Source organism: Hoyosella subflava DQS3-9A1 (assembly GCF_000214175.1).
Taxonomy (GTDB): Bacteria; Actinomycetota; Actinomycetes; order Mycobacteriales; family Mycobacteriaceae; genus Hoyosella; species Hoyosella subflava.
The window spans coordinates 2,186,623-2,243,492 of record NC_015564.1 but is presented as its reverse complement, the minus strand read 5'-3'; the positions used below and the strand labels follow the sequence as shown (position 1 = coordinate 2,243,492).

The window sequence follows — 56,870 nt, the reverse complement described above, 5'->3', positions numbered from 1 at the left end:
CTGCGAGTACCGGACGAGCCGCGCGAAGGAACACCGAGTCTGTGGCTCGCTCTTCCACGAAGTCAGCGGTCGGTGAGTCATTGTCGCCTAGTGCTTCTCGGGATCTCCGCCACGAGATCCGCAACCAGTTGCGAATCTCGCTGGTCGACTCGATTCTCAAGGACGCCTCCTTTTCTCAGCGCGGCACTTCTTGCAGCTTCAAACAACATAAGAACTCTTGAATGTGATGCCCGTCTCATAGTGAGACAAATACAACGCGCCTCACGGTGTTGTATCGAGTTCGCACCGTCCCCCACACGAGCTGGCAGCCCAGTCCAGCTCCCGAGCAAGGAGGCGCATCCATTGAGTAGGCAGAGCCTGACCAAGGCGCATGCAAAAATCACCGAACTGTCGTGGGAACCCACATTTGCCACCCCAGCAACACGTTTCGGTACGGACTACACGTTCGAGAGAGCTCCGAAAAAGGACCCTCTCAAGCAGATCATGCGGTCTTACTTCCCTATGGAAGAAGAAAAGGACAACAGGGTCTACGGCGCCATGGACGGCGCGATCCGCGGCAACATGTTCCGCCAAGTTCAGCAGCGCTGGCTTGAGTGGCAGAAACTCTTCTTGTCGATCATCCCTTTCCCGGAGATTTCCGCGGCACGCGCGATGCCGATGGCTATCGATGCGGTACCCAACCCCGAGATCCACAACGGGCTGGCGGTACAGATGATCGACGAGGTTCGCCACTCCACAATCCAGATGAACCTCAAGAAGCTCTACATGAACAACTACATCGATCCGGCCGGGTTCGATATGACGGAGAAGGCATTCGCGAACAATTACGCGGGCACCATCGGCCGACAGTTCGGCGAGGGCTTCATCACCGGTGACGCAATTACCGCAGCGAACATCTACCTCACGGTTGTCGCGGAAACCGCTTTTACCAACACGCTTTTCGTAGCGATGCCAGACGAAGCAGCAGCCAACGGTGACTACCTGCTCCCCACCGTGTTCCACTCGGTGCAGTCCGACGAATCACGGCACATCTCGAACGGTTACTCCATCCTGTTGATGGCGCTCGCCGACGAGCGCAACCGCCCGCTGCTCGAACGCGATCTGCGGTACGCGTGGTGGAACAACCATTGCGTCGTCGACGCCGCGATCGGCACATTCATCGAATACGGCACCAAGGATCGGCGCAAGGACCGCGAGAGCTACGCGGAGATGTGGCGACGCTGGATTTACGACGACTACTACCGCAGCTACCTCCTCCCACTGGAGAAGTACGGACTGACAATTCCGCACGACCTGGTCGAAGAAGCGTGGAAGCGGATCGTCGACAAACACTACGTCCACGAGGTAGCACGGTTCTTCGCCACCGGCTGGCCAGTCAACTACTGGCGCATCGATGCCATGACCGACACCGACTTCGAATGGTTCGAAGAGAAGTATCCAGGCTGGTACTCCAAGTTCGGCAAGTGGTGGGAAGCGTACAACCGGCTCGCGTACCCCGGGCGGAACAAGCCGATCGCATTCGAAGAAGTCGGCTACCAGTATCCCCACCGGTGCTGGACGTGCATGGTGCCCGCACTGATTCGTGAGGACATGGTGGTGGAGAAAGTAGACGAACAGTGGCGCACCTACTGTTCGGAGACTTGCTACTGGACCGACGCAGTGGCGTTCCGCGGCGAGTACGAAGGCCGGGCGACGCCAAACATGGGCCGCCTCACCGGCTTCCGTGAATGGGAAACGCTCCACCACGGCAAGGACCTCGCGGACATTGTGCAGGACCTCGGCTATGTGCGTGACGACGGCAAAACCCTCGTTGGGCAACCGCACCTGCAGCTCGACGATCCGAAGAAGCTGTGGACCCTCGACGACGTGCGTGGCAACACGTTCCAGAGCCCGAACGTGCTCTTGAACGAAATGTCCGACGCTGAACGCGATGCGCACATCGCCGCCTATCGGGCGGGATCAGTCCCGGCCTGACTCAGGCTCGGTGGGTGGCGCCGCGGTCACTCCGGCGCCACCCACCGCTACCAGAACACTACTTTTCAGAGCTCAGGAGAAGGCCCATGGCCGACAAGCACCGTATCAACTTCGAGCCCGTCGACATCGAGATGGAAGTCGGTGAAGACGAATACATCCTCGATGCCGCATTCCGACAGGGTATCCACCTGATGCACGGCTGCCGCGAAGGGCGGTGCTCGGCCTGCAAGTCATTCGTCCTCGACGGTGATATCGACATGGAGAACTATTCGACGTTCGCTTGTAATGAATCCGAGGTCGACGAAGGCCATGTACTGCTCTGCCGTGCGACAGCGTACAGCGACTGCACAATCGAACTGCTCAACTTCGACGAGGATGAACTTCTCAGCGGCGTCCCCATCCAGGAAGTGCGCACAAAGGTTGCCGCAATCGAGTCCGTGACCAAAGACATTGTCTCGCTACGGTTGCAGCCCGTCGAACCGACAACATATGTGTTCAAACCCGGCCAGTACTCCGACTTGAAGATCCCCGGGACTGAGGACCACCGCTCGTTCTCTATGGCGACGACACAATCGACGCCTGAGCAGGTCGAGTTCCTCATCAAGAAGTACCCTGGCGGCAAATTCGCCGGGCTGCTCGACGACGGGATCACGGTCGGTGACGAAATTGCCCTCACCGGCCCGTACGGATCATTCACCCTTAAGGAAGGCCACGTCCTGCCGATGGTCTTCATTGGCGGCGGCGCAGGTATGGCTCCGCTTCTGTCGTTACTCCGGCACATGAACGAAACAGACAACACAAGGCGGGTGCGCTTCTACTACGGCGCTCGCACCCCGCAGGACCTGTTCTACGTCGATGAGATTCTCGAACTCGGAAAAGGATTGACGGACTTCACTTTTGTGGCCTGCCTTTCGGAGTCGATGGATCCGCCTCCCCTCGGCGAGATCACGGTGGAGGACGGAAACGTCACCGACGTTGTCGGCCGATCCGAAACTGAACTCGCCAGAACCGAGGTGTACCTGTGTGGTCCGCCGCCGATGGTCGATGCCGCCCTGGAACTGCTCGAGGCCAACAACACCCCGCACGACCAGATCTTCTACGACAAGTTCACCAGCCCCGCGTTCGAATAGTCGCCACGGAAATTGACGTAATCCAGAGCCCTCCTCCACCGACAAGAACTGAGAGAAGAGATGACCGCAACTACCGGGAAAAAGCACCGTAGCTTCCCCACGATCGAATTCACTGACTCAGAGGCCGGGGCGCTTGAGTTCCCCAGCTCTCGCAGCCGATCATTCACCTATTACACGCCGGCCAAGAAGCGGTCGACGACGTATGAGGACGTCACCGTCGATGTCCAGCCCGACCCCGACCGTCATCTGACTCAGGGCTGGATCTATGGCTTCGGTGACGGGCCCGGTGGGTACCCGCAGGAGTGGACAGCCGCGAAATCGTCGAATTGGCACGCGTTCCTCGACCCGAACGAGGAGTGGGACCAGACGATCTATCGCAACAACTCCAAGGTCGTGCACCAGGTCGAGTTGTGCCTGTCCAACGCCAAACGCGCCCGCGTCTACGACGGCTGGAACACGCCGTGGCTAACGTTCATCGCCCGCAATCTGGGGGCGTGGATGCACGCCGAGAACGGTTTGGCGCTGCACGTCTTCACGTCCATTCAGCGGTCTTGTCCGACGAACATGATCAATACCGCCGTCGCGGTGAACGCCGCGCACAAGATGCGCTTCGCTCAGGATCTGGCGCTGTTCAATCTGGACCTTTCTGAGGCCACAGCGGATTTCGACGGCGCGCTGCACAAGGAGGTGTGGCAGTCGGCACCCGAATGGCAGCCAACCCGCGAGGTCGTGGAACGTCTTACGGCCGTACCTGACTGGTGTGAGCTGCTGTTCGCGACGAACATTGTGTTCGAGCAGCTGGTCGGGTCCCTCTTCCGTACCGAACTGGTCATGCAGATCGCTGCCCGCAACGGCGACTACATCACGCCCACCCTCGTCGGTACGGGTGAGCATGATTACGACCGCGATGTCACCTACACCAGGAACCTGTTCCGCCTGCTTGTTCGGGATGAGGAGTACGGCGAAAGCAATAAATCCCTTTTCGCCGATTGGCTGAATACGTGGGTGCCGCGCTGCCTCAACGCTGCCCAGGCACTGCAACCGATCTGGTCGCAGCCCGCCGACAAGGCAGTGACATTCGCGTCAAGCCTCGAAGCCGCACACGCGAAGTTCAGTTCTCTTCTCGAGGAAATCGGCCTCGACCTCCCTAAGGAGTTGGACAAGTGAGCATGCAATTCGGTTCAGCCACAGAGTTCTCCAACATGTGTGGTGTCACCCTGATGAATACCCCTATCGGACGCGTTGTGGCTGACGTCATGGGCGCCAAGAAAGACGTACAGCTGACGGAGTATCCCTCCATGATCCGCGTTGACGGCGTAAGGCTGCTGGAGTTCGACTACGAAGAACTCACCGATGCGCTCGGCTCCGAGTTTGATGGCTCGATCTTCGAGGAGATCAGCTCCACCCACTACGGGCGCATGGTGCACCTCGACGACAAGACGATGCTCTTCGCAAGCCCCGAGGACGCCGCGGAGTACATCGGTTTCGACCTCACCGCGCACTGACACAGGGATTCGGTTACGGCTAAACGTCGCTGTGCCCAACTACCCAAGCAACAGGAGTCTGTTATGTACGAGAAGGACGGCGAAAAATACTTCATCGTCGATGGCCACGTCCACATCTGGGACGGCCGCAAGTCGAATCAGCGCAACATCCACGGACAGCAGTTCATTGACTGCTTCTATGACTACCACCAGAACCTGAGTCCTGAAGAGTACGTGTGGGATTTCGACAGCTACGCCTACTACGGCAGCGAGCGATTCATGAAGGACGTCTTCGTAGACGGCCATGTCGATCACGCGATCTTTCAAGCCACGCTGCTTAGCGAGTTCTACCACAACGGGTTCGGCCAGACCGAAGAGGCGTTCGGACTCACTCAGGAGCATCCTGACAAGCTGACTTACAACCACGCGTACGATCCTCGCCACGGCGAGAAGGGACTCGAGCAGCTCCGGCGGGACGCCGAGCGGATGAATCTGAAGGGCGTCAAGCTCTATACCGCGGAGTGGTTCGGCAGCTCACGGGGATACAAACTCGACGAGACGTGGTCGCGGCGCTACCTGGAAGAGTGTATCAAGCTGGGGATCACCAACATTCATGTTCACAAAGGCCCCACAATCCGTCCACTTGACCGTGATTCGTTCGACGTCGCGGATGTCGACAAGGTCGCTACGGACTATCTAGAACTGCGGTTCATCGTCGAACACGTGGGTCTCCCCCGTCTCGAAGATTTCTGCTGGATAGCGACACAGGAATCTAACGTGTACGGCGGCTTGGCTGTCGCGATGCCATTCATTCATTCGCGGCCACGATACTTCGCGCAGATCATGGGCGAACTTCTCTACTGGATCGGCGAGGACAAGATCCTTTTCGGCAGCGACTACGCGCTATGGACGCCGAAATGGCTCATCGAGAAGTTCGTGGACTTCCAGATTCCCGAAGACATGACCGAGTATCCGCCGATCACGGCGGAACAGAAGAAAAAGATACTCGGGCTCAATGCGGCAGCGCTTTACGATCTCGAAATACCAGCCGAGTTCGCGACACGTGAAACAGCCGGGCACGACAGGGTGGAGGTTGCGGCTGGAGCGCGAGAGGCCGCGTCGCTATGACCGCGCCAGCCGTATGCAAAGCAGACGACATCATCGCAGCGCTCAGTACCGTTTCGGACCCGGAGCTCGATGAGCCGATCACCGAGCTGGGCTTCGTCCGGTCCATCACGTTCGACGACCACGGCGTAATCGTTCATCTTCGGCTCCCCACCGCGTTTTGTTCTCCGAACTTCGCCTACCTCATGGCCTCTGACGCGCAGGATGCCCTGCGGATGGTCGACAACATCGGCAGTGTGGACGTACTCCTCGACGACCACCATGACAGCCAAAAGATCAACGCTGGTCTCGCGGCAAACGCAGGCTATCGGGGAACGTTCGGGGAGGAAGCGGAGGAGAGCCTTGCGGAGTTGCGCCGTACTTTTCTCCGCAAAGCTCACACGGCGGCGATGGAACGGTGCGTCGAGGCCCAGGTGAAGCGAACGGGCATGCGGCTAGATGAAATTCATCGACTGACTCTTCGCGATCTGCCCGCAGGAAAGCAGAAAACGGCGCTGCTGAGACGGCGCGTTGATATTGGACTCAGTATCTGTCCGTCGTCGCGGGTCGTTGTCGACGACGCTGGTCGTCCGCTCTCCCCCGAGGCAGTCCCGACCCGACTCCGGTGCGCCAAGTCAGTACGCATCTCAATGGAAGGCAACGCCCATTTCTGTCGCGGGCTACTTGCGACGCGCTACTCCGACGGCGGGAATACCAACACACCCCAAATACTCGACATCAGGACAACCAGGAGGCCGGCATGAAGGCCGTACAAGTTGTGGGTTACCACACGAAACTCCAGCTCAACGACATTCCCGTACCCAAGGTCGAGAGCCCGTTCGACGTAATCGTGAAGATCGGCGGAGCAGGGGTGTGCCGGACGGATCTTCACATTCTTGAAGGCCAATGGGAAGAAAAAACCGGTGTCGCACTTCCCTACACGATCGGTCATGAGAATGCGGGATGGGTGCACGCCATCGGCAGTGCAGTCACGAATGTTTCCGAGGGTGACAAGGTGATCCTGCACCCGTTGATCACCTGCGGGCTGTGCCGCGCCTGCCGATTCGGCGACGACGTGCACTGCCAGAACAGCAGTTTTCCCGGAATCGACACGAACGGCGGATACGCAGAATACATCCGAACTACTGCGCGCAGCGTGGTCCGGATCGATGACGGACTCGCGCCCGCTGATGTTGCCGCGCTCGCGGATGCAGGACTGACGGCCTACCACGCGATCGCGAAGGTTGCCCGGACAACCCGGCCCGGCGACGTGTGCGTCGTCATCGGGGCTGGAGGTCTCGGCCATATCGGGATCCAGGTGCTGAAGGCGATTTCCGGGGCAACGATCGTCGTTCTCGACCGCAACCCCGCGGCCGTCGACCTGGCTTTGAAGATCGGCGCAGACTTCGGGATCGTCGCCGATGGCACACAGGTGGAGCAGGTGCTGGAACTGACGCGCGGTCATGGAGCTGAAGCCGTGGTCGATTTCGTCGGCGAGGGCGGTGCCACCCGCGAGGGCGTGGCGATGCTGCGTCGCGCCGGAAACTACTTCGTCGTCGGATACGGCGAGAACATCGACGTCCCGACGATCGACATCATCTCCACCGAAATCAACTTCATCGGCAATCTCGTGGGTTCTTACAACGACCTGCAAGAACTTATGGTGCTCGCAGCCCAGGGGAAAGTCACCTTGCACACCACGAAGTACAAACTCGACGAGTTTCAGACTGCGCTAGACGATCTCGACGCTGGACTAGTCCGGGGCCGCGCGATTCTCGTTCCATAACACCCGCCACACATCACTTAACTATGAGAGGAAATGCCATGGCAAAGGAGCTGCGGTACAACAAGGACGCACGTCTGCGTCTCGAGTACGGCGTCAATGCCCTCGCCGACGCGGTCAAGGTGACCCTCGGCCCCAAAGGCCGCAACGCGGTCCTCGAAAAACTAACGGGCCCACCGACCATCACGAACGACGGTGTGACCATCGCGCGGGAAATCCAGTTGCGTGACCCGTTCGCGAACATGGGTGCCCAGCTGGTCAAAGAGGTTGCGATGAAAACCAACGGTGTTGTCGGTGACGGCACTACTACCGCAACTGTCCTCGCGCAGGCGATGGTGCGTGAAGGTCTCGCCGCGGTCGAATCCGGCGCGAACCCCATGCGCGTGCGGCGCGGCATCGAGCGGGCCGTTTCTGTCATCGTCGAATCACTTCGTGCGCAGGCCGTGGACATCGTTGGCAAGGAGGATCTGCAGCGTATCGCCGCCCTTGCCGCCAGCGATGACGAGGCGATCGGCGAGGCCATAGCGACGGCTGTCAACTATGTGGGGAGATCGGGTGTCGTCACAACCGAAGAGAGCGATGTGCTCGGGATTTCTGTCGATGTTGTGGATGGCATCGAATTCGATCATGGTTACATTTCTGGATACATGGTGACTGACCAAGAACGCATGGAAGCAGTCCATGACAACCCCGTGATCCTGCTCACCAACAAGAAGGTGACCAAGGTTCAGGAGATTATGCCAGCGATCGAGGTCGCGAAGCGCGCCGAACGCCCACTTGTTGTCCTCGCGGAGGATGTCGATGGCCCCGCCCTGCAGTTGCTGGTCGGTGGCAACATGCACAACACCATGCAGTCCGTTGTCGTGCGGGCTCCTGGCTTCGGGCACCGCCGTGTCGCTGACCTCCAAGATCTTGCGGTTGCGCTCGGCGGACACGTCGTCGCAAAGGACACCGGTGTTGAACTCTCCGAGGTGACCATCGAACATCTCGGTTCGTGCGACAGGATAACCGTCACGGAGAACTCGACGACGATCGTTGGCGGTCACGGTGACCCGAGGCTGCTCGACGCTCGGATCGGACAACTCGAAGCCCAGTTGGAGAGAGCGAAGATCGAGGCGGATCAGGACAGTTTGCAGGCCCGCATCGCTCGGTTGAGCGGGAGTGTCGCCCTCATTCGCGTTGGCGGCGCGACCAGTGTTGAGTTGAAGGAGCGCATGCTTCGCGTCGAAGATGCCCTCGCTGCTACCCGAGCTGCCCAGGAGGCTGGGATCGTGTCTGGTGGTGGCACCGCTCTGGCCCAATCACACCGCGCAACTTCCGGACTCGAGTTGACTGGCGACGAAGCGATTGGCAGCGAAATCGTGCGCCGGTCGCTGACCGAACCCATCCGGTGGATCGCGAACAACGCGGGTTACGACGGTGATGAAGTCGCAAGTGTCGTCCCGGATTTGCCACTCGGGCACGGCTTCAATGCGCTGACTGGTGAGTATGGCGATATGTTCGATGAGGGAGTCATAGACCCGTTGAAGGTAACGCGCGCTGCGCTGGAAAGCGCGGCATCGATCGCAGCGCTGCTTATCACCACCGAAACCGCGATCGTCGAAGAGATCATCGGCAACCCCGGTGCGATTATGGCTCCGGGTTTCGGTGATCTCGCTGAGGGCATGGTCCGTCCGTCGAATATCTACTAACACGCAGAATCGAGATACGTGATGATCTTCATCGTGGTGCGGTTCAAAGTCAGGCCTGAATTCCAGGACAGCTGGCTGGATATCACAAAAGAGTTCACTGCAGCCACGCGCTCTGAACCAGGGAATCTGTGGTACGAGTGGTCGCGCAGTGTGGACGACCCAGCGGAATTCGTGCTCGTCGAGGCGTTCCTCGACGGGCAGGCTGGTGCGGAGCACGTCAATGCCGACCACTTCCGTCGGGGCCTCGATGCGATGCGGCCAGCGCTGAGCGAAACTCCCCGGATCATCCACACTGAAGTTCCCGGCACCGAGTGGTCCCGGATGGGCGAACTCGAGGTCGTATGAGCCAGGCCGCTGCGGGCACGGTCCGGGAACTAACAGCATCGCTCGGTGGTGTCGTGGTAACGGATCCCGTTCTGTCAGTGGGTTACCGGCGCGATCACTCGCACCTCACAACCTTCGGCACACCCGCAGCGGTGGTTCGCGCCCGCGACGTGAGTGATGTCGTCGCCACCCTGCAGGCTGCTCATAGATACAGCGTTCCGGTGGTCACTCGTGGGGCTGGCACCGGGCTCGCGGGCGGAGCTAACGCGGTCGACGGGTGCATCATCCTAAGTCTCGAACGGATGAACCGGATCCTGGAGATTGACGAGTACGGGCGCACAGCTTCGGTCGAGGCCGGCGTCATCAACGGTGACCTCGCTTCGGCGGCGACGGCGTGTGGACTCTGGTATGTCCCTGATCCGGGCAGCCGTGACATCTCAACAATCGGCGGCAACCTCGCCACGAACGCAGGGGGTGCGTGCTGCGCGAAATATGGCGTCACCGCTGATCATGTCGCGCGCATCAAAGCAGTGCTCCCGGACGGCCAAATGATCCACACGGGTGCCAGCACACGGAAGAACTCTGCCGGCCTCAATCTCACTCAACTGCTCGTCGGTTCGGAAGGAACGCTTGCGGTAATTGTCGAGGCCACTTTGCGGCTTCGGCGCAAGCCGGAGGGGGTGACCACCCTCGTCGCGAGCTTCCGGGACTCGGCTGACGCGGTCTGCGCCGTGATGAGGATGCAGTCGGTCGCTGACCCGTGTCTTGCCGAACTCATGGATCGAACAACCATCGCCGCCGTCAACCGGATGACGAAGATGGGGCTCGATGAGTCCGCTGGCGCTCTACTGCTGGTCCAGTGCGACGGGGCTGGCGCAACCGAGGAGGTGAAATGCTGCGCTCAGGCGTGCAGCGACTCACATGCCACAGAACTGTATGTAACCAGCGATGCGGAGGAAGGCGAAGCCCTGATGCGAGCGCGGCGGGTGGCTCTGACTGCGCTCGAGCAACTTGGCAGCACACTATTGGATGATCTCGTGGTGCCTGTACCGCAGCTCACACACATGCTCGAAGCAATTGCGCACGTCGCCAATCGGCATAACCTTCTGATCGGCACGTTCGGTCACGCCGCCGATGGAAACCTGCATCCGACAATTGTGTTCGATCCTCGGGATGAGGAGATGGTGCTGCGTGCTCACAACGCGTTCGATGAGATGGTTGCCCACTGTCTGCAACTCGGCGGCTCGATCACGGGTGAGCACGGGGTTGGTCTCCTCAAACGGCGCTACCTCACCCAAATGGTGGGCGCAGCGGAACACCAGCTGATGACTGGGATCAAGTCAGTCTTCGATCCTCGGGGAATCCTCAACCCAGGCCGTTCACTCTGAGTCTCATTTTGAGACGCAGCCTGAACCCCGGAGGACTACGCTGTCTACAGATCGCCGAACTTCGCAGGAGAGGCATATGCGGCGAGACGGACACGGCAGGCGCAGAAGATGACAACGAAGGACGTGCAGGTAGCGCGGGAGCGTTTTCTCGCGGATGACGAGCTCGACCGCACCGTACGGGCGGCGATCTCGACGTCATGGCGGCGCTCGAAGGCCCTCAGCGTCCCCGCCGATCGTCTCGACTTGGTATTCGTCCGTGAACCGAAGCTTGACAGCCCGCTCATGAGGGCTGCGGGGCCCGTCCTGCAGCAACTCGCCGATGGCCTGGCGGAGGAACCGGTGAGCGTTATTCTCACCTCAGCCGACGGCGTTGTACTCAACCGGATCACCGCCAGCCGACGTCTCGATAGTGCCCTCGACAACGTACATCTCGCGCCCGGGTACAGCTACGCCGAAGAGTACATCGGCACCAACGGCATCGGCACCGCCATTGAGACCCGGCAACCGACTCTGGTAGTGGGCGCCGAACATTATGCTGACTGCCTCGGCCACCTCGCGTGCGCGGGTGTTCCGATAATCCACCCGATTTCAGGTGCCCTCGCCGGCGTCCTCGATCTGACCGGGTGGGTCGATGACGGCGGACCACTACTCGCCACGCTTGCACGATCGGCGACGAATCAGATCGAGGGCCGACTACTTGCACAGGCAAGTGCTGCGGAGACGGAGCTGCTCAACACCTATCTGAGTGCATGCCGCCGCGCACCACAGATAGGCACGCTCGCTGTCGGTGATGAGGTCGTTCTGATGAATCGTCGCCTGCGCGTCGCCCTTGATGCCGAGGATCAGGCTGCGCTGCTCGAACACGCCCTCGACGCTACGCACGTGCCGACAGGCACCAACGTTATCTGCGCGCTCCCCAGCGGGCAGACCGGGCGTCTCACGCGGATCGACAATTTCGCGCCGGAGCTGCGGCTCGATATGGCGTTGTTTCACGTCCACCTCAACGACTTTTCTGTGACGCACCTGATGCCTGCTCTGGAGTCGGCGCCTCTCTTGCCGGGGCTTGCAGGGACGAGTGCCTCGTGGAGGCGCAGCTGCGGGGAGATTTCCCACTGCGTGCGCGACCGACAATGGGTCGTGGTTGCGGGAGAGCCCGGTACCGGCCGGTGTGAAGCGCTCAGGGTCTCTGTCGCTCAGCATCGGGCAGGTTCGCACCCGCGAGTTCTCGCCCCGGAGGACTTCGCGGACGTCTCGCAGCTCAGCCACGAACTCGAGCAGGTGCTGGCCCGCGAGAACTTCACTCTTATCCTGCGCGATATCGACACGCTCAGTGACGCCCAACTGGCCGTGGTCGCTGCCCTATTGCAGGGACACGAAGACAATGGGTGGGTCGGTGCGACCCTTGGCTGTGCCAGGCAAGAAGCCGCGGTGGGAGCACTGATCTTGCCATTCTTCAGCCGCACAATCAGCGTGCCAGCGCTTCGGCACCGTATCGAGGATCTTGCTGATCTCGTCCCCCATTTCCTTCGTCAACTCAGCCGCGGCTCGGACTTGACGCTTTCTCCAGCCGCCATGCAGCAGTTGCGAAAATACTCATGGCCCGGCAATGTGCGAGAGTTGCGGCAAGTGCTGCGCGACGTAGTTCAGCGACAGCGTTCCGGAATCGCCGACGTCCATCAACTGCCGCCGACGTGCCGCGTTGTCAGCCGTCACGCGCTCACCCAGATCGAAGCACTCGAACGCGACGCGATCGTCCGTAGCCTCGAAGAGAACCATGGGAACAAGAAAGCCGCAGCTGCAGCTCTGGGCTTCTCGCGTGCCACGATCTATCGAAAGATCAAAGAATTCGGCATTACGGCCTGACACGCGTTGTGTCGGAATATGAGACGTTCTCGGTGTTTGATCCGCGTGACGATTGACCTGCACGCATCAGACATTACGCACCCCAAACACGGATTCTGCACCCGTCCGTCCAGAGGTGTGTCCAGCAGGAGGACCAATCGCCATGACTACCGTCGAACGCCCAGCAGTCAACACCACCCGCGTCTGGCTCGCCGCGCCGCTATGTACTGCACCGGAGCCTAGTGACTGCCCAGTCGTGCGGGACGACCTGATGCGTACGTGGGTTCCTGCCGTGGGGGCCGTCTATTGCAGTGCCGATGGACGCCATCGCGCCACGTGGCAGCAGCTCCGCGTTCAGCATGATCTCGTGGAAGTCCGTACATGGTAAGCCGCGTCCAGCGAACGGGATCCCGATAAACTGGGAGTTCGGGATACACCAACCGTCGACCGGAAGGATGCGCATTGGCTGGCAATTCGGCACAGACTCGGTCTGAAAACTCGTTTTTCCAGTGTGCTGAAGGCAAATTGTCCGCGATGAACGCGTCGACCGCGTGTTTGCTGATTGACCGGGACTTTCGTGTCCGGGGCCTTAACGGAGCTTACGCGGAGGCGACTCGGCGTCCCCGCGGCGAACTGCTTAATCAGGCTCTTTTCGACCTTTTTCCGGATAACCCGAACAGCACTGAGGAGCAAGTCGACCGAGTCGCACGATCGTTCGAACGCGTACTGCGCTGCCGTCAGCCAGAAACCCTCTGGGTGCAGCGTTACGACATCCCCGATCCCGCCAAGCACGGCGCTTTCATCCCGAAAGTCTGGACACTGAACCATCAGCCAATATTCGACAGCGGCGGCTCCGTGATCGGCGTGGTTCAGCACAGCGAAGACATCACAGCCCTCGATGCGGCTTTGGCGTCGCTCGCTGACACGCTGGCCGCTGCGGACGCTGACGAGGACCACTGGTGGCACGTTCTGCGTCGGATCGGCTCGGCAGGTCGTGCTCTGCCCCGTTACCGCGAAACGTATCGGGCCCTCGCCCAGGAGAACCATCAGCTGCGCGAAGCTCAAGCGGCTCGCGCTGTGATCGAACAGGCCAAAGGCGTTTTGATGGGGCAGCGCCGTTGCTCACCAGATGAGGCTTTTGAGATCCTCCGGGAAATATCTCAGGCGACCAACGAGAAGCTTCGGGACGTGGCTGCGGCGCTCGTCGCGGACACGACCGGTCACACGTCTACGTGATCTAATCTCGCCTGCGTTGTTGTCTGATCCCCGCGCTCCGCCAGGGCAAGACCGGCATCCCAGCCCGGTGCTCGACCGCCACCGGGTGGCGTGACGGCCGCCATGTCGTGACCACTGCACGCAAGTAGCCATGAGACAAGTGAATTCGAGTTCCACATGTCGCCTACGCGCAACTCATCCCGGCCCCACGTCAGCGGCGGGGCCGAACGAACGAGCGTCATTACCCGCCTCACACGGCCCTCGTCGCTACTCACGCGCTGCGGGCTGTCAACCGCCTCGGCGATGTCCGGAATGAAACCACCCTGCCAGCAGCGAACCTCGTAACGGAACAGTCGGAACCGTCCCAGCCAGCGCGCACCCACAGGACCGACGCGAACAACTCCCCGCTGCGTGGCCTTTAAGTTCCACACTGGGGCCATCTCGATCGTGTAGCTGTGGCTCCGGTCACCCACGATGAGCGCGGAGTGATAAAGGGCCGCAGCGGGCCTGCCGCTGCATCGCGAGGAGATCGCCTCGTAGAGTCGTCCATTCCAGCGCACGACTCGTCCCCCCGCTCCAAGCGGAATCCAGTAAAGGTCGATGCTCGATTCTCGCGCCGGTGCGCCCATCTCTCCTCCTTCCGCGGCTTCACCTCCAGTGTCGCCGGACCAGGATCCGAGCATCAGAGCCTGCAGGCACCCGCAGCGGGGCCTTAGGTCCTCACCGGAAGGGCCTGGAGATACTTGCTGCCCGCGCCGACTAAGGCGACGCTTGAAAGAATGAGGCACCTCAGCCGCGGCAGAATTCACGCAACCCGCAGCGTCACGCGAGCAATCATCGAGACGTTCAGTGGCGTAGCCCTGATAAAGATCCATGTGCTGCTTGGCCGGCCCCTAAGGAAGTGGCGGACCACATGGGGCACAACGGCGGCTGAACGGCAGCGCGGTTATCCGGGAGACCAACTGCTGCCCAATCCGAGTTGGCGTTATACACACGCTGTGACGATCGATGCGACACCAGCTCAGGTATGGCCGTGGATCGTGCAAATTGGGCAAGGCCGGGGAGGGTTTTATAGCTACGAAGCACTCGAGAATCTGGTCGGCTGCCGCATCTCCAACGCACACGAGATACTGCCCCAATTCCAGCACCTCGCGGTGGGCGACACGATCCGGCTGCACCCTAAATCGCCTCCGATTCCGGTCGCGCTGATCGATGTGGAACGCCATCTGGTGCTCTTCGCGTCGGATGCTGAATCGGGCGACGCGACGGTGTGGGGGTTCCACCTCGTGCCAGTGGACGGTCACCGCACGAGACTCATTGAACGTGGCGGCAGCACTCACGGCGACACCTTCCGGAGTCGACTCGCTTTCGGTCGCATGCTGCTAGAGCCAATCAGTTTCGTGATGAGCCGGAAAATGCTTCTCACGATCAGAAGGCTCGCTAACGCGAAAGTCGCCCCCACCCGTGCCAACGGTCGATCTCGATCCATGCACTAATCCGGGCGCGATCACGCACGCGGTACGGGTTCCCGGTGTAGTGCCGCGCGATGCGATCAATATCAACGAGGCCTTCGTCGTCAATGAATTCGGTGACGCGCCCCTGGATGCTCACATGGGTTATCCAGTCGGCAGGGTCCATCGCGCTGAGGCTGATTCGCGGATCGTTGCGAAGGTACTCAATACGTTTGCGTCCAGCATCCATGTTGACGAGCACCCGCCCATCTTCGAACAGATACCAGGTGGGTACTGAAACGGGGTGGCCATCGGGACGCACAGTGCTTATCGTCGCGTAGTTCGGGGCGGCGAACATTGTGGCAACGTCATCTGGCAGAGGTGGTTTCGGCATTTCGGGTCACTTTTCTCTCAGTTCGCTGATTTCGGAAACGATTTCCAGAGACCGCAACCACGCGGCACGGTCGGTGGCTGCTGACAACAAGATCAACTCATCGGCATCAGCGTGCCCCGTGAACTCATCGAGATACCGCTTTACCTCTGACGCCGTCCCCACCGCGGAATATCGGCCCATCTGCCGAACTTGCTGGCCCGCAGGAGAATCGAGGAGCAGGTCTGCTTCCTCTTGAGTGAACGTTCTCCCCCGCCCCACCAGTCGAGTTGCCCGGAACCGTTGCGCGTCCTCGAACAGGCGTATGGCTTCGCTCTTGCTGTCTGCGGCGATCACATTGACCCCCGCGATGACGTAGGGGTGTTCGAGTTGCGGGGACGGCTGAAACTCACGCCGATATGCCGAGACCGCGGCTTCCAGAGCATCCGGGGCGAAGTGCGACGCGAATGCGTAGGGCAGGCCGAGCGCTGCTGCGAGTCGGGCCCCGAAAAGCGACGAGCCAAGAATGTAGAGGGGGACGTGCGTTCCTTTCCCAGGGGTCGCTTCCACATCCGGGATCACGGATTGGTCGGATAGGTAACCTTGGAGCTCGAGGACGTCGTGCGGGAAGCTGTCGGCAGACGCGGGAGTTCTCCGCAGGGCACGCAGCGTCTTCTGGTCGGTGCCTGGCGCACGCCCGAGCCCAAGATCGATACGCCCGGGGTGCAGCGTTGCGAGGGTCCCGAACTGTTCAGCGATCACCAAGGGTGAATGGTTCGGGAGCATGATCCCGCCTGCACCGAGGCGGATCGTCGAAGTGTGCGCCGCGATATGCCCGATCAGCACGCTCGTTGCGGACGATGCGATCGACTTCATGTTGTGGTGTTCGGCGTACCAGATCCGTCGGTAGCCCCACTTCTCGGCGTATTGCGCCATGTTCGCGCTGGCGGCGAAACTGTCACGAACAGTTTCATCGTCAGCGATCGAGGCGAGGTCAAGTATTGAGAGCGGCACCGTAATTCCAACAGCAGTCAGCTCTGTAGTATTTCCCGGTGCCGGGCCGAGCGTGAGGAGTAACGCGCATGGAGATGGTTCCGCTGCTCCTCGTCGCAGCTGCCGCGGGCTGGGTTGACGCGGTTGTCGGTGGAGGCGGATTGCTCCTGCTCCCCGCATTGTTGCTCGTCTTTCCTGGTGCCGCGCCCGCCACCGCGCTCGGTACCAACAAGCTCGCAGCGGTCTCTGGGACGGCGTTTGCTGGCTGGACGTACTTTCGCCGAGTTCCGGTCAACGCGAATCTCCTGCTGCCAACCTTTCTGCTCGCATTCGCATTTGCCGCTTTGGGTGCGTATGTCGCGTCAAGTCTCCCGGCTGAAGTTTTCAAACCGATCATCCTGCTGCTGCTTGTGGCTGTGGGCGTGTTCGTGGCTGTGCGGCCACGTTTCGGCGCGTCCCCTGATGCGCCCGCCACCCCCACACGGCAGAAAGCTCTCATTGCTGTGGTGCTGTGCGGCGTTGTCATCGGTTTTTACGACGGAATACTCGGGCCCGGCACCGGAACTTTCCTCATCATCGCGCTCACGATGTTTCTGTCACAAGGCTTCCTGCAGAGCGCCGCGATGGCGAAAGTCATCAACACCGGCACCAACCTCGGTGCTCTCACCGTTTTCGCCTCCCAGGGCCACGTGATGTGGCTCGTTGGGATTGGGCTCGCCGCAGCGAACATCATTGGCGCCCGGACCGGCGCCCACATGGCGATTAACAGGGGTTCGGGCTTTATCAGACTTGTGCTGCTCGCGGTAGTTATCGCGATGGTTCTGCGCTTGACGTTCGACCTCGTCGCACCGTAGCGGCCGCTAAGCTGGAACTTCGCCGCCAGTGTCCGCGTAGTTGAGGTGCAGTATGGCCGTCGCAACCGCCAAAGAGGTTTCCCGCGAAGAACTGCTCGATTTTGTGCGTACCCGCCACCGCAGTGTCCTCATTACTCGTAAGCACTCTGGTGGACTGCAAGTTTCACCTGTCACCTCTGGGATAGACGGCGAGGGCCGTGTCGTTATCTCGACCTACCCCGAACGCGCGAAGACCGCCAACATTAAGCGCGAACCGCTTGTGACCCTCTGTGTACTGTCAGACGAATTCAACGGCGCCTACGTCCAGATAGATGGCTCGGCCGAAGTCCTCGACATGCCAGAGGCTGTCGAGCCCCTTGTGGAGTACTACAGGTGCATCGCCGGTGAACACCCCGACTGGGACGAATACCGTGACGCCATGCGGAAGCAGCGCAAGAGCCTGATTCGCATCACGATCACGTCATGGGGACCGATCGCCACTGGTGGTTTCCCGCCCGGGCGGGCCGGGTGACGGACGTTTCACAACTCCGGAGGCGTGACCAGCAGAGTCAGCGTGACACGGACTCGCGCGCAAAATAATTGCGTACAGCTTCTCTGCCCACCTCGACACTGCGCCGGAGCACAGATTCGCGGCGTTCGACCGTGCTCACCAGCGGGGCGCCCTCAGGCGGCCGGACCTGGACAGCCGCTGGCGAACCACAGGACATGTGCCTTTCGAGTTCAATGGCGCGGAGTTTTCGTCCTCGCCACGATTCGATCGACTGCGGTGAGCGCGCCGCGAGATAGCCTGTCACGACGAGATGTTCGACCGCCTGAGAGAACCGGCTGCCGCGCACCACTGCATGAGCTGCACTGCGGGTGCGAAGGACCAGAACATGCGTCGCGCCCCAGCGCCGCGCTGACGCTACCGGGACAGGCTCCGCGAGTCCCCCGTCGAAGAACTCCCGATCACCGACTACTACCGGTGGTCCGCCCACTAGCGGCAGGGCGCAGGTCGCGCGCAGAGCAGTACGAATCAGCTCGGGGCCCGTCAGCATCGCGTTGAGGTCGGCGGCTCGCCCATCATCGAGCGCTGTAGCAATGGGGTGAAAGCTCGTGGGGTTGTGGATGATCGCGTGGAAGTCCATCGGGGCGATGCTCCGGTAAACGGTGTCGACGAGGTGGGCTGTGTCGAACGCCCGCCCGCGCGTCAGGAGCCGAGACGGGTCCACTACACGTTTGACGACGCGCGGGTCCCACCAGGTCCACATGGCCTCACTTGCTCGCCCTGTGAGAAACCATGCGGCGTTCAGCGCTCCTGCCGAGGTGCCGAAAACTGCGTCGAAGCTGCTGCTGAATCCCAGCTCTTCAAGAGCCGCAACCATCCCGCCGGAGTACGCACCGCGAGCCCCGCCGCCTTCGATAACCAGCGCAACCCGGTGCGGGTCGTCGCGCGTTGCCGCCGTCGTCCCGGCCGTCCGCCGCGCATCCAGCACGCTGGCAACGGAGAGCGCCTCGGGGGAATCGAACACCATGACCGGCAATCTACCCATATGTTGGGGTGCACGCCGCTTCGGGGCTTTGGTCCCTTGAGGTCCGGCCCAAGTTCTCTACCCGTGGCGGCCCCGAATGCGTGAGATGGGATGCATGGAGCGTAGGGACCGCGTGGACCGAACAACGTCTGTGGCCGCTTCGGCGAACGCGCGTGGACATTTCACCCGCACGTGGACCCTGGCGTTCGTTGGTGGTGAACTCGCCGGTTTCGTCCCGCCTGCGATCGTGGGCGTGACTTTGGGAACTCTTGGAGCGCACGACGTCGTTTTCGTCGTTGCGCTGACGATCGCGGGTATCGCAGAAGGAGCGGCGCTCGGTGCGGCGCAAGCGTGGGTGCTACGTCGCTTCGCGCCGTCGATTGACCGGAGGCGGTGGGTGGCGGTCACCGCCACCGCCGCTGGATTCGCCTGGTTCATTGGAATGAGCACGAGCCAGATCGGCGGCGCCTCGCCACTCGCGCCCTTGTTGCTGGTGTTGGTCTTCGCTCCCCTCTGGCTCGCTGCGCTCCTCGCTATGGGTTTCGCACAGTGGACGGTGCTACGGCACGTTGTTCCTGGATCGTCGAGGTGGATATGGGTGACGGCTGGTGCCTGGCTCATCGGGGTCAGCATTCCAGTTATCGCGCTCTCGACCGTTCCGGACGGCTGGCCGTTGTGGAGCCACGGGATCGTTGGTCTGGTCGCAGCCGTGGCCATGGGTCTCACGGTGGGTGCGCTCACCGGCCGGACACTCGCCTCTCTTCTTGAGAGACAAAACCAGCAGCCTGTGCTTGCTGGTTGAGCCGGGCCGGTTCGGGGTACGCGAGGCATGAACAGTCAACAGGAGGAGTCCTAATGCCACTGCGTACCCCAACAGCGCAAAGCCCTCTAGCCGCCATCGTGACCGGCTCCGATTCGGGCATAGGACGCGCGATCGCGTCCGAACTCGCGGCACAAGGTATCAACGTGGGAATCACCTACAACAGCGACGTTGAGGGCGCAGAAGAAACAGCCGCGGAAGCCCGTGCGCACGGTGTACGGACCGCGGTCGCAAAGTTAGACCTTACGGGCCTTCCCCAGTCCGCGCATGTCATCGACGACCTTGCGGATGCCCTAGGCGCAGTCGACATCCTCGTCAACTGCGCAGGCACCGGATCCTCCCAGCCCGCGTTGGACATGTCGTTCGCGCAATGGCGTGAAGTGTTGTCAGTAAACCTTGATGGCGCTTTTCTCTGTAGCCAGGCAGCCGCGCGGCGGATGGCGGCCCGCGGTGAAGGCGGTCGGATAATCAACATCACGAGCGTGCATGAGCACGCACCGCGCGTGGGCGCCGCCCCGTATTGCGCCTCGAAAGCCGGTCTGGGGGCGCTCACGAAGGTTCTGGCTCTCGAGCTTTCTGAATACGGGATCACCGTCAACTCAGTGGCACCTGGCGAGATTTCTACGCCAATGACCGGCCAGGATGACGTTGACCCGAGATCGCAAGATCGGCCGGGTTACCCGCTGAAGCGGCCCGGGCATGCGAATGAGGTTGCTGCGGTCGTTAGCTTTCTCGCTTCGCCAGCGGCGGAGTACGTGACCGGATCGTCTTACGTGGTAGACGGAGGCATGCTTCTGATGGGTCCGCAGGCGAGCGGCGCGCTCGAGAGCGCGGCGTGGCGCGAAGGGTGATTTCTCTGGTCTCGATACTCGTTCAACCGTCACGGCGCAGCAAATGGCGCAGCACATCTTCGGCGGTCAGCACTCCAGCAATCGCGGAGCCGTCCATCACGACCACGATGTCCTGTCCCGCCTGTAAGGGTGTGCGCGTCACGACACTGCCGAGATCTGCGTCGATCCCGACGACGGATCCAGGAGCGAGCGGCCGGGCAACCTGGCCGACCGTCGTGTTTAACCGGTCTTTCTCGGAAATGTTCCACAATTCGGCACCGCTAACCACGCCGACAGGCTCCCCGTCGTACCTCACCACGGGGAAAACGCTTCCGCGAGACGTATGTGGGGTCCGTGCCAGGAAAGCATCGACGTACCACCATTCCGGTGCGACATCGAACACCTGTGACATCACGTCACCGGTGCGGATACCGGTGAACTGGGCGCGTGCGGTCTCGGTAGCACGCTCAGCCGAAGCCGCCATCAGCATGAACCACCCGATCAGGACAAGCCACAGTCCGCCCGGAGAGCCGAGAATCGTCTGTATGAGGCCCAGTGCGATGAAGGAAAACCCCAGGATTCGACCGATGCCTGCGGCCTTGAGCGAGGCCTGCGCACGGTCACCTGTGCGCCGCCACAGGAATGCGCGCAGCACACGCCCCCCATCCAGTGGCGCCCCAGGCAGCATGTTAAAGACAGCGACGATAGCGTTGACAAGACCAAGCCAGATCATGGCCGCTAGCATCAGCGGGTCCAGCCAACTGCGAGTCAGATAGGCGGCACCGAAGGCCATGATCGCTATGCCCATACTCGCGACCGGTCCGACAATGGCGATTCTGAACTCAGCGCGGGCATCCCGGGGATTCTCTTCGAGTTCGGCCACGCCGCCGAGCAGCCAGAGCGTGATGCGTTTTACCCTGACGTCATGCTTCTGCGCGACAACCGCGTGCGCAAGCTCATGCGCTAGCAGCGAGGCCAGGAAGACAACGGCACCGACGATCGCGATTGGTACATAAGCCGCGCCACTTCGCCCTGGGACCGCGGCCGGTAAAATCGATGTCGCCAGGATGATGGTGATAAGGCCGAAGATCGCCAGCACCGACCAGTGCGCGCCGATTGGGATCCCCCGCACCGTGCCCATTGAGACTCGTCCACGATCCATACTCGCCTCCCACGACTTGGCAGCGCCGTCACTACCCATTGTCCGCGTCGCTGAGCCGCCGAATCTGCTCAACGGACCACGGGCTCAACAGGCTGGGCGCCTCGAGCGCGAGGGAGACTACTGTGGCCCAGGGTAGCCAGGCCCAGTCACACACTTCTTCCGGATTGGGTTCGGGATCCGTTTCCAGGGCCCCAGTCAGAATTGGGCAAAACTCATGCTCGACCATGCCGCTCGTGTCGACAGCGCGGTAGCTGAACTCCGGAACAGCGATTTTCACGCCACCGATGTGGACACCGAGTTCAAAGTGCACGCGGCGGACTGCTGCATCCACGAGTGATTCACCGGGCGCCGGGTGCCCACAACATGTGTTCGTCCACACACCAGGCCACGTCTGCTTGCTGAGTGCACGCCGAGTCATCAACACTCTCGTCCCCGTGCTGTCAAAGAGGTAGCAGGAGAATGCGTAGTGATATGGCGTCTCCGTACTGTGTACTTCCCGCTTGAGCATGGTGCCGGCTGGCTGGTTGTTCCCGTCGAGCAGCACGACCAGCTCGTCGGATTCTGGCTGCACGAGGAGTCTCCATTCCCACTGCGCGGGCGGCTGCCAGGGTGGTCACGTAACTCGGCCGCCGCGACGAGTCAACGCAGGAACCAGCATACTTTCCAGCTACCTCCTGGCGTCGGACTCCCCGAGCACGAAAAGGCGAAATGCCTGCACTGGTCTACTCATTACGGTTCCTGCTTTCCAGATGATGCCGACGTCGCGAGTCGCACCTGGGCCTGCCAATGGGATCTGAACCAGGCCTTCCGGCAGCAACGGGTTCTGCTCGATAGGCATGATCGCCACGCCGAGGCCAGCCGCGACCATCCCAGAGATCGTGAAGAGTTCGGAGGTCTCGAACGTGATACGCGGCTGGAAGTTCGCGGCTGCGCAGAGTTCGTCGAGGATGCGGCGCATACCGTAGCCCTGGCGCATCGTGATAAACGGTTCAGACGCAGCCTCGGCGAGGTCGACGTTCTGTCTGGTCGCCATGCGGTGGCCTTCCGGGACTGCGAGTGAAAGCTGCTGATTGGTGAGAAGGCTCCACGCCACGCCGCCGGAAACGGGACGTGGAGAAACGATGCCCACATCAATTCGCCCGCTCTCCACCATGTCAGTGATGACGGTGGCCGCGTCTTGGGATAACTCGAACCGGACTCGCGGTTCATGTGAACGGAACTCACGTATGAGGCGCGGGACAAGGCGCACACCGAATGAGTGCAGAAAGCCTATGCGGACTGTGCCCTGCGAGGGATTGGCCAGATCTGCAATACGCCGCCGTGCGGCGTCGAGTTCCGCCTTAGCGCGGCGCGCGTGTTCGAGGTAGATCTCGCCATTGACATTCAGACTGATGCGCTTGCCGTGACGGTCGAAAAGCGGAGCGCCGACCGACTGTTCTAAACGCTGGAGCCTCCGTGAGAGCGTCGGCTGGGCAATGCCGAGTTCTTCCGCCGCAGCGGTGACCTGCCCATACTCGGCAACCGAGATGAAAAGGTGAAGCTCGTCACTCTCCATGGCGATAAACCTCCGCATACCAGCCTATATACGTTCTTCACATAGATTATCGCCTCTATATGCATTTCCATTGCTAACTGGTTCGGCGGACGATCAAAGCCATGACCGCAGTGATCGATCGCTCGAGCTCAGTTGAGCCCTACCCTGTGCGTTCACGCGGCTACCGCCGTATCACTGCAGCGCTCTTCATCGCGGGAGTAACCACGTTCGGCTCGATGTACTCCACCCAAGCCGTACTTCCCGAGTTCACCCGGTACTTCGGCGTGAGCCCAGCGACGTCCGCACTCGCCATGTCGCTGACAACCGGCATGCTCGCACTGACGATCATTCCGGCAAGCGCCCTCTCGGCGAGGTTCGGCCGAACCCGGGTCATGACCATCTCCGCTGTCAGCGCCGCGGTGATAGGAATCCTCATCCCCCTGTCCCCCACTATCGAAGTCGTACTCACCCTTCGCGCCTTCCAGGGTGTCGCGCTCGCTGGTGTGCCTGCCGTCGCCATGGCGTACCTGGCCGAAGAAGTGGATCGAGCCTCTCTCGGTCAGGCAATGGGCCGCTACATCGCCGGCACGACGGTCGGCGCGCTGATCGGACGTCTCCTGGCATCCTCGATGCTCGATGTCACGTCGTGGCGCTGGGCGCTGGAAGTTGCGGCACTCGTCGCCGCGTTCAGCGCCATCGTGATGATCCGGATGCTGCCACCGTCCCGGATGTTCCTGCCGCAGCGAACGACGCCCGCAACTGTGGCGCGCGGTGTGGCCAGTCACCTGAAGAACCCGGCGATGCTGTCGCTTTTCGTGCTCAGCTTCCTGCTGATGGGCGGTTTCGTCTCCGTATATAACTTCCTGGGGTACCGGCTGCTCGCCGATCCATTCCGGCTCACCGCCACCCTCGCAGGGCTCGTTTTCCTGTTCTACCTCTCGGGAACAGTGTCGTCCCCTAAAGCGGGGAAGCTCAGCGATCGCTTCGGGCAGCGCCGAATTCTGCTCGGGGCTGTCGCGATCATGGCGTGCGGAATACTCCTCACTCTGCCCGACTACATGCCAACGCTGTTGACGGGCGTTGCGATCTTCACCGTTGGCTTCTTCGGCGCGCACTCCGTAGCAAGCAGCTGGGTTAGCAACCTGGCCGCCAGCAACCGGGCGGAGGCGTCGTCGCTCTACCTGTTCAGCTACTACTTGGGCTCATCATTACTGGGCGGGTCGGCAGGCCTGGTGTATATGTCCGCTGGGTGGCCCGGGATGGTTGCGTACGTAGGCACACTCGTGGCTGCGGGCTTGCTGGTAGTGATGGTGACGCTGCGCCCCCGCAATCGGGGTCTTTCGGCCCCTGTGTCCACGTTCTCCGCCGGCTAGATTCGGTTTCATGATCACGTGGAAAGACATGACCCCGGCCCAGCGTGGCGTACTGCTTGGGGCAGCGTCTATACAACTCAGTCTCGCTGTGTCCGCCTGGGCCGACCTCGCGTCCCGCCCTGCTGGTGAGGTGAACGGATCGAAGGCGAAGTGGGCCGGGATTATTGCGATCAACTTCGTGGGTCCAATCGCCTATTTTGCCCGAGGCCGCAAGCGCTGACCCAGCGATGTACCGCGCGCGGGACGGACGGAAATGACAACCCCAACCGTTTGGTTCACCCGACCGGAAGCACCCGCAGATGAGCGAGAGATCCGTGAGGTCAACCTCGCAGCGTTCGACACCGCAGAGGAAGCTGATCTCGTCGACGCGCTGCGCGCTGACCCTGCGTGGATCGACGGGCTCTCCATCGTCAGCACGGACAGGGACGGCATGATCGTGGGACACGCACTGATGACGAGGTGCCACGTAAACGACGTGCCCGCGCTATGCCTCGCGCCGTGCGCGGTTCGGCCCGAGTATCAGCGCTTCGGGGCCGGGACGGCCGCCATCCGCGCGGTGCTCGCCGCCGCGCGTCAAATGGGTGAGCGATGCGTGATCGTGCTCGGTCATCCGACGTACTATCCACGGTTCGGGTTCAGCCGCGCGTCCCAGCACGGAATCAGCCTCAGCATCGAGGTCCCTGATGACGCACTGATGGCACTGAGTTTGGACGGTGATCCGGAATTGCCCCGCGGCACTGTGCGCTACGCCGCTCCATTCGGTATTTGATCTCACGCTTTCGCTCGAACTGTCAGGCGCGTTTCGCTCCAGCAACCACAGCCCCCGCAGCGATAGCTACGACCCCCAGCGTCAGGATCGAAAACTTCAGCAGCGCAGCCCACCAGGCTATTTGTGGCCAAGGTTCCGAAGGGGCCGTAAGCAGCAGGTTGAGCAGCGCGACATTCTCAATCATGTCGAACACGCCGGCCACGATCTGCAACGTCGCAAGTGCCCGCAAAGCTATGACGAAACGTCCGAATCGCTGTGCCACCCAGAGACATCCGATCGCGACGGCAGGCACCCAAGCAAGGATGAACAAGAAATCCAGCCCGAGGTTGAACGCGGCTTCGATACGACCGCGCTCACCCCAGCTGTCCAGCATTGCGGCCGCAGCCTCCGAATCGCCCACAAATTCGAAAGACACGATGCCACGCGGCGCAAGGTCGTTGGTCAGGCTGCCGCTCGTGGCCCACATGCCCGCCGAAATGAGCACCGTCGCCGTTAGAAAGCCGAGGAACAGTTTCCACAGGGTCCGCGGGTGAAGGGAGTGGGGTGATGTGGGCACAGCACGAATACTGCCAGACTTCAGTCCATCTCGGACTCCGCCAGTAATTGTGCGGCCTTAGCTGGTTCGCGGAGCGCAGCGGCAACGAGATGGCGGCGTTCCCATTGCCCGGCCGTCCAGCACAGGGCGCGAGCCAGCCCATCATCGGTCGACGCATGAAGGTCACCGCCAGCGGTGGACCATTCGGCCTCAACATCATTGACTGTGAGAGGACTGTGGTGCCAGTAAGCACTCGCCGCGCTCACGAGGAACTCCCGGACCCAGGGTGGCACTTCACGCAATGAACCTGTCGAGGTGACTCGCCTTTCGACTTCTTCGCTCGCCAGGGCGACATCGAGCACGTCAGCGAGGTCCGCGGCTAGTGACGCGGGAACAATGATCAGCGGCTCCCCCGCCACTAAAGGCAACAGCTCTGGCTGATCGAGGATCAAAATATCGCTCGCCTGAGCCACGACAATCTGGTCTCCCCGCACTGCCCGCGCCTGATCGGGTGGGGTCACCAGGTCGGCGTCCAGACGCGCTAGTTCCCGCCAGACCGTTCTTAACGCGTCGCGCTCCACGGGCTTCTCTGGATCCCCCAGCCTGCCAAGCACATCTTCGGGGCCGCCGGGCTCAGCAAGAATCTGCTGCAGATTACGCCGCACACCTATCGCCCGCGCCAAAGCCGGGTCGACAGACGACGGTATTTCCTCGTACAGGCTATGCAAAGCTGGGTCCGCGTCTGCTGTACGGAATGACGACATCAATTCTCCGCTGACGCGCGCATTCATACGGAGCCACCACGCCGAGTACGACGGCACGTCGATCGTTTCACCTGTTGCCGTCAGCACTCGGCAAGGAGCCGTGACAGCAGCACGTACAGCAGAGTCTTCCAGCATCGCCAGCGCGTCAGGCCAGCGATCGTCGGCAACGAGGTCGAGGTCAGCGACGCATACCAATTCAGCGATCATGGGCGGGACTGCCGGATCGCCGAGTCGGTGGAGAACCTCCTTGCCCCATGCATCGAGCCCGTCGATCAATCCGTCGAATGTCGCGTCGAGATCGTGACCGATCTCCACATTCTCAGCGCGCACGACAGTGAAGGCCCACAATGCGCCGACGGCCCGGAGAGGTTCGGTGCCGTAACGCTCAACAACCGATTCGTGGACCGTGCCCAGCGGCGCGTCGTCGTACAGGAGTCCCTGAATCGGCGCGCCCGGTATCACCAGCTCCGCCGCGGCCGAGAAGTCGTCCTCGTCGTCGCGCAACACGAGTTCTGACAGCCACGATACGTCCGCAGTCGTGATGCCTGAGGCTTCTACGAGCATCAGCACGGCATCGGAAATGGCTTGCGGGTCATCGCTTTCGAGAGAGCCGCGAACCGCCGCCTCAGTGCGCGGATCGGTGAGCGCGGAGGCAGCGGTCACCGGTGCCGCACCGAGCCGCTCAAGGAGTGGATCAGCGGCGTCCGGATGAATCACACGCAAGCCAAGAGGGGCAAGCGCGTCGGGATTCAAGTGTCCGTGCTGCTTCGTTCCGTCCCATTCAGGGGGTGGGAGGAGTGCGGTCCGCGCGCCTTGCACTAGCCGTCCGTCCGCCAGCGGCACCGGGAGCGCACCCAGTTCGCCCAGGTCGGAGCCGTGCCCGGTAGATGCCCGTATGGCCGCGTAGAGCTGACGCCACCAGACTGGGGAGTTCTGCCGTCCGGAAAGAATGTCGGCGACGTCCGCGAGGCCTAATCGACGTACTCCGAGCGTGCGCAGTGCCGGAAACCGGGGCGTCCACGAACCAGGAAGAAGCCCAGAAACAATCGGCGCGAGCATATCCGCAAGTGGTGCCGCGCCCTCCCCCGTTCCCAGATCGAGAATGGCGGCATCAGACGGAGCGACGCGCCGCCCATCGTGTGTGACGAGACAGGAAGTTTCGATAATCGCCGGTGACAACTGCTGTCGTAACGCTGCTTCGAAGGAACCGCTGCTGAGCGAAGCGGAGGGAACTAAGTCGAGCACCGACTGGCCCTCGAAGCGAGTCAGTAGCTCGCAGTAGGCATCCGCTGCCTGCGCTATAAGGAAGTCGGTAGCAGGCCCAGGCTGAATCTTGCGCCGGTCTGCGCCGAGCGGGAAAGTACCGATCAGCACTGCGGGGAGGTCGAGCGCCGTGTCGCTTGGCGTGGGTGCGTACACGACGGGTTCCACGTCCGGCGGCATCGGCGCGACCGATCCCGCCTCATTCACAGGCGTTGCCCATGTCAGCGTCCACGCGGTGTGTCTGCGTTCCTCACGCGGACGATCAGCGAGCAGCGCATCGGCGAGGACACCACTGCGCCGGACGGCGCGCCACAATGTCACGGTGCCATCCACTGTGGTGGCGAAGTCCGCACCGTCCGCATCCTCGGAACGTGTCAGCAGTCGTTGCTGACCGTCGATCTCAATCACGACTTCCGTAAGGCCGGTAAGGGCAACGAGCAGTGTTTCACCGGTCTGCTGCAGCAGACCGCGAACGCGCTCGCGTTCCCCTTCTGAACGCAGAAGCATCGCTACTTCGGTGTCGTAGCCCGTGTGTTCCCGTGGTTCGCATGGAAACGGAAGTCGCAGCGCCGGAACATGTCCGCCGCGGCTGTGCACCTCATTAGCGAGCCCAGTCAACGTTTCTGTTGCCGAACGGGATTCGATCATTGTGATCACCGCCTGTCGAGCGTCCTCCTGCGAAAACCGCACCGCGCTTCCACTGGACGAGACGACGATGTCATCACTGACCGCGGCGACCGCCGAGAATCCCACACCGAACCGTCCCGTTGACGCGCCCGCGTCGCGTTTCGGGGAAGCCCGCAGAGTTGACAGCGATTCGACGCCTTCCGGCGTGAGCGGCGCACCGGTGTTGGCGGCAGTAAATCGCCGCCCCTGCAAGCTCAGTCGAAGGCGGCCAGGCTTGTTACCGCGGCGTGCCGCGTCCGCTGCGTTCTGAGCGAGTTCGACGACCACCCGATCGCGGTATCCGCTCAGCGCAAAATCTTCTTCGGCATTGGCGTCTTCGCGGAAGCGAGCTGGCGCGTCGGCCCAGGCGGCAAGGACACGTCGCCGGATTTCCGAGGTCCCGAAGGGGTCACCGGCAGACGTGCTTTCCGGCATTGTGGCTTTATCTTCGCGACGCATTTCTCTAGCTTGCCAGCATCGCCTCCACAATGGCCGCTGCCCGCACCGCACGCCACATGGAGTTCCGCAGCCTTGTATTAGAGCACGCGCTCCGTTACTGTCTTGGCATGGCCCGTCCGCGCATCCACGATCCGGATCACGTCTATGACGCGACGGAACGTCTTCTTGTGCAGGCAGGACCAGCGGCCGTCACGGTTCGTGGGGTCGCTGCCGCAACCGGAATGTCGAACGGCGCGCTGTATCACGCGTTCGGCTCGCGAGCCGGACTGCTGAGCGGCACATGGCTGCGTGCAGCGCAGCGCTTCCTGACGCTACAGACCACGCTCATCGACAATGCTCTTGGATCGACGACCGACGGGATCGAAGCGGTAGTCGCGGCAGCGGACGCTCCAGCTGTTTTCGCCAACCAGTTTCCGGCATCCGCGAAGATGCTCCACACCGTGAACCGCAACGAACTGCTCGGGCAAGATCTGCCGCCAGGCACAGCTACGGAGCTTGGCAAGCTCGAACAGTTCCTGACTGATCTGCTGATCCGGCTGGCCCTCAGACTCTGGGACCGTAAAGATCGCTGGGCGGTCGACGTGATCACCACGTGCGTGGTGGATCTCCCGACAAGCATTCTGCTCAGCCGGGACCGTCTGAAAAGCTCCATTGCTCGTGAGCACCTGCGCGCCGCCGTGCGCGCAGTACTAAAAGTCGGACCACCCCCAATTAAGGAGTAACCGCATGGCAACCAGCCTCACCTACCACGACAAGGTCGCTGTAATCGACTTAGGTGATGACGAAAACCGTTTCGCACCCGATTTCATCGAAGCGATGAACGGTCATCTCGATACTGCGGTCAATGATGGGGCCCAAGCGCTGGTCACTACCGCCAGCGGGAAGTTCTATTCAAATGGCCTCGACCTCGAGTGGCTCATGGCAAACGGCGATCGCACCCAGTGGTATGTCGATCGGGTACATGCGCTGTTCGCGCGAGTGCTTGCACTGCCCATACCGACTGCTGCAGCACTACCAGGACATGCCTTCGGCGCGGGCGCAATGCTCGCAATGGCCCACGACTACCGGGTGATGCGCGCTGACCGCGGCTTCTTCTGCTTCCCCGAAGTCGACATTCACATCCCGTTCACCACCGGCATGGCGGCGCTCATACAGGCGAAACTCACTCCGCAAGCCGCGGTCGCTTCGATGACAACTGGCCGCCGCTTCGGCGGTACCGACGCGCAGGCCGCGGGAATCGTCGACGCCACCGCGCCGGAAGGTGCCGTCAAAGACGACGCGATCGGGATGGTTGCGCCGCTAGGGATCAAGGATCAAGCCACTCTCGGCGCGATCAAACAGACGATGTTCGCCGACGCGATCGCCGCGCTCACGCCAAAGTCCGAGGCGGAGGAAGCATAAACTACTGGAGAGCGCCGCCACCTACACCGGCGCTGTGCTGACGTTGCACAAGGGCAGTTAGGGGCCGCAGATGAGCATCGATCAGACCCGCAGAGCACTGCACGGTGTGGCAGAGCTGCTCATCTCAGGGCCTCAATACCAGCGCCACGGCACAATTCGGCTGACCATCACGCGAGGCGGGTTCGGGGGCACGGAGTTCCCTGTTCGCGTTGACGGCATAGAACTTGTGTGGGCGAAAGGACGCGCACGTATCGTCGGCACACTTCGCGACGTTGCCGACCGCGCAGAAGTCGACGCAGGTGCACCGCACGGCATCTACCCCAACGGCAGCGGCGTCACTCTCGATGAGGTGATAGAGATTGACCCCGCAGCGGCCCGCCTTATATGCGGCTGGTTCGCACTGGGCGACCGGGCACTGCGGCACTTTGCTCCGGACCAAACGCCCGTGCTGTGGCCCGAACATTTCGACCTAAGCATCACGCTCGAGAACACCACCTACGGTGTGAGTCCCGGAGACCAGCACGTCGACTCGCCGTATGCCTACGTCGCGCCTGCTGACTGGGGCGACCTTGGCGGAACGGACCCATTCTGGAATGCCGGTTTTGGCGCTTTCAGAACCATCGATGACATTCCGACCGAGCGTTCCATGATCGAATTCTTTGAAGCAGGCAGGAAAATGCTGCTGAATCAGTGAGACGGTCTCGGGATCTTCTGTGCGAACTCCACAATGTTCCCATCTGGATCTGCGATGTGCATCGTGCGTTCGCCCCACGGGCGGTCGACGGGACCGGTCAGCGGGGTTACGCCCAGGGCGCGTAGCGATTCAGCGGTGGTGTCTACGTCACTGACACGGAATCCGATCTCACCACACGGCGCCGTCCCGGGGGACTGACCGATGAGTTCTGGCAGTTTGCTGCGCTCGAACAGCGACAGTTTGAGGTTCTCCATCGCGAACTCAACATAACCCCGTCCTTCGATCCGCACCTCAAGCCCGATGATGTCGCAGTAGAACCGAACGGACTCGGAAAGCGAGTCGACGTACCAGATCACATAGTCAACGCGGCGCATCTTCGCGAGGCTATCAGTGCACGATCAAGAGCGGCGACTGTGCGCTGTCCAGCAACGCGATACTCGTCGAGCCCACCACCATGCCCATGAACCCACCGCGCCTGCGGCTCCCGACCACGACTAAATCGAGTGTCCTCGACAGCTCCGCAAGGGTGCGTGCGGCATCATCAGCAACCACACAGCGGTTGACGTCAACTTCGGGGTACTTCTCGCTCCAGCCCGCAAGCGCTTCCGCCAAAATGATCTCCTCCGCCACACGCGTTTCATCCCACGGAAAGTCCCTTCCCGCCAGCGCCGACGCGGTTCCAATCTCAGCCCAGGTGTAGACCGCGACGAGTTCGGCGCTACGAGCCGCCGCCTCTTCGAAGGCCGTGCCGATCGCGGTCTCATTCCGGCGTGTGCCGTCTATGCCCACGGCGATTCTGCCGTTCCGGGAATGCGCCGCTCCTGCGGGCACGATCGCTACCGGACACTGTGAATGCGCGGCCAGCGCTGCCGCTGTGGATCCGATGACTTTGGAAATACCCGAATCCATCCCGCCCTGCGAACCAACAACGATCCTGCTCGCCGACTTCGACATCACGACGAGTTCGCGTACAGGGGGGCCTGTGACGATCCGCGAGAGGACGTCGACCAGTCCGTCACCAACCTCCTCGCGCACTACGCGTTCAGCACGCTCGATCGATGCGAAACTCTCTCGTTCCAGGTCAGCGAAATAGCTCGACGGCATCCACGTCGACAAGAAGCCACCCGTCACACTGAAAAGCATCAGCGGCGCATGCGCCTGTGCCGCATCATGTGCCGCCCAGCGGACTGCGTCATAGGACTCTTCGGATCCGTCAACGCCGACTACTATCGGTTGCTTCTCACTCATAGGAGCCATCTTCCGGTGACCGCGGGCGTTGCGAGAGAGCCGAAGGTCACCAGAATTGAGGCCCTAGGGCTGATCCTCGGTCGCGTTATGCCGCGTCACCAGCCGGGTCGAGCTCCGGTAGCGCAGCCTCCGCTGCGCCGAGGACGTTTGTGATGATTTCGCCAAAGCCACGCGGGTCGTACAACAGCCAGCCGTGGCTCCCGTCGACGGTCACAGCCTCTCGGCTTCCTGAAGCAGCGCGCATGGAGGCGGTGGTCGCAGCGGGAATCACGTTATCTCGACTGCTCCACACAATCACGACCGGAAGCCGTCTCCGTTTGAGCTCTTCTAGCTCACGTGTGAGGTCCGCCGTGCGCGCCATGAGTCCGGCCTGCCACACGGGCCTGAGATTTCTGACGAGATTTGGCACGGCATCACGGATGATCACCGGCAAAATCCTCGTCATCTGTCGCACCGGAAACAGATCGGTGGAAAGGTGCAGCCCCCAGTCCCATAGCGGCCGTTCCGTCAGCGACCTCACGATGCCACGACCATCCGTCCACGCGGATCCACCGATCGAATTCACGAGCACAAGTCGCGCGACAAGATCCGGGTGATCATGCGCGGTACGAATTGCGACACCACCCCCGAAGGAATGGCCGACCAGCGTCACAGGTGAAGTAATTTCTCCGCGCGCCGCAAGCTCCCTGATGAAATCGGCGACCCAACCGCCGTACTCCTTCAAGGTCACCCTTCCGGGACCCTTTCTCAGCAATGTAGCGGATCCACCGAAACCGGGCATATTCGGCGCGACAACTCGCAAACCTGCGACCGCCAGCGCCTGGAGGCTGCGTGCATAGGTCCGATGGGTAAGACCCCATCCATGCAGGAAAACCACGCAGGGCCCGCGTCCTCCCACAAGGTATTTGGCGCGTGAACCAGCGACATACGTCTCGCGTGTTTCGAGACTCATCGTTTTTGAGGCGCAGCGTATCGTCATGTGGCACCACCATTCACCGGTGCTGAGGTGCACCGGCCCTTCCGGGACTTCTCGTCACGATCCCAGGCATTACGACGAGAGGTTTTCTGTAGCCTCCCGAATTCGTTCGTACCTATTCAACACACGGACCTCGCCTTAAAATTCCCGCGCCCGAATGGTGCACGGTAGGCGGCACGCCATGTCTCGCCTCGTATTCCTGGACATACGCGGATACCGCAGTCGCAAGCGTCGGAAAGATGCGGTCCTTTGTGATAACGCTGAGGAGACCCCCTGCTGCCAGTGCCTCGCGAATGTCCTGCTTAACGCGAGCCATCCCAAAGACCACTCCCGAGCGCTCTAGGTCGGCCTGCAGTTCCACCAGCATGTCCATCGCCGTGATATCGATCTCGACATTCGCTTCCGCATTGAGAAGAAACCACTCAGCCCGGACGGGGGCGTCGTGCACTGCAGCGAGAGCACGGCGACGGAAGTCGTCCGCGTTGGCGAAGAACAACGGTGCGTCGTACCGATACACTACTAGTCCTGGAATGCGCAGTGAATCGGGATAATCGTCGATATCATGCATTCCGTCGATATCTGCAGGATATCCGAGGACTGCGTCGTGTGGCCGTGCAACTTTACGGAGCACGTCAAGGATCGACAAAGCGACTGCAGCGAGGACACCGTACAAAACGCCAAAGGCAAGAACGGCCATTGCTGTCGCCAGAGCGAGGAACAATTCGCTCCTTCGAAAGGCGCCGATCCGACGGAACTCGCGAATGTCGATGAGCTTGATCGCAGCGTAAATAACCAGTGCGCCGAGCGCCGCCAGTGGAAAGAGGGACAGCACGGGACCACCGAATACGAGTACGACACACACCGCCGCCAGCGCGACAAGCGAATGCAGCTGCGTCCGGCTTCCAAACACATCGCCTACCGCAGTGCGGCTGGCGCTGCTGCTTACGGGGAATCCTTTGACAAGCCCGGCTGCGAGATTCGCCGCGCCTAACGCGAGTAGCTCCCGGTGGGCGTCGATGCGGTAGTGGTTCCGGGCCGCAAAAGCGCGCGCGGTGAGCACGTTGTCGGAGTAGCCGACGATCGCAACTCCCACCGCGGGCAGCAACAACATCCCGACGTCGCGAAATGTCACCATGGGGATTGAGGGAACTGGGACGCCTTCGGGCAGCGCCCCGACAACGGCGACACCCCTCTCCCGGAGGGACAGCGTCACAGTCAGTCCCGAGGCCACTAGCACGGCGAACAAAGTCACTGGAAGCCGCGGCATAGCTTTTGTCGCGACGAGAAGGAACAGCAGTACCGCGATCGCAACCGACAGTGTCGGCCAATGCAGAGTGGCGATGTTCTGCAGGAATGCGCGCACCTCAGACAGCACCGAGTGTCCACGCACCTCAGTGCCCGTTACTTTGCCGAGTTGGCTCACGATCATCAGAACTGCGATGCCCGCCATGTAGCCGACGAGAACCGGCCGGGACAGCAAGTCGGCGAGGAACCCTAGCCGCGCTGCCCAGCCAATGAGGCACACAACCCCGACTAGCATCGCGAGCGTCGCGGCAAGCGCGGCATAGCGAATGGCATCACCCGCAGCGAGCGGACCTATGGCCACCGCCGTCATCAGCGCAGTCGTCGACTCAGGTCCGACTGAGAGCTGTCGCGACGAACCCAGCAGGGCGTATACGACAATCGCTACCGCGATCGTCCACAACCCGGTAACCGGGGGTAACCCTGCGACGGCAGCGTACGCCATGACCTGCGGGATCAAGTAGGCGGCGACCGATACCCCGGCAAGGAAATCAGCTCGTAAGTAGTCCTTCCGGTAGCCGCTTGTGAGCGTCGGCCAGCGTCCCTCGTCAGTCACGGTGGCTCCCAGATCAACAGGCGGCTGAGTTATCTCAGCTTCCCGCATCTCGAAGCCGCCCGGGAGGGCCGATCGTCGCCCCCACTAGGGACCTTCTGCCCTCACCCTGCCGCGATCACTCGTTCCGGGGATCGTCTTCAGGATTGATGTAATTGAGTGCCCACGGACCAACAGTGCTGAGCTGAATGATGGTCTCCCCCTCTGCCCTGGCGTGATGTGGGTTCTCGGGTGGAATCATGATGTAGGAACCCGTATCGAGCTGCGTCATGTCATTCGCGATTTCCTCGCCATGACCGATATAGAACGTTCCGGAGATCACGGTGACCCGTTCAGTCGCGGGGTGTGTATGAGGCGGAATGATGTAGCCGTCGGGAAGCTTCAGACGCAGAGCAAAATAGTCGCTCGCGGCAGGATCACCATCGAGGACCGCAACCTCTGCTCCATCAGGCAGTACCTCTGGACCCGGCTCCCACACAATCTCATCAGGAGTGAATACCGCGTGCTCGTCAACGGCGTCCTCACCATTGGACTCGTCGGTGTCGATGACCGCGTCCGGACTAGCCGTGGCCGCGCTGTTCACATTTGGGTCGTCCGTATCCGCGCATCCTGCCAACAGGCCGACTGTTAGCGCTCCGGTGGCAACGCAGGCTCGAATTCTCATTACTGGTCCCCTCACTCGTCAATCCACTGCTACACCTCCATTGTTCCCTTTGGGCGTTTTGTCGCAATGACCTAAGTGATCGTTTACCCGATCCGCCCGCCTGTGGCGCAACAAAACACAGTGTTAGTTCGAGCCCTGAACGGGTAGCCGGTTTACATACTCGTTTGGAGAGGAGAGACGGATGAAGCACCACTCAGATGCCGATGCGTTGATCGGAATGACGTGTTACGGATCAGACGGCGAAAAGATCGGGAAAATTATTGACCTCTATATCGACAATGCGACGGGAGAACCATCGTGGGTCACGCTGCGGACCGGACTGCTCGGGGTCAAAGAATCACTAGTACCGATTACGGAGGCGACAGTAACTGACAATGGCTTGCAGTTTCCGTTCACGAAGCACAAGGTCAAAGACGCACCAGACATCGGCGCGGAAGGAGACCTTACGCCCCAGCAGGAGGCGGCGCTCTTCCAGTACTACGGCTTGCCCTACCAGGATCCCAACATTCACCAGGCAGGCGAGCCCGTCACACTTCAGGATGCGAATCCTGCGCCACCAGTGCCGCGCGCACCGGCACACCGCGAGCCACGGCCCGACGAGTCCGGATACCGTGAAACGCAGCCCGCCATGACGGTACCCCCCACGCCCGTAGCTCCCGAGCGCGACAACCCGCCCACTGAGGGAACGCATTCCGAGACGCCCCGGCCCGAGCCTCAAGGCCCGCGCCTGCGTCGACGGATTGTTCGAGAAACCCAGACTATTTCGGTACCCGTTGAGCGGGAAGAATTCGTCGTTGAGGATGAGGACGACGAGCGCCGTCCACCCCCGTCACGACGATAAAGTTCTAATTCTTGCTATCACACTCTGGACGTTCCGGGCGTATTGTCAACGTGAAGGACAGCACGACGGTGTGCTGTCCATCTAGCGCCGAGGAGGGCTCACGATGACGTCGTCAGATTCGCTTCGAGAAACCCCCGTCGAGGAGTGGCACGACAAGAAGCGCTACTGGTGGATGCTCGGCTTTGTGGTACCGAGCCTGTTTTTCGTCATGCTCGGCGCCATTCGGTTGTTCAACGATGCCGGCTGGAGTGTCCCGGCACATATTGCCTGGTGGATGGGACCCATCCTGGTTTATATTCTCATCCCGATAATTGACGTCATCCTCGGGCCTGACGGCTCAAACCCTCCGGACGAATGGATGGAGCGTTTAGAGAAGGACAAGTACTACCGCTACATTTTGTACGCCTACATTCCCCTGCAGTACGTGGCATTCGTTTTCGCGTGCTACTTCCTGACCGCCGACAGTGTGAACTGGCTGGGTTATCCCGACGGACTCGCGCTAATTGACAAAATCGGGCTTACGGCGAGCATTGGGATGATCGGCGGTATCGGTATCAATACTGCGCACGAACTCGGGCACAAAAAAGAGCATATCGAACGCTGGTTGTCAAAGATCACGCTGGCACAGTCGTTCTATGGTCATTTTTATGTAGAGCACAACCGTGGCCATCACGTCCGAGTCGCCACCCCCGAAGACCCCGCGAGTTCACGGCTCGGTGAGAGCTTCTGGGCCTTCTGGCCGCGTACCGTCTGGGGCAGCGTCAGGTCCGCGTGGCACCTCGAGAAACAGCGCCTTGCCCGCGGTGGACACAGCCCATGGACGATCAAAAATGACGTCCTCAACGCATGGCTGATGTCGATAGTCCTCTACGCCGCGGTCATCGCAATCTTTGGTTTCTCACTCCTCCCCTGGCTGATCGTCCAAGCCGTCATCGCGTTCTCCCTGCTCGAGGTTGTCAACTACCTCGAGCACTATGGGCTGCTTCGGGAGAAGACACAAAGCGGCAGGTACGAACGGTGCAGCCCGCGACACTCCTGGAATAGTGACCACATCTGCACGAACGTCTTCCTCTACCACCTGCAACGCCACAGCGACCACCACGCATACCCAACGCGGCGCTACCAGATCCTGCGGAGCTGGGACGGTGCGCCAAGCCTTCCCGGCGGCTATGCGAGCATGATCGTCCTCGCATACTTCCCGCCCATCTGGCGACGCGTAATGGACAAACGCGTGCTCGCGCACTACGACGGTGACGTCACCAAAGCAAACATCCAGCCCAGCAAGCGGGACAAGATTCTGGCAAAGTACGGCGCGAGCACAGACAGTTAAAGCTGTCGCCCATGGTCCAGTTCCTCTGGGCGGGAGCAGTAGTCACGGACCGCTGCGGCCAGCCGGGACGCATGGCTCCCATCTGCATAGCGATGGTCGAAGGTCGCGGTCACAGTAAGCATGGGGCGCACCACGACCTCGCCGCCCACCGCTACCGGACGGTCCGTCACAGCTCCGACGAGCACCAGCAAGGGAACCTTGTAGTACGGCGCCAGCGGAGAAAAAGCCCGGCCCACCCCCCACATGCCGACGGAAGTGACCATCGCGGATCCAAATGCCTGCCGCTGCATCCCGAACCGCGTCAGTTTGAAATTCCGGTCGGAAGTTGCCCACGCCGCAACGCGTAAGGCGATACGCAGCACAGGCAGCGGAAGGCGCGTCATCAGCGCTTTACTTCGACCGAAATCCTCATCCACGCCGCTCCCCAGCGAACGCACACGAGCATCAAGCTCCGCGGCGACGTCAGCGACCGGGCGGGCGTCAACGTCACCCACCTTCACGCCAGTCAACTCCTCGCCATTCTCCGTGGCAACGATGAAGAAGATGTCGACGCTCTCACGCGGGTACGCCCGGCGACGAGTGATCCTCACATTGAGTTCGGGGACGCACGCCAGCCCATATGCGAGGGCCTTGCCAACCAAATGGGTGAGCGTGACATGCGCGCCGGTACGGGCGCGTTCTGCCTGCAGAAACGCCACGAGCGCCGCCGCATCGATCTCTAGTTCACCAAAGAACTGCGGGTCCTTCGGCGGCCCCCAGGAAGCTCCTGCGAGCTTCCGCCAGCCACGGAGCTTGCGGCCATTGGTTCTTCGAAAGACACGGTCAGGCACCATGCAGCGTCCTCTCCCTCGCCCCGCGGTTAACACCCATCATGGCGCGTAAAGGTGAATTCACACCGGTTTCGAAGTTTTCGAAGAGGGCGAGGTCTCTGTCGCAAGAGTCCCAGCCCCCGGCCCGGTCGTTAGAGTCGAAGGTCCCTCCGCCTGGGAACGTTTGGCTCTACCCGCGTCACCCGCGCACCGGAAGCATTGGCAGGCATCACCACATCAAGTTGAGGGAGCCTCGTGATGGACCGTCAGATGCCCGACGCGGACACGATCAGATCCGCAGTTTCACTCGCACTTCGTGCACCGTCGGTACACAACACCCAGCCGTGGTTGTGGCGCATCGGTGACGAAAGCATCAATCTCTACGCCGACCGTTCCTTGCATCTGCGGCACACCGATCCAGACCAGCGTGACCTTGTCCTCAGTTGTGGAGCCGCGCTGCACCACATGCGCGTGGCCCTCGCAGCGCTCGGCTGGCGTTCGGAAGTGCACCGGCTGCCGAATCCGGTAGACAAGGATCACCTCGCGTCGCTCGTGCTGCACCGCCACCACCCGAACGAGAAGGATGTGGCTCTCGCCGCCGCCATCCCCCGCCGACGAACAGACCGGCGCCACTACGGTGCGTGGCCGGTGCCCCCTCAATATCTTTCTCGGCTCGCACAATGCGCCGAGGATGAGGGTGTCGTGTTCCGTGTCCTCGAATCGCGGGGCCGTTTTGCAGAACTCATCACCGACGCAGCTGCCATTCACACAACCGATAGCGCCTACCAAGCTGAGCTGGCCACCTGGAGCGGTCGGCACGGTTCCCCTGACGGTGTACCTGCGCACTCTGCACCGATCGCGGAGATCACGACCGAGGGCATTTCTGCACGCCAATTCGCTTGGCCCGCACTCGCGCCCGCACCGGGCACCGACGCAGCGAGCGACGAAGCGGAAGTTGTCATGCTGACCACGGCGTCGGACGACGTGCTGTCACGACTCCGCGCCGGTGAGGCCTCGAGCGCGGTCATGCTCGAGTCCACCGTGCTGGGGCTCGCGTCCTGCCCGATTACCGAGCCGCTCGAGGTCAGATCGACGCGTGACCAGGTCCAGAGCGACGTTCTCCACGACAGTGGTGTGCCCCAGATCGCTATCCGCGTGGGGTGGGCGCATATCAATGCGGACCCACTTCCCGCGACCCCCCGCCGTCCTGTCGACGACTTCATTCGTCCGCTGGGAAGCTGAAGGAAGGCCTTATGGAGTTTGTGCGCGCCATTCACGACGTTCGTCTCGCAGATGCCTCAGAAGCCGGTGGAAAGGGCGCAAATCTCGGTGAGCTCCAGGCAGCAGGACTCCCGGTACCCGGTGGGTTCGTCGTACTCGGGATCGGGTACGCGATTTCGATGGACCGCGGTGGAGTTGCGGGAGAGATCTCCGCGCTCCACCGTGAGGCGCTGTCACGTGCAGGCGACAGCGCTCAGCTCGACGAACTCTGTGCCCGGCTCCAATCGCTGACGCACAAAGCCGCGATGGACGACGTCGTCCGCGAACAAATCTCTGCCGCGTACATCGCGCTCGGCCCCAGGGAATCCGTCGCTGTCCGTTCATCGGCGATCGGTGAGGACAGTCTGGCCACGTCGTTCGCGGGCATGAACGCCTCGTTCACTAATGTCATCGGTGCAGATGCCGTAATCAGCGCGATTCAGCGGTGCTGGGCCTCACTCTTCAGCCCCCGGGTCATCAACTATCGCGCCAGCCAGCGCATCACGTCGGATCCGGTGATGGCAGTTGTCGTTCAGAAGATGCTGAAATCCGACCGCAGCGGTGTCGCGTTCACGGCGGATCCCAGCACGGGGAACTCCAGTGTGATCATTATCGAAGCCGCATCGGGGCAGGGCGAAGTCGTCGTATCTGGGGCCGTCGAACCTGACCACTATGTGGTCAGCAAAAGCGACATGAAGGTCAAGAGCGCACATCTGGGTCATCAGACCTTCGAGATCATCGCTGGCGAAAACGGCGGAGACCGGCAAGTCCCCGTCGATCGCAGCACACGGAGAGTTCTCGATGATCGCGAGGTTGAGTCTATCGCCGGGCTGGCACGGCGTGCCGAGGACCACTACGGCTCGCCCCAGGACGTCGAATGGGTTTTTGAAGGCGGCACGCTGTGGTTTGTTCAGGCGCGCCCCATCACCACGTTAGGAAAACACGCCCTACAGCCACGTTCGGATACATCGTCTGGTCCGCTGATCACTGGCCTCGGTGCCGCGCCAGGGCGGGCTACCGGCGCGGTTCGGCTCCTCGCGATGCCAAGCGCGGGCCATCGTTTGGCCGACGGGGATATTCTCGTCGCCCCAATGACCAATCCTGACTGGATTCCTGCCATTCGCCGTGCCGCAGCAGTGATCACCGACAGCGGCGGTATGACATGCCATGCTGCGATTGTTGCGCGCGAGCTAGGCGTCCCTTGCGTGGTGGGTGCGCGCACCGCCACCTCCGTTTTGTCGGATGGCGAAATCGTCACCGTGGACGGCGCTAGCGGAGAAGTCTTCGCGGGCAGTGAGCTTGCGAGTCCCCAGGCAGCTCAATCACGCCCCGCCGGGCCCGGTCGCCCTATCAGCTTTGTGCCGACTACCGCTACCAAGATCTACGTCAACCTCGCGATGCCAGAAAAAGCGGAAGCCGTCGCAGCAGAGCCTGTAGACGGCGTGGGGTTACTACGGGCAGAGTTCATGCTGACGGAAGCACTCGGTGGCCGGCACCCTCGGGAGCTCCTCGCGAAGGGCCAGCAGGAAGAGTTCATCGCATCCATGGCAGGTGCCCTGGGCAGGATCGCAACTGCTTTCGCTCCACGCCCAGTGATTTATCGGGCCACGGATCTGCGTTCGAACGAGTTCCGCGGACTCACTGGTGGCGCACAGTATGAGCCTGTCGAGAATAATCCGATGATCGGATACCGCGGTTGCTACCGGTATATCCGCGAGCCCGAGATGTTCGAGCTGGAATTGGAGGCGATCAAACGGGTTCGCGAGCGCACGCCGAACGTCCATTTGATGATTCCATTCGTCCGGACGAAGTGGGAACTCGAGGAGTGCCTTTCGCTCATTGACGCATCTACGCTTGGCCGCGATCGGACGATGAGCCGATGGGTGATGGCAGAAGTTCCCTCCGTCGTGCACTGGCTGCCCGAATATATCGGCATGGGTATCGACGGAGTGTCTATCGGAAGCAACGATCTGACTCAGCTCATGCTTGGAATCGATCGTGACTCGGAACAGTGCGCCGAGTTGTTCGATGAAGCGGATGCAGCCGTGCTCGACGCTATCGAACGGATCGTCGTGACGGCCCGCAAACATGGGATCACCTCGTCACTATGCGGACAGGCCCCTTCATCACGTCCAGGTTTCGCGGAGCGCCTCGTCGCCATGGGCATCACGTCGATCTCTGTGAACCCGGATGCGGTAAATGGCGTTCGCACCGCGGTGGCCGCGGCTGAACAGCGCATCATGCTCGACGCCGCTCTCAATCGGGTTCAGGCTTCGGCGAGCGGTCTGCCGACGGCGTGAAGGATTCCGGCATGGTGGACACATGGCATCTTGTATTCGATCATTACGATCCAGCGAGCGAGAAGCTACGGGAGGCGCTCTGCACAGTTGGCAACGGCTATTTCGCCTGCCGGGGTGCCGCACCCGAAGTCTCCGCGAATCAAACGCACTATCCGGGTACTTACATAGCGGGTCTGTTCAATCGCCTCACCGATGTCATCGCAGGCACCACAATCAGCAACGAAAGCCTGGTGAACATCACTAACTGGCTGCCCCTCAACTTTCGTGCGGGCGAGTCCGGGCGATGGTTCGACATAGATAGGACCGACGTCCTCGAGTACCGGCAAGACCTCGATATGCAGCGTGCGGTTCTGGAGCGGATCGTCAAGGTGCGGGACGAATCAGGCCGAATCACGAAGCTCATTCAGCGCCGCTTCGTTTCCATGGACTCACCACATGTTGCTGCCCTCCAGGTCACAATACGGCCCGAAAACTGGTCGGGCTCCCTGGAGGTACGTTCAGCCCTCGATGGTGGCATCCGGAACGACCTAGTTGAGCGCTACCGTGATCTCTCGAGCGTGCATCTCTCGAGCGTGGAGACCACGTTTCTCACGCACGACTCGGTGCTAATCGAGGCCCAGACATCAGAGTCACGGATTCGGATCGCGGTAGCGTCGCGGACGCAGGTGCGCCACGATCACAACGCTGAATCAGCTGAATACCGGCCCTTCCGTACCTCAGCCGAGATCGGGCACATCATCAGCGTTCCCGTTACAGCCGGGCAGGAGGTCACGTTCGATAAAGTCGTCACGGTGTTCACCGGACGCGACAACGCCTGCGGTTCACCGAGCGTCGCGGCTGCCCGCTGGCTACCGCGGCAGGGGTCCTTTCGCGCGTTGCTCGGCAAGCACACCACCGCATGGAAGCGGCTTTGGGAGCAGTTCGGTATTGATGTCGACGGTGATGAACGAACCCAGCGCGTCATCCGGCTCCATCTCTTGCACGTACTGCAGACCCTGTCACCGCACGTGGCTGACCTCGATGTGGGCGTACCAGCTCGCGGCCTGCACGGCGAAGCGTACCGAGGCCATATTTTCTGGGACGACCTTTTTGTCTTTCCCGTGCTAAACCTTCGCTTACCCGCGTTGACCGCGGCGCTGTCGAGGTACCGATACCGTCGCCTCCCGGAGGCGCGTCACGCGGCGTTCGTTGCCGGCTACCAGGGCGCGATGTTTCCGTGGCAGTCGGGCAGCGATGGCCGGGAAGAAAGCCAAACGCTGCACTTAAATCCTCGATCAGGGCGCTGGAACGTCGACGCGAGCCAACGCGCGCATCACGTTGGTCTCGCAATCGCCTACAACGTGTGGCAGTACTACCAGGCGACCGCAGACCACGAGTTCCTCGCAGACTATGGAGCGGAAATCCTGGTCGAGATCGCGAGATTCTGGGCGTCGCGAACCGAATTCGACACCACGCGACAGCGTTTCGTGATTCGGGGTGTCATTGGGCCCGACGAGTTTCACTCGGGCTACCCCGAGGCGCCGTACGACGGAATCGACAACAACGCATACACCAATGTGCTGACCGCGTGGACCCTCCGCAAGGCTGGCGAATCACTGTCTCTGATCTCTGCGCAGTCGCGTGCCGAATTGTTCGCCGCGCTCCACATCGACGAGGGGGAAATAGCGCGATGGGACCATATTTCGCGCCGGATCTTCGTGCCATTTCACGATGGTGTGATTTGTCAGTTCGAGCGGTACGAGACGCTGCGTGAACTCGACTGGGGACAGTACCGGAGCCGACATGGCGACATTCAGCGCCTGGACCGGATTCTTGAGGCGGAGGGTGAGGACGTCAATTCCTACCAGGCATCCAAGCAAGCTGACGTACTCATGCTTTTCTACCTATTCTCGTCATCCGAACTGCTGGAAGTCTTTTCGCATCTCGGATACCAGGTCACGCCGGACATCATCCCGCGGACAATCGAGTATTACCTGCCGCGAACCTCGCACGGATCGACGCTCAGTGCTGCCGTACACGCTTGGGTACTTGCCCGATCCCGGCGATCTCACACGAAGGACTTCTACAGCGACTTGCTCGATGCCGACCTGACAGATATCCAGGGCGGTACGACGTCGGAAGGCATTCACCTCGCCGCGATGGCCGGGAGCGTGGACATACTGCAGCGCTGCTTTTCGGGGCTGGAACTTCGCGATGACCGGATAATCCTCAATCCGTGCTACCCGGAGTCTCTCGGCACTGTTCAGTTCGGGCTCCGTTATCGGGGAAGTCGACTCACTGTGCGCGCCAAAGGTACTACGGTTGAAGTGTGTTCCGCCCCCGGTCCCGGGCTTCCTGTGCGCATTGACTGCAACGGCGCCACCGCGGATCTCCCGCCTGGCTCCTGCGAGGTCTTCGCACTTTGATCACACACTGTTGCGAGAATGCCCTGACACCGACGCATGTGAGGGCGCGGGGTGACAGAATGGGTCTATGGTGCCTTCCCTCGAGACTCATGGTGAGCAGCCGGGCCAGGTCCGCGGAACCCTCTCGCAGCTCAGGTTGCGTGAACTTCTCCGCGAAACCCAGCAGCGGATTGAAGAGATGATCGACTCGAAGGACCGCACGGATGGCCTCATCGAGGCGATGCTGGTTGTCACCTCAGGACTCGACATCGATGTCACACTGCGCACCATCGTGCACAAAGCGATCGAACTCGTTGATGCCCGTTACGGTGCACTAGGTGTGCGCGGACACGATCATTCGCTAGTGCAGTTCATTTATGAGGGCATTGACGAACACACTCGCGAACTCATCGGGCCTCTTCCTGAGGGACGCGGCGTGCTTGGACTGCTCATTGACCAGCCGAAACCAATTCGCATGGATGACCTCTCGCGACATCCCTCCTCCGTGGGATTTCCGACACACCACCCGCCCATGAAAACGTTCCTCGGAGTTCCGGTACGGATTGGTGAGGAGGTATTCGGAAATCTGTACCTCACTGAGAAAAATGACGGCCAGCCCTTTACCGCTGACGATGAGGTTCTCGTCGAAGCTCTCGCTTCCGCGGCCGGTATCGCGATTGCGAATTCCCGTCTTTACGAACAAGGCCAGACCAGGCAGGCCTGGATTGAGGCGACTCGCGACGTAAGTACAGAGTTGCTCGCTGGGCACGACCCCGATGTCGTGTTCCGCAGCGTCGTCACCAAGGCGAATCAGCTCGGAGATGGTGAAATTTCGTTTCTTGCGCTGCCTGAAGACCCCGAACTGCCCTTCAACGAAGTCCACGAACTCGTCATCGTCGAAACCAGCGAGAAGGGCTCCGGTCTGCTGCGGAACCGGATCCCGCTCGGCCGCACCTCTTTCGGGGCGGCATTCATCGAGCAGAACCCGCAACGCTGTGAGCGACTCGAGTTGCAGTTTCCGGAAGTATCTCCGCAGTGTTCAGGGCCAGCTTTGCTTCTGCCCCTTCGGGCGGAGGAGTCGAACAGCGGGGTCCTTGTCATCGCCCGCAGTCCGAACAGCCCGCCGTTCACCGATGAGCAGATGGGTATGATGGTCGGCTTTGCGGACCATGCCGCCCTTGCGTTGCGGCTCGCTGATGCGCAGGCACGGGTGCGCGAATTGGACATCATCGCCGATCGCGACCGCATCGCACGTGACCTCCACGACCACGTTATTCAGCGCCTATTTGCTATCGGGCTCAGCCTCCAGGGCGCCATTCCCCGAACGCGGACCCCGGAGATCCGGCAGCGAATCTCCGATGCTACAGACGACCTGCAAACGGTGATTCAGGAAATCCGGACGGCCATCTTCGACCTTCACGGAGGCACACATGGAGCGGTCGGTCTGCGCAAGCGTCTCGATGAGGCGATCTCGCAGCTGACGCGCGACAGTTCCCTCAGGACGTCGGTACATATCGCCGGTCCGCTGTCGGTCGTGGAACCGGAACTTGCAGACCATGCCGAAGCCGTCCTGAGGGAAGCGGTCAGCAACGCGGTACGACATGCGCACGGCAAGTCGCTGACGATCAACATTGGCGTCGATAACGACCTTAAGATCGAGGTTATCGACGACGGCGTGGGCGTGCCCGCAGGAACGCCCCAAAGCGGACTGAAGAATATGCAATCCCGCGCTGACGATCTCGACGGCGATTTTTCCGTCACGAGCACCGCAGGCGGAGGGACGCGGGTCGTGTGGTCCGCGCCCCTGCCCTAAGCCATCAAGCTGCAGTAGCGTGCTGAAATTCTGTTGTAGAGGCGGCGCTGCTGCCCTCGAGAAGGACCGAAATGACGGCGTCAGGGGCGTCGTTCATTGGTACGTGGCCAGCGAACGGCATCACTACCAGACGAGCATGGGGAAAGACACCGCGCACGCGCAATGCCTGATAGACCGGAAGAACCAGATCGAGCCCACCCCATTGCACGGTAACCGGGACGGAAGGATCAATCGGGCCACTCAGAGTGAAGTCTGATTCCGCGACGCGTTCAGCCGTCACATTATTTGCAAGCGACTCCGCGTCTGCCGCAGCGTCTTCCGGGCTGATACGCCACGGTCGGCTGAAGAATGGGGCAAGTGCCGCGCTCCGCACTACCGGATTTCGCAGGACCTCGAGGCGGACTGGACTGAGTAGCCGCGAGACAAAACGCAGACTCCGGAAGGTTTCGACCGTGCGCCGCTCATCGAGCGAGTTGATCCAAAAGCCCGCAGGCGACAGCGCGGTTGCCGATGCGACGGCTCCCCGGGCGGCCAGTTCAAGTGAAAGCCAGCCGCCCAGCGAGTTACCCGCAATGTGCGCCCGCTCGCCATGCGGCGTTACTTCATCAACGAAGCCCTCCAGGATGTCAGCCATCATGTGTGCGGCATTGTCACCCTCACCGAGCTGCGGAGACAGGCCATGCCCAGGTAAGTCGACGGTGACTACCCTGCGGTGCTCGGCAAGTTTGGCGATCACCGGCGACCACGCCTGCTGCCGGTGCACAACGCCGTGCACGAGAACAAGAGTTGGGCCTTCTCCGTAGATCTGGTAAGCCAGGTCCATGTAGCTGCGTCCTCACCCTGATACCGGACCAGCCATTGCCTGCAGGCACGTCGGTGTGCCGTGCGACTTGATCCAGCACGCATGCGCCAATGCATGCGCGATTGATTCACCCTAGATTGAAACAATCAACGTTGTAAATATGGCGCGCCGAGTTCAATGTGTTGTTGCGTCCCATCGCGGCATCGAACGTGACCTACACCACTCGAATTGTTATGGGACGAGGACCGCGGCTCCGCTGAATCGGCCCGCAGCGAGGTCACGAAGCGCCTGGTCCGCCGACTCAAGCGCGTACTCGTGACTCGTGACCGACAACGAATGCCTGCCAGCGAAGTCAAGAAACTCCTGCGCCTGCGCGCGCGTATTCGACGTGACGCTTCGAATCTGACGCTCACGGAACAGATGACGCTGATAGTTCAGAGGCGGAATATCTGTAAGGTGAATCCCCGCAAGCGCGAGCGTGCCGCCCGCATCCAGCGCCTCGAGTGCGGGAAGTACGAGTTCACCGACGGGGGCGAAGAGGATCGCTGAATCGAGCGGCTCCGGAGGACGTTCTGCTGCACCTTGGGCGGAGGCTGCACCGAGTTCACGAGCGAGTGACCGCGCATGGTCACCACGCGTCATCACATGCACTCGGGCGCCCTGCGCGATCGCGACCTGGGCAGTCAAATGTGCACTGCCGCCGAAACCATATATACCCAGTGTGCCGCCTTTTGGAACCTCCGCGCGGAGCAAAGCGTGGTAACCAATGATTCCTGCGCAGAGCAACGGGGCGAGTTCAGCATCCGAATAGCCCGCAGGGAGAGTCAGTGCGTACTTAGCGGGCACCGTCGCATAGTCGGCATAGCCACCGTCCGCATCCCAGCCTGTGTAGCGTGAACTCAAGCACAGGTTCTCGGCGCCGCGGCGGCAGTAACGGCACACACCGCATGTATGCCGCAGCCACGCAACACCGACGCGATCTCCTGCCGAGAAGCCTCCTCGTACTCCAGCACCGGAAGCGACGATTTCGCCTACGACTTCGTGTCCGGGCGTGACGTGCGGGTGGTGCACGGGCAGGTCACCTTCGACAACGTGCAGATCAGTGCGGCAGACTCCACACGCCGCTACGCGCACGAGTAGCTCGTCGTCCGCCGGTTCTGGTACCTCCTCGGTCACCATAGTCAGCGGTGCCCGCGCATCTGGGGCAAGCCCGACTGGGCCCGGCACCGTCACCCGCCATGCGCGCATTCGCTTCACCTCACCGTCCATTATCGTCGTTTAGGCTCACCCTCCCCGGATCTCCGTCAACTTTTTGATCCACTTCCGCGCGAGAGTCGACACCGGCGCGTAAAAGCCCAGAGTCTTGACGATTAAGGGCTACGGGCAATATTCGTGGACAAAATTGCCGTGTTGTGATGCGTGCTGACGCTTCACCAACTATCGTCAGCGTCGTATACATGGCATGCTGGCGTGTCAGCATGCCACCGTCTTCACTGGAGAGGACAACGGTGTCGTCAACAGAAGTACAGTCAGGCGCTCCAGTTACCGAGTGGCGCGACAAGAAACGCTACTGGTGGCTGCTAGGCATGTTTGTGCCCGCGATCATGCTTGTGGTGATTGGCCTGGTGCGGGTGTTCAACGACCTCGGTCTCACACCTGTTGGGCAGGTTCTATTCTGGGGTGGGCCGATTCTGGTTTACATCATCATCCCGACGATTGACCTGATCCTAGGGCCGGATGGATCAAATCCGCCGGATGAGTGGATGGACCGGCTGGAGAATGACAAGTACTACCGCTACATTCTCTACGCCTACATCCCACTGCAATACATAACTTTCTTCCTTGCCTGCTACTTGATCACTGCGAATGATCTGAGTTGGCTCGGGTTCCCCGAAGGTCTCGCTCTGGTCGATAAGATCGGCCTCGCCGTGAGCATCTCGTTCGTCGGCGGTATCGGGATCAACACCGCACACGAACTGGGCCACAAGAAGGAGAACCTCGAACGCTGGCTCTCGAAGATCACGCTTGCTCAGACGTTCTACGGCCACTTCTATGTGGAGCACAATCGTGGCCATCACGTCCGGGTCGCCACACCGGAGGATCCTGCCAGCTCGCGTCTCGGTGAGACGTTCTGGGCATTCTGGCCGCGTACCGTCTGGGGCAGCCTCACATCCGCCTGGCACCTGGAGAAGCAGCGCTTCCAGCGTATGGGCAAGTCGCATTGGACCATCAAGAACGACGTGCTCAACGCATGGCTGATGTCGGTCGCGCTCTTCGGAGTTGTCCTCGCACTCTTCGGCTGGGAGCTCTTGCCATACCTCGTATTGCAGGCAGTTCTTGGTTTCTCACTGCTGGAGGTCGTCAACTACCTCGAGCACTACGGTCTGCGCCGCCAGAAGCTGCCGAGCGGGCGATACGAACGCTGCACACCGCAGCACTCCTGGAACAGCGACCACATGTGCACGAACGTGTTTCTGTACCATCTGCAGCGTCACAGCGACCACCACGCCTATCCGACGCGGCGCTACCAGATCCTGCGGAGCTGGGACGGTGCACCGAACCTGCCCAGCGGGTATGCCAGTATGATCGTCCTTGCATACTTCCCGCCCATCTGGCGGCGCGTAATGGACAAGCGAGTTCTCGCCCATTACGACGGCGACATCACCAAAGCGAACATCCAGCCGAGCAAGCGGGAAAAGTACCTGACCAGGTACGGCGCACCTGCGACTGAGGCTGGAGCGACAACCTAATATTTCGGAATGTCAGTGCGGTCCCGGGCCTTCAAGGCTCGGGACCGTGTTGCGTTTTCGGACTGCTGGCGCCAGCGAAAGCCCCTATCCGTTCGCCCACCTCTGAGCGACATTTGACGCGTTGCGCGTTGACTCCTGCTTCAAGCAGCCACGAACGTCGCCTTGGTTGTCGCTCAGAGGTGGGCCAGCAGTAATCGGCTCTGAGTCCCGGCTCGCCGACGCACCAAAACGTGTCAGACCCCGGTGCAAGACTATGGCCGTGACAAGCAACAACCTACGAATAGTCGGCGGAATCGAACTGCGATATGTGCTGACGTGGACCCTGCTGAGATTCGGGCAAATGACGGTGAGCGAGCTAGCGAAGTCACTGCATTTCCAGGGATTCACGACGCGCGGACGAACCTCGAAGAGTATTTCGGATGCGCTCAGGTGGGAGGTCGGCAAGGGCAGGGTGCGCCGAAGGGGTCGCGGGCTTTACGGACCGGGCAGCATGCCGCGCCAAACAGAGTCCCGCATCCGTGCTCGGGTCCGCGGGATGAGGGAAAGGACGCCAGCTACTTCTTCTTCGCTGCTTTCATCTGCCGCTTGAAGTCGCGCACCTCCTGGAGCGTCTGGTCATCCACGACATCCGCGATCGACCGCCGCGCACCGTCCTGCCCATAATCTCCCGCCGCCTCGCGCCATCCCGTGGCGTCGATCTTCAGCTGCTTTCCGAGCAGCGCGAGGAAGATCCGGGCCTTCTGGTCGCCGTAACCGGGGAGTGTCTTGAGCCGTTTGAGGATCTCGCGGCCATCTGGGCTGCCCTGGGTCCAGACCGCATCCGCCTTCCCGTCATAATTCTCTTCCAGGTGCTGGCACAGCGCCTGAATTCGCTTCGCCATCGCACCCGGGAATCGATGCACCGCCGGGGGCTGCGCGCACAGCGCCGCGAATTCGTCCGGATCCATCGCGGTTATTGTCGCCGCATCGAACGTCGCCAGTCGTTCAGCTAGCTTCTTCGGGCCCGCGAAAGCCGTCTCCATAGGGATCTGCTGGTCAAGCAGCATCCCTATGAGAAGCGCGAGGGGGTCAGAGGACAACAACGCGTCAGCGTCGGCATTTCCCACTAATCTGAGCTGCACCATAAAAATAGTGTGACATGACGACGGAACACGACCCGCCAATCCCCTCCCGCATCAGTCTCATTTCGCGAAGAACACGTTTTGGCAAATACGCGTTGCGCCGCTTTCTGTTGTGCCGCTGAGTTTCTAGTGTCGGCGGTGTTCCCTGAAGTCGCCCCAATACAGAGGTGGGTCATGCACCGTCACATTTGGTCTCGCCGCATCGTCGCAACAGTCGGTTCCGCTGGAGTGGTCCTTGCACTTGGCGGCGCAACCGCCGCAGCTGAGCCGGAACCGGGCCCCGTCCTCGGCACTGAGATTCCCGCCGGAACTTTCGACGCCGCAGTAGAGCCAGCGCAAGCCGATGTCACAGATCAAGAAGAGGCCGTCGGCACAGTCGATGCGCTTGACGAGGCTCCGGAAACCGCCGAAGCCACCGAGGACGAAGCTGAGGCGCTTCAGGACCAGACCTCCGATGAAGAATCCACGCCGCCCGCAACGGACTGGCTCAACGCGACACTAACTGTGCCCGCGATCAACGGCTGCCCAGATGAGGCAACCGTGACATTTGAGGACGGAAAAGCCGAAACCGATACGCAGGTCTACCGGTTCGCCTTCGACGGAGTCATCAAGTATGGCGACGTCACCGGAGACGGCAACGATGAGGCGCTCGTTCTTCTCGACTGCGGCCCGCGCGACGCGCACTACACCGGCGCTCTCGTGGCCTTCAGTGAAGGGGATGAGGGAATCGAGCCGGTCGGCGTTGTCGTAAATCCCGCAACATGGACCGAGCGCCCAATCGATTTCACGGTATGGCATGGGGACGTCGCAGTGGCGATGATTGATATTGACCTCCCCGCCGTCGCTGAAGAAGCAGGCCAGGTTTCAACAGAGTATTACCGCTGGTCAGCTGACACGGAATCATTCGAGCGGATCGACAACTGAGATTACGGGCGAAGATCACGTCACACCGGTAACGTTGTGGCGTGATGCACCCCGGTGTTGTTAACTCCTGGATTCGTTCACCTGACGAAGCGATCCGCCTCATCAGCGAGCACACAATCACGCCTGCAGCGGACTTCACTGTCGGCGCTGAACTCGAATGGCTTGTGGTTCGTAACTCGCTTCCAGCCCATCGTGTTTCCGTCGGAGAAATCTCCCGTGCACTCGGCGTCTACGCGCCCAACGGCAACGGACGTTCCGCTCCGTTTCCCTGCGGGTCCACGTTAACCCTCGAACCAGGCGGGCAGGTTGAACTGTCGAGCGCACCAGCACCGTCTGCGTCCGCGGTTATCGACGCGCTCACCACCGATTCAACGGTGCTGCGGGCATGTCTCGCGCATGAGTCGCTCGAACTCGTCAGCGCCGCCGCCGACACCGTCCGAGCCCCGCGGCGGATTCTCGATGCACCGCGCTACCGGGCTATGGAGAGAGCGTTCGATCGCCACGGCCCTGCAGGCCGCGTGATGATGACGAACACGGCAGCAGCGCAAGTGTGTGTTTCCGCCGGGACGTCAATGGAGGACGCAGCACAGCGGTGGTCGATGCTGAACGAAGCTGGACCTGCGCTCCTTGCAGCGTTCGCGTCGTCTCCCCGAGTCGCTGGGGGGATGCCCGGCCGCTGGGAGTCGCAACGCATGCGGTCCTGGTTCGCGCTCGATCCGCAACGAACCGCCCTGCCCGCCGGATGCGGTGCCACGGACGAATATGCCCGCTGGGCGCTGACGGTGCCGCTGATGTGTGTACGCCGCAATGGCGACTGCTGGGATGCACCTCCCGGCCTCACACTCGGGGACTGGATCGATACGGGCGGGAACTCCAACGAGCTGGGTATGCTCCCCACCCTGTATCCCACTGCTGACGATGTGCTCTACCACCTCAGCACGCTCTTCCCCCCTGTTCGTCCTCGCGGCTACTTTGAGGTTCGCTACCTCGATCAACAACCGGGCAGTCAATGGCGGGCCGCAGTCGCTGTAGTGAGCACGCTTGCCCAGTCTGCATCCACCGTCAGCGCATGCCGTGAAATTGTCGCTGGAACCTCGCACCTATGGCATGAGGCAGCCCGGTTCGGTATGCGGCACCCGGAGCTCCGCTCGACCGCCGAGGAACTCCTCACCCTTGCGGCCAGTTGCGCGGCGACCCCCGTCCTCTCTGACCTCATCTCGGAATACCACGGCTACAAACAGCGGCTCTCTATGGCGACCGCGCCGACGGTACGCACGCCGCAACGAGGAGAACTATGACCACAGAAGAATTGCGCACCGATATCGCGATGGTCCTCGACCGTGCGCGTACGCGAACGAGTCTGCTCACCGAGGCTGTGAGTGACGATGAACTCTGTGCGCAGCACTCTCCGTTGATGAGCCCGCTCGTATGGGATCTCGCCCATATCGGCAACCAGGAAGAGCTGTGGCTCGTGCGTGACCTCGGAGGGCGGGAACCGGTCCGGAAAGACATTGACGAACTCTACGACGCATTCCAGCATCCCCGGGCAAGCCGGACCCAATTGCCTCTGCTCAGCCCCTCAGAAGCTCGCGGATACGTGAAGTCGGTGCGCGACAAAGTTCTCGATGTCCTCGACCGGACGCCGCTGTATGGCACACCGTTGAGTGATCATGGCTTCGCTTTCGCGATGATCGCCCAGCATGAACAGCAGCATGACGAAACGATGCTCGCCACCCATCAGCTTCGGCGCGGCAGTGCAGCACTCCATGCTGCTCCGCCGCCACCCAAATCGGCAGCGGTGGGCGGTGAGGCAGTTGTCCCTGCCGGCCCGTTCGAAATGGGCACTAGCAGTGATCCGTGGGCGCTGGACAATGAACGCCCCGCACATAGGGTTCATGTCGATGCGTTCGCGATCGCGCGCGCACCGGTCACCAACGGCGAGTACATCGAGTTCATCGGGGACGGCGGCTACTCCCGCCCCGCATTGTGGTCCGAGGCGGGATGGGCACACCGCAAGGCGAGCGACCTGACAGCGCCGCTTTTCTGGCGGCAAGATAGCGCCGGCGTCTGGTGGCGGCGCCGCTTCGGTCTCGTCGAGAAGGTTCAGTTCGATGAACCGGTGGTGCACGTGTCGTTCCATGAGGCTGAGGCATTCGCACGGTGGGCAGGCAAGAGGCTGCCCACAGAGGCGGAATGGGAGAAGGCGGCCCGCTGGGACCCCGCAACTGGCCGTTCTCGCCGTTACCCGTGGGGCGACGAAGCACCGTCTGCGGAACGCGCGAACCTCGGACAGCGGCACCTCCAGCCCGCAGCCGTCGGCGCTTATCCCGCCGGTGCGTCCCCACTTGGCGTCCACCAGTTGATCGGGGATGTGTGGGAATGGACCTCCACCCCATTTCGCGGATACCCAGGTTTCCGCTATTTCCCGTACGCCGAATACTCGGAAGTCTTCTTCGGCACTGACCACCGTGTTTTACGTGGCGGTTCGTTCGGCACCGATGAGGTCGCGGTCCGGGGGACTTTCCGCAACTGGGACTATCCAGTCCGGCGGCAGATTTTCGCGGGCTTCCGGCTTGCACGTGACGCGGAGCAGGGCGAGAACAGCTGACTATGTGCCGTCACCTCGCCTATCTCGGACCTCAAGTGTCTGTGCGTGACTTACTCACCGAGGGTGAGCACTCGTTGCTCCAACAGTCCTTCCAGCCCCGGGATATGCGGCGCGGCGGCGTCATCAACGCGGACGGCTACGGGGCTGCATGGTGGGACAAGTCAGCCCTGCACAGGTACCGGTCCGTCACGCCAATCTGGGCTGACGCGTCAGGTTGTGAAACGCTCAGCGCTGTCGGCGGAAACGCCATTCTGGCTGCCGTCCGAAGCGCCACAATCGGCATGCCCGTCGTGGAAACTGCGTGCGCCCCGTTTATCTACGGTCCTTGGGCCTTCAGTCATAACGGGTTTGTCGCGGGGTGGCCGGACTCGCTAGCCGAGCCGGCCCGGACTCTCCCAGTCACCGACCTGATGACATTGGAAGCCCCCACCGACTCCGCTGTTCTCTGGGCACTGCTCCGTCACCGGTGCGCAAAGGACGCCAGCACTGGCGAGTGGGCAGCCGCTGTCGCGGAACTCACGAACAGGACTCGCGAGAGCGCGCCCGGCTCCCGATTGAACTTCCTGCTCAGCAATGGCTCGCAGATCATTGCGACCACGTGCGTTCACTCGCTTTCCGTTCTGCTCACTGACGACGTTGTGCTTGTCGCAAGTGAACCCACCACTGATGACAAAGGCTGGCGACACGTCAAAGACGGACAACTCATCGTCGCCGAACCCGGACGCCTCCGCATCACGCCACTAAACCGCCAGTAGGAGCTATGACCAAGCCGCATCGCATCGATATGCACGTCGACCCCATCAACCGGGAGGAGTCGCTGATCTCTGATGTGCAGCAGGGCCTTTCACAGCGGCCGCGCTCGCTGCCACCCAAATGGTTCTATGACGCCGCGGGAAGCGAGCTGTTCGAGGCGATCACCCGACTACCCGAGTACTACCCCACACGTACGGAACGGGCTCTATTGCGTGAGTGCGCTTCCGAGATAGCGTCGCTCACGCACGCGGAGACTCTCGTCGAACTGGGTTCAGGTTCGTCGGAGAAGACACAGCTACTGATCGATGCTCTCCTAGCAGCCGGAACACTCACGACGTACGTGGCCCAGGACGTTTCCGAAAGTGCGCTTCTCGGTGCGATGAACGACATCGCCGATCGCTACCCAACGCTTGATCTGCACGGCGTCGTGAGTGACTTTTCGGCGGGCGATTTCCGGGACGGATTACGTTCCCTGCCGCACTATCCGGACAGCCTGCTCGCCTTCCTTGGCGGCACGATCGGAAACCTGGTACCCGAAGAGCGCGCACATTTCTTTGCTGCAGTGAGGCAGAAACTCAAGCCTGGAGAACATCTGCTCGTCGGTGTGGGCCTCATTGCAGAGGAAACCGACATGATTGCGGCTTACGACGATGCAGAGGGCGTAACGGCCCGTTTTAACAGGAATGTCCTCGACGTGCTTAATCGCGAACTCGGGGCCGACTTTCCGGTTGATAAATTCCGGCACGTCGCTGTCTGGGACCGGGCCAACTCATGGATTGAAATGCGTTTGCGCGCTGTCGAAGCCATGACGGTCGAGGTGAAACGCGCGGAGCTTTCGCTTCACCTCGCTGAAGGTGAAGAGATCCGGACAGAAATATCTGCGAAATTCGATCTCGGGTCCTTTTTGGCTGAACTTGAAGTTGCGGGCTTCTCGCGGGTTACTGACTGGCGCGATCCGATGAACCGTTTTGCGCTCATCCTGGTTAATGCCGTACCGGCCAGTATCTGACGTTTTGGCCACGGGAACATTACGGTCACATAAGGATTG

At 61.4% G+C, this 56,870-nt stretch carries 56 protein-coding genes (1 of these 56 running past the window's edge); 37 read left to right on the top strand and 19 right to left on the bottom strand.

All coding sequences use genetic code 11. The annotated features are described in order from the left end of the window. Nucleotides 1-160: the start of a sigma-54-dependent Fis family transcriptional regulator gene (locus AS9A_RS10465; RefSeq protein ID WP_013806958.1), read on the bottom strand. Its footprint begins 1,538 nt before the window's first position; 160 of the gene's 1,698 nt are visible here — the first part of the coding sequence; it begins with the start codon at nt 158-160; its stop codon lies beyond the left edge, outside the window. Between the two features lie 182 nt (nt 161-342). Between AS9A_RS10465 and AS9A_RS10460 the strand changes: the two genes are divergently transcribed. From AS9A_RS10460 to AS9A_RS24600, 13 genes are all read left to right on the top strand, one after another. Beyond that, nucleotides 343-1,974 (top strand): ferritin family protein, encoded by a 1,632-nt coding sequence (locus AS9A_RS10460; protein WP_013806957.1) that lies wholly within the window; start codon nt 343-345, stop codon nt 1,972-1,974. Between the two features lie 86 nt (nt 1,975-2,060). Further along, a complete protein-coding gene (locus tag AS9A_RS10455) occupies nt 2,061-3,104 on the top strand; it encodes an FAD-binding oxidoreductase (protein WP_013806956.1) in 1,044 nt (347 codons plus the stop codon). A gap of 60 nt (nt 3,105-3,164) precedes the next feature. Beyond that, nucleotides 3,165-4,271 (top strand): aromatic/alkene monooxygenase hydroxylase subunit beta, encoded by a 1,107-nt coding sequence (locus AS9A_RS10450; RefSeq protein WP_013806955.1) that lies wholly within the window; start codon nt 3,165-3,167, stop codon nt 4,269-4,271. Beyond that, the gene (mimD, locus tag AS9A_RS10445; protein WP_013806954.1) at nt 4,268-4,609 is read left to right on the top strand and encodes a propane 2-monooxygenase effector subunit MimD; all 342 of its coding nucleotides are present in this window, start codon (nt 4,268-4,270) and stop codon (nt 4,607-4,609) included. The genes AS9A_RS10450 and mimD overlap by 4 nt, the downstream gene beginning before the upstream one ends. 63 nt (nt 4,610-4,672) lie before the next feature. Then, nucleotides 4,673-5,716 carry an amidohydrolase family protein gene (locus tag AS9A_RS10440; protein ID WP_013806953.1) on the top strand — a complete coding sequence of 348 codons (1,044 nt, stop codon included), beginning with the start codon at nt 4,673-4,675 and terminating at the stop codon, nt 5,714-5,716. Next, nucleotides 5,713-6,456 carry an iron-sulfur cluster assembly protein gene (locus tag AS9A_RS10435; RefSeq protein ID WP_013806952.1) on the top strand — a complete coding sequence of 248 codons (744 nt, stop codon included), beginning with the start codon at nt 5,713-5,715 and terminating at the stop codon, nt 6,454-6,456. The genes AS9A_RS10440 and AS9A_RS10435 overlap by 4 nt, the downstream gene beginning before the upstream one ends. Further along, nucleotides 6,453-7,478 (top strand): NAD(P)-dependent alcohol dehydrogenase, encoded by a 1,026-nt coding sequence (locus tag AS9A_RS10430; RefSeq protein ID WP_013806951.1) that lies wholly within the window; start codon nt 6,453-6,455, stop codon nt 7,476-7,478. The genes AS9A_RS10435 and AS9A_RS10430 overlap by 4 nt, the downstream gene beginning before the upstream one ends. A gap of 38 nt (nt 7,479-7,516) precedes the next feature. After that, nucleotides 7,517-9,166: a chaperonin GroEL gene (groL, locus tag AS9A_RS10425; RefSeq protein ID WP_013806950.1), complete on the top strand. Its 1,650-nt coding sequence runs from the start codon at nt 7,517-7,519 to the stop codon at nt 9,164-9,166. A gap of 21 nt (nt 9,167-9,187) precedes the next feature. Next, complete coding sequence (locus tag AS9A_RS10420) at nt 9,188-9,511, top strand: putative quinol monooxygenase (RefSeq protein ID WP_041451018.1); 324 nt, start codon at nt 9,188-9,190, stop codon at nt 9,509-9,511. After that, a complete protein-coding gene (locus AS9A_RS10415; RefSeq protein ID WP_013806948.1) occupies nt 9,508-10,878 on the top strand; it encodes an FAD-binding oxidoreductase in 1,371 nt (456 codons plus the stop codon). The genes AS9A_RS10420 and AS9A_RS10415 overlap by 4 nt, the downstream gene beginning before the upstream one ends. Nucleotides 10,879-10,986: 108 nt before the next feature. Continuing rightward, a complete protein-coding gene (locus tag AS9A_RS10410; RefSeq protein ID WP_013806947.1) occupies nt 10,987-12,741 on the top strand; it encodes a sigma-54-dependent Fis family transcriptional regulator in 1,755 nt (584 codons plus the stop codon). A 142-nt stretch (nt 12,742-12,883) separates the two neighbouring features. Beyond that, a complete protein-coding gene (locus AS9A_RS23260; RefSeq protein ID WP_013806946.1) occupies nt 12,884-13,108 on the top strand; it encodes a hypothetical protein in 225 nt (74 codons plus the stop codon). Between the two features lie 146 nt (nt 13,109-13,254). Then, entirely contained in the window at nt 13,255-13,956 is a 702-nt protein-coding gene (locus AS9A_RS24600) for an ANTAR domain-containing protein (protein WP_013806945.1), read from the top strand. Here the strand turns inward: AS9A_RS24600 and AS9A_RS10395 are convergent. Further along, nucleotides 13,941-14,564 carry a hypothetical protein gene (locus tag AS9A_RS10395; protein WP_148262441.1) on the bottom strand — a complete coding sequence of 208 codons (624 nt, stop codon included), beginning with the start codon at nt 14,562-14,564 and terminating at the stop codon, nt 13,941-13,943. The two genes, AS9A_RS24600 and AS9A_RS10395, sit on opposite strands and share 16 nt — an antisense overlap. A gap of 150 nt (nt 14,565-14,714) precedes the next feature. Here AS9A_RS10395 and AS9A_RS10390 point away from each other — a divergent pair, with 150 nt between their 5' ends. Beyond that, nucleotides 14,715-15,431 carry a hypothetical protein gene (locus AS9A_RS10390; protein ID WP_041451015.1) on the top strand — a complete coding sequence of 239 codons (717 nt, stop codon included), beginning with the start codon at nt 14,715-14,717 and terminating at the stop codon, nt 15,429-15,431. Here AS9A_RS10390 and AS9A_RS10385 read toward each other — a convergent pair. Together AS9A_RS10385 and AS9A_RS10380 are read right to left on the bottom strand one after the other, a co-directional pair. Continuing rightward, nucleotides 15,376-15,780 (bottom strand): TIGR03618 family F420-dependent PPOX class oxidoreductase, encoded by a 405-nt coding sequence (locus tag AS9A_RS10385; RefSeq protein ID WP_013806943.1) that lies wholly within the window; start codon nt 15,778-15,780, stop codon nt 15,376-15,378. The genes AS9A_RS10390 and AS9A_RS10385 overlap by 56 nt on opposite strands. A gap of 6 nt (nt 15,781-15,786) precedes the next feature. Continuing rightward, complete coding sequence (locus tag AS9A_RS10380; protein WP_041451795.1) at nt 15,787-16,776, bottom strand: LLM class flavin-dependent oxidoreductase; 990 nt, start codon at nt 16,774-16,776, stop codon at nt 15,787-15,789. Nucleotides 16,777-16,838: 62 nt separating this feature from the next. On the opposite strand from AS9A_RS10380, the gene AS9A_RS10375 reads away from it, so the two are divergent. Together AS9A_RS10375 and AS9A_RS10370 are read left to right on the top strand one after the other, a co-directional pair. Further along, on the top strand, nt 16,839-17,603 hold the full coding sequence (locus tag AS9A_RS10375; protein ID WP_013806941.1) for a sulfite exporter TauE/SafE family protein: 765 nt from the start codon (nt 16,839-16,841) through the stop codon (nt 17,601-17,603). 52 nt (nt 17,604-17,655) lie between these two features. Continuing rightward, nucleotides 17,656-18,114, top strand: a complete 459-nt coding sequence (locus tag AS9A_RS10370; protein ID WP_013806940.1) for a PPOX class F420-dependent oxidoreductase — start codon at nt 17,656-17,658, stop codon at nt 18,112-18,114. A 37-nt stretch (nt 18,115-18,151) separates the two neighbouring features. On the opposite strand, the gene AS9A_RS10365 is transcribed toward AS9A_RS10370, so the two are convergent. Then, nucleotides 18,152-19,117, bottom strand: coding sequence for a patatin-like phospholipase family protein (locus AS9A_RS10365; protein WP_013806939.1), 966 nt, complete (start codon nt 19,115-19,117; stop codon nt 18,152-18,154). A 130-nt stretch (nt 19,118-19,247) separates the two neighbouring features. Between AS9A_RS10365 and AS9A_RS22700 the strand changes: the two genes are divergently transcribed. Both AS9A_RS22700 and AS9A_RS10355 read left to right on the top strand, forming a co-directional pair. After that, entirely contained in the window at nt 19,248-19,916 is a 669-nt protein-coding gene (locus AS9A_RS22700; RefSeq protein WP_013806938.1) for a hypothetical protein, read from the top strand. A gap of 53 nt (nt 19,917-19,969) precedes the next feature. Continuing rightward, nucleotides 19,970-20,785 carry an SDR family oxidoreductase gene (locus AS9A_RS10355; protein ID WP_013806937.1) on the top strand — a complete coding sequence of 272 codons (816 nt, stop codon included), beginning with the start codon at nt 19,970-19,972 and terminating at the stop codon, nt 20,783-20,785. Nucleotides 20,786-20,807: 22 nt separating this feature from the next. Here AS9A_RS10355 and AS9A_RS10350 read toward each other — a convergent pair whose 3' ends face one another. From AS9A_RS10350 to AS9A_RS10340, 3 genes are all read right to left on the bottom strand, one after another. Then, nucleotides 20,808-21,926, bottom strand: a complete 1,119-nt coding sequence (locus AS9A_RS10350; protein ID WP_013806936.1) for a site-2 protease family protein — start codon at nt 21,924-21,926, stop codon at nt 20,808-20,810. Between the two features lie 31 nt (nt 21,927-21,957). Further along, the gene (idi, locus tag AS9A_RS10345) at nt 21,958-22,497 is read right to left on the bottom strand and encodes an isopentenyl-diphosphate Delta-isomerase (RefSeq protein WP_013806935.1); all 540 of its coding nucleotides are present in this window, start codon (nt 22,495-22,497) and stop codon (nt 21,958-21,960) included. Nucleotides 22,498-22,593: 96 nt separating this feature from the next. Continuing rightward, nucleotides 22,594-23,481: a LysR family transcriptional regulator gene (locus tag AS9A_RS10340; protein ID WP_013806934.1), complete on the bottom strand. Its 888-nt coding sequence runs from the start codon at nt 23,479-23,481 to the stop codon at nt 22,594-22,596. A gap of 101 nt (nt 23,482-23,582) precedes the next feature. Between AS9A_RS10340 and AS9A_RS10335 the strand changes: the two genes are divergently transcribed. The 3 genes from AS9A_RS10335 to AS9A_RS10325 are packed head-to-tail and all read left to right on the top strand — an operon-like array spanning nt 23,583 to nt 25,602. Next, on the top strand, nt 23,583-24,833 hold the full coding sequence (locus tag AS9A_RS10335; protein WP_013806933.1) for an MFS transporter: 1,251 nt from the start codon (nt 23,583-23,585) through the stop codon (nt 24,831-24,833). A 10-nt stretch (nt 24,834-24,843) separates the two neighbouring features. Next, nucleotides 24,844-25,053 (top strand): PLDc N-terminal domain-containing protein, encoded by a 210-nt coding sequence (locus tag AS9A_RS10330; protein WP_013806932.1) that lies wholly within the window; start codon nt 24,844-24,846, stop codon nt 25,051-25,053. 33 nt (nt 25,054-25,086) lie between these two features. Then, nucleotides 25,087-25,602, top strand: a complete 516-nt coding sequence (locus AS9A_RS10325) for a GNAT family N-acetyltransferase (protein WP_013806931.1) — start codon at nt 25,087-25,089, stop codon at nt 25,600-25,602. Between the two features lie 22 nt (nt 25,603-25,624). Here the strand turns inward: AS9A_RS10325 and AS9A_RS10320 are convergent, their stop codons facing one another. After that, the gene (locus AS9A_RS10320) at nt 25,625-26,158 is read right to left on the bottom strand and encodes a hypothetical protein (RefSeq protein WP_148262439.1); all 534 of its coding nucleotides are present in this window, start codon (nt 26,156-26,158) and stop codon (nt 25,625-25,627) included. Nucleotides 26,159-26,178: 20 nt separating this feature from the next. After that, the gene (locus AS9A_RS10315; RefSeq protein ID WP_013806929.1) at nt 26,179-29,289 is read right to left on the bottom strand and encodes a sacsin N-terminal ATP-binding-like domain-containing protein; all 3,111 of its coding nucleotides are present in this window, start codon (nt 29,287-29,289) and stop codon (nt 26,179-26,181) included. Nucleotides 29,290-29,396: 107 nt separating this feature from the next. On the opposite strand from AS9A_RS10315, the gene AS9A_RS10310 reads away from it, so the two are divergent. From AS9A_RS10310 to AS9A_RS10300, 3 genes are all read left to right on the top strand, one after another. After that, the gene (locus AS9A_RS10310; protein ID WP_041451790.1) at nt 29,397-30,011 is read left to right on the top strand and encodes a TetR/AcrR family transcriptional regulator; all 615 of its coding nucleotides are present in this window, start codon (nt 29,397-29,399) and stop codon (nt 30,009-30,011) included. 4 nt (nt 30,012-30,015) lie between these two features. Continuing rightward, the gene (locus AS9A_RS10305) at nt 30,016-30,690 is read left to right on the top strand and encodes an enoyl-CoA hydratase-related protein (RefSeq protein WP_013806927.1); all 675 of its coding nucleotides are present in this window, start codon (nt 30,016-30,018) and stop codon (nt 30,688-30,690) included. A gap of 70 nt (nt 30,691-30,760) precedes the next feature. Then, nucleotides 30,761-31,384, top strand: coding sequence for a hypothetical protein (locus tag AS9A_RS10300; protein ID WP_013806926.1), 624 nt, complete (start codon nt 30,761-30,763; stop codon nt 31,382-31,384). On the opposite strand, the gene AS9A_RS10295 is transcribed toward AS9A_RS10300, so the two are convergent. From AS9A_RS10295 to AS9A_RS10275, 5 genes are all read right to left on the bottom strand, one after another. Next, nucleotides 31,378-31,758: a VOC family protein gene (locus AS9A_RS10295; RefSeq protein ID WP_013806925.1), complete on the bottom strand. Its 381-nt coding sequence runs from the start codon at nt 31,756-31,758 to the stop codon at nt 31,378-31,380. The genes AS9A_RS10300 and AS9A_RS10295 overlap by 7 nt on opposite strands. 13 nt (nt 31,759-31,771) lie before the next feature. Further along, complete coding sequence (locus AS9A_RS10290; protein WP_013806924.1) at nt 31,772-32,632, bottom strand: universal stress protein; 861 nt, start codon at nt 32,630-32,632, stop codon at nt 31,772-31,774. Nucleotides 32,633-32,717: 85 nt separating this feature from the next. Continuing rightward, entirely contained in the window at nt 32,718-33,584 is an 867-nt protein-coding gene (locus AS9A_RS10285; RefSeq protein WP_148262583.1) for an alpha/beta fold hydrolase, read from the bottom strand. A gap of 139 nt (nt 33,585-33,723) precedes the next feature. Continuing rightward, nucleotides 33,724-35,478, bottom strand: coding sequence for a SulP family inorganic anion transporter (locus AS9A_RS10280; protein ID WP_407636574.1), 1,755 nt, complete (start codon nt 35,476-35,478; stop codon nt 33,724-33,726). A 103-nt stretch (nt 35,479-35,581) separates the two neighbouring features. Continuing rightward, nucleotides 35,582-36,046 carry a cupin domain-containing protein gene (locus tag AS9A_RS10275; protein ID WP_013806921.1) on the bottom strand — a complete coding sequence of 155 codons (465 nt, stop codon included), beginning with the start codon at nt 36,044-36,046 and terminating at the stop codon, nt 35,582-35,584. 262 nt (nt 36,047-36,308) lie between these two features. On the opposite strand from AS9A_RS10275, the gene AS9A_RS22695 reads away from it, so the two are divergent. Further along, nucleotides 36,309-36,968, top strand: a complete 660-nt coding sequence (locus AS9A_RS22695; protein WP_013806920.1) for a PRC-barrel domain-containing protein — start codon at nt 36,309-36,311, stop codon at nt 36,966-36,968. A gap of 103 nt (nt 36,969-37,071) precedes the next feature. Continuing rightward, complete coding sequence (locus tag AS9A_RS10265; RefSeq protein ID WP_013806919.1) at nt 37,072-38,298, top strand: alkane 1-monooxygenase; 1,227 nt, start codon at nt 37,072-37,074, stop codon at nt 38,296-38,298. Here AS9A_RS10265 and AS9A_RS10260 read toward each other — a convergent pair. Beyond that, a complete protein-coding gene (locus AS9A_RS10260; protein ID WP_013806918.1) occupies nt 38,295-39,131 on the bottom strand; it encodes a 2-oxo acid dehydrogenase subunit E2 in 837 nt (278 codons plus the stop codon). The two genes, AS9A_RS10265 and AS9A_RS10260, sit on opposite strands and share 4 nt — an antisense overlap. A 234-nt stretch (nt 39,132-39,365) precedes the next feature. Between AS9A_RS10260 and AS9A_RS10255 the strand changes: the two genes are divergently transcribed. The 4 genes from AS9A_RS10255 (at nt 39,366) to AS9A_RS10240 (ending at nt 46,864) form a co-directional block, all read left to right on the top strand. Beyond that, on the top strand, nt 39,366-40,349 hold the full coding sequence (locus AS9A_RS10255; RefSeq protein ID WP_013806917.1) for an Acg family FMN-binding oxidoreductase: 984 nt from the start codon (nt 39,366-39,368) through the stop codon (nt 40,347-40,349). A gap of 11 nt (nt 40,350-40,360) precedes the next feature. After that, nucleotides 40,361-42,667, top strand: a complete 2,307-nt coding sequence (gene ppsA, locus AS9A_RS10250; RefSeq protein WP_013806916.1) for a phosphoenolpyruvate synthase — start codon at nt 40,361-40,363, stop codon at nt 42,665-42,667. 11 nt (nt 42,668-42,678) lie between these two features. Continuing rightward, nucleotides 42,679-45,072: a glycoside hydrolase family 65 protein gene (locus tag AS9A_RS10245; protein WP_013806915.1), complete on the top strand. Its 2,394-nt coding sequence runs from the start codon at nt 42,679-42,681 to the stop codon at nt 45,070-45,072. 67 nt (nt 45,073-45,139) lie between these two features. After that, a complete protein-coding gene (locus AS9A_RS10240; RefSeq protein WP_013806914.1) occupies nt 45,140-46,864 on the top strand; it encodes a sensor histidine kinase in 1,725 nt (574 codons plus the stop codon). 4 nt (nt 46,865-46,868) lie between these two features. Here AS9A_RS10240 and AS9A_RS10235 read toward each other — a convergent pair whose 3' ends face one another. After that, nucleotides 46,869-47,687: an alpha/beta fold hydrolase gene (locus AS9A_RS10235; RefSeq protein ID WP_013806913.1), complete on the bottom strand. Its 819-nt coding sequence runs from the start codon at nt 47,685-47,687 to the stop codon at nt 46,869-46,871. A gap of 210 nt (nt 47,688-47,897) precedes the next feature. After that, complete coding sequence (locus AS9A_RS10230) at nt 47,898-48,914, bottom strand: zinc-binding alcohol dehydrogenase family protein (protein ID WP_041451785.1); 1,017 nt, start codon at nt 48,912-48,914, stop codon at nt 47,898-47,900. A gap of 230 nt (nt 48,915-49,144) precedes the next feature. Between AS9A_RS10230 and AS9A_RS10225 the strand changes: the two genes are divergently transcribed. Continuing rightward, nucleotides 49,145-50,416 carry an alkane 1-monooxygenase gene (locus tag AS9A_RS10225; protein WP_049793883.1) on the top strand — a complete coding sequence of 424 codons (1,272 nt, stop codon included), beginning with the start codon at nt 49,145-49,147 and terminating at the stop codon, nt 50,414-50,416. A 253-nt stretch (nt 50,417-50,669) separates the two neighbouring features. Further along, a complete protein-coding gene (locus AS9A_RS24595; protein WP_083826516.1) occupies nt 50,670-51,005 on the top strand; it encodes a hypothetical protein in 336 nt (111 codons plus the stop codon). Here AS9A_RS24595 and AS9A_RS10220 read toward each other — a convergent pair. Further along, nucleotides 50,971-51,540, bottom strand: a complete 570-nt coding sequence (locus AS9A_RS10220) for an HhH-GPD-type base excision DNA repair protein (RefSeq protein ID WP_041451014.1) — start codon at nt 51,538-51,540, stop codon at nt 50,971-50,973. The two genes, AS9A_RS24595 and AS9A_RS10220, sit on opposite strands and share 35 nt — an antisense overlap. A gap of 171 nt (nt 51,541-51,711) precedes the next feature. On the opposite strand from AS9A_RS10220, the gene AS9A_RS22690 reads away from it, so the two are divergent. Genes AS9A_RS22690 through egtD form a run of 5 tightly spaced genes read left to right on the top strand, consistent with a single transcriptional unit; the run spans nt 51,712 to nt 56,831 of the window. Beyond that, the gene (locus AS9A_RS22690) at nt 51,712-52,461 is read left to right on the top strand and encodes a hypothetical protein (protein ID WP_013806909.1); all 750 of its coding nucleotides are present in this window, start codon (nt 51,712-51,714) and stop codon (nt 52,459-52,461) included. Nucleotides 52,462-52,505: 44 nt separating this feature from the next. Next, nucleotides 52,506-53,759, top strand: coding sequence for a glutamate-cysteine ligase family protein (locus AS9A_RS10210; RefSeq protein WP_237707949.1), 1,254 nt, complete (start codon nt 52,506-52,508; stop codon nt 53,757-53,759). Then, nucleotides 53,756-55,069: an ergothioneine biosynthesis protein EgtB gene (gene egtB / locus AS9A_RS10205; RefSeq protein ID WP_013806907.1), complete on the top strand. Its 1,314-nt coding sequence runs from the start codon at nt 53,756-53,758 to the stop codon at nt 55,067-55,069. The genes AS9A_RS10210 and egtB overlap by 4 nt, the downstream gene beginning before the upstream one ends. A gap of 2 nt (nt 55,070-55,071) precedes the next feature. Then, entirely contained in the window at nt 55,072-55,824 is a 753-nt protein-coding gene (gene egtC / locus AS9A_RS10200) for an ergothioneine biosynthesis protein EgtC (protein ID WP_013806906.1), read from the top strand. Between the two features lie 5 nt (nt 55,825-55,829). Continuing rightward, nucleotides 55,830-56,831, top strand: a complete 1,002-nt coding sequence (gene egtD, locus AS9A_RS10195) for an L-histidine N(alpha)-methyltransferase (RefSeq protein WP_013806905.1) — start codon at nt 55,830-55,832, stop codon at nt 56,829-56,831. The last annotated feature ends 39 nt before the right edge of the window (nt 56,832-56,870 follow it).

Bases quoted from the DNA above. Each gene is read 5' to 3' on its own strand.
- AS9A_RS24600 (WP_013806945.1), top strand. From the start codon at position 13,255: ATGAACGCGTCGACCGCGTGTTTGCTGATTGACCGGGACTTTCGTGTC.
- AS9A_RS10295 (WP_013806925.1), bottom strand. From the start codon at position 31,758: ATGCGCCGCGTTGACTATGTGATCTGGTACGTCGACTCGCTTTCCGAG.
- AS9A_RS10410 (WP_013806947.1), top strand. From the start codon at position 10,987: ATGACAACGAAGGACGTGCAGGTAGCGCGGGAGCGTTTTCTCGCGGAT.
- ppsA (WP_013806916.1), top strand. From the start codon at position 40,361: ATGGAGTTTGTGCGCGCCATTCACGACGTTCGTCTCGCAGATGCCTCA.
- AS9A_RS10415 (WP_013806948.1), top strand. From the start codon at position 9,508: ATGAGCCAGGCCGCTGCGGGCACGGTCCGGGAACTAACAGCATCGCTC.
- AS9A_RS10265 (WP_013806919.1), top strand. From the start codon at position 37,072: ATGACGTCGTCAGATTCGCTTCGAGAAACCCCCGTCGAGGAGTGGCAC.
- AS9A_RS10310 (WP_041451790.1), top strand. From the start codon at position 29,397: ATGGCCCGTCCGCGCATCCACGATCCGGATCACGTCTATGACGCGACG.
- AS9A_RS10355 (WP_013806937.1), top strand. From the start codon at position 19,970: ATGCCACTGCGTACCCCAACAGCGCAAAGCCCTCTAGCCGCCATCGTG.
- AS9A_RS10365 (WP_013806939.1), bottom strand. From the start codon at position 19,117: ATGGTGTTCGATTCCCCCGAGGCGCTCTCCGTTGCCAGCGTGCTGGAT.
- AS9A_RS10335 (WP_013806933.1), top strand. From the start codon at position 23,583: ATGACCGCAGTGATCGATCGCTCGAGCTCAGTTGAGCCCTACCCTGTG.
- AS9A_RS10225 (WP_049793883.1), top strand. From the start codon at position 49,145: ATGCCACCGTCTTCACTGGAGAGGACAACGGTGTCGTCAACAGAAGTA.
- AS9A_RS10245 (WP_013806915.1), top strand. From the start codon at position 42,679: ATGGTGGACACATGGCATCTTGTATTCGATCATTACGATCCAGCGAGC.
- egtC (WP_013806906.1), top strand. From the start codon at position 55,072: ATGTGCCGTCACCTCGCCTATCTCGGACCTCAAGTGTCTGTGCGTGAC.
- AS9A_RS10260 (WP_013806918.1), bottom strand. From the start codon at position 39,131: ATGGTGCCTGACCGTGTCTTTCGAAGAACCAATGGCCGCAAGCTCCGT.
- AS9A_RS24595 (WP_083826516.1), top strand. From the start codon at position 50,670: ATGGCCGTGACAAGCAACAACCTACGAATAGTCGGCGGAATCGAACTG.
- AS9A_RS10305 (WP_013806927.1), top strand. From the start codon at position 30,016: ATGGCAACCAGCCTCACCTACCACGACAAGGTCGCTGTAATCGACTTA.
- AS9A_RS10375 (WP_013806941.1), top strand. From the start codon at position 16,839: ATGGAGATGGTTCCGCTGCTCCTCGTCGCAGCTGCCGCGGGCTGGGTT.
- AS9A_RS10220 (WP_041451014.1), bottom strand. From the start codon at position 51,540: ATGGTGCAGCTCAGATTAGTGGGAAATGCCGACGCTGACGCGTTGTTG.
- AS9A_RS10240 (WP_013806914.1), top strand. From the start codon at position 45,140: ATGGTGCCTTCCCTCGAGACTCATGGTGAGCAGCCGGGCCAGGTCCGC.
- AS9A_RS10235 (WP_013806913.1), bottom strand. From the start codon at position 47,687: ATGGACCTGGCTTACCAGATCTACGGAGAAGGCCCAACTCTTGTTCTC.
- AS9A_RS10370 (WP_013806940.1), top strand. From the start codon at position 17,656: ATGGCCGTCGCAACCGCCAAAGAGGTTTCCCGCGAAGAACTGCTCGAT.
- AS9A_RS10420 (WP_041451018.1), top strand. From the start codon at position 9,188: ATGATCTTCATCGTGGTGCGGTTCAAAGTCAGGCCTGAATTCCAGGAC.
- AS9A_RS10315 (WP_013806929.1), bottom strand. From the start codon at position 29,289: ATGCGTCGCGAAGATAAAGCCACAATGCCGGAAAGCACGTCTGCCGGT.
- AS9A_RS10385 (WP_013806943.1), bottom strand. From the start codon at position 15,780: ATGCCGAAACCACCTCTGCCAGATGACGTTGCCACAATGTTCGCCGCC.
- AS9A_RS23260 (WP_013806946.1), top strand. From the start codon at position 12,884: ATGACTACCGTCGAACGCCCAGCAGTCAACACCACCCGCGTCTGGCTC.
- AS9A_RS10430 (WP_013806951.1), top strand. From the start codon at position 6,453: ATGAAGGCCGTACAAGTTGTGGGTTACCACACGAAACTCCAGCTCAAC.
- AS9A_RS10450 (WP_013806955.1), top strand. From the start codon at position 3,165: ATGACCGCAACTACCGGGAAAAAGCACCGTAGCTTCCCCACGATCGAA.
- AS9A_RS10255 (WP_013806917.1), top strand. From the start codon at position 39,366: ATGGACCGTCAGATGCCCGACGCGGACACGATCAGATCCGCAGTTTCA.
- AS9A_RS10210 (WP_237707949.1), top strand. From the start codon at position 52,506: ATGCACCCCGGTGTTGTTAACTCCTGGATTCGTTCACCTGACGAAGCG.
- egtD (WP_013806905.1), top strand. From the start codon at position 55,830: ATGACCAAGCCGCATCGCATCGATATGCACGTCGACCCCATCAACCGG.
- egtB (WP_013806907.1), top strand. From the start codon at position 53,756: ATGACCACAGAAGAATTGCGCACCGATATCGCGATGGTCCTCGACCGT.
- AS9A_RS10285 (WP_148262583.1), bottom strand. From the start codon at position 33,584: ATGAGTCTCGAAACACGCGAGACGTATGTCGCTGGTTCACGCGCCAAA.
- AS9A_RS22690 (WP_013806909.1), top strand. From the start codon at position 51,712: ATGCACCGTCACATTTGGTCTCGCCGCATCGTCGCAACAGTCGGTTCC.
- AS9A_RS10325 (WP_013806931.1), top strand. From the start codon at position 25,087: ATGACAACCCCAACCGTTTGGTTCACCCGACCGGAAGCACCCGCAGAT.
- groL (WP_013806950.1), top strand. From the start codon at position 7,517: ATGGCAAAGGAGCTGCGGTACAACAAGGACGCACGTCTGCGTCTCGAG.
- AS9A_RS22695 (WP_013806920.1), top strand. From the start codon at position 36,309: ATGAAGCACCACTCAGATGCCGATGCGTTGATCGGAATGACGTGTTAC.
- AS9A_RS10230 (WP_041451785.1), bottom strand. From the start codon at position 48,914: ATGCGCGCATGGCGGGTGACGGTGCCGGGCCCAGTCGGGCTTGCCCCA.
- AS9A_RS10390 (WP_041451015.1), top strand. From the start codon at position 14,715: ATGAGGCACCTCAGCCGCGGCAGAATTCACGCAACCCGCAGCGTCACG.
- AS9A_RS10340 (WP_013806934.1), bottom strand. From the start codon at position 23,481: ATGGAGAGTGACGAGCTTCACCTTTTCATCTCGGTTGCCGAGTATGGG.
- AS9A_RS10435 (WP_013806952.1), top strand. From the start codon at position 5,713: ATGACCGCGCCAGCCGTATGCAAAGCAGACGACATCATCGCAGCGCTC.
- AS9A_RS10350 (WP_013806936.1), bottom strand. From the start codon at position 21,926: ATGGATCGTGGACGAGTCTCAATGGGCACGGTGCGGGGGATCCCAATC.
- AS9A_RS10455 (WP_013806956.1), top strand. From the start codon at position 2,061: ATGGCCGACAAGCACCGTATCAACTTCGAGCCCGTCGACATCGAGATG.
- AS9A_RS10330 (WP_013806932.1), top strand. From the start codon at position 24,844: ATGATCACGTGGAAAGACATGACCCCGGCCCAGCGTGGCGTACTGCTT.
- AS9A_RS10395 (WP_148262441.1), bottom strand. From the start codon at position 14,564: ATGGGCGCACCGGCGCGAGAATCGAGCATCGACCTTTACTGGATTCCG.
- AS9A_RS10300 (WP_013806926.1), top strand. From the start codon at position 30,761: ATGAGCATCGATCAGACCCGCAGAGCACTGCACGGTGTGGCAGAGCTG.
- AS9A_RS10440 (WP_013806953.1), top strand. From the start codon at position 4,673: ATGTACGAGAAGGACGGCGAAAAATACTTCATCGTCGATGGCCACGTC.
- AS9A_RS10290 (WP_013806924.1), bottom strand. From the start codon at position 32,632: ATGAGTGAGAAGCAACCGATAGTAGTCGGCGTTGACGGATCCGAAGAG.